The organism is Guptibacillus hwajinpoensis, assembly GCF_005144865.1.
In the GTDB taxonomy this organism is placed as follows: domain Bacteria; phylum Bacillota; class Bacilli; order Bacillales; family Guptibacillaceae; genus Guptibacillus; species Guptibacillus hwajinpoensis_A.
This window is the reverse complement of the sequence record NZ_SWFM01000004.1, coordinates 115,344-173,014: the sequence shown is the minus strand read 5'-3', so window position 1 is coordinate 173,014 and position 57,671 is coordinate 115,344. Positions and strand designations below refer to the sequence as shown.

Below are 57,671 nucleotides of genomic sequence, written 5' to 3'. Positions count from 1 at the left end.
TTCAAGATTGGGAAAGGAAAAAGGCGAATGGTTCTTTTCGTCCTCACATGAATAAGGTACAATAAAGAAAAGTGATGATACAGAAAGGGCGTTTTGCATCATGGAAGAAGTACTCGTCTATGGAGCAGGAGAACGTTGTGCAAGCTGTGTTAATTTGCCCTCTTCAGAGGAAACAGCTGAATGGTTGAGAGCTGCACTTGAACGCAAATATCCTGATCGACAAATAGCTGTAAGGTATGTAGATATCCATAGTAAGCTTTCAGGCACGGAAGCTGCATTCGCTGCAAAAGTAATTAATGAAGATCTTTTCTATCCCGTCGTCGTTATACGAAATGAAATCGTTTCTGAAGGAAACCCGAAATTAAAAGATTTGTACGCTGTATTAGAAGATCATTCTGCATCAGCTTGAATAGTAAAAAGCCAGTAAGCGAAATTTCGCTTACTGGCTTTTGTTTGATGGGGCTTCGTTTCTCGATATTTGTGTTTCTAAACGCCCACTTCCGCTTTTCTTGATCCAGCTACGACTCGCAGAAACTCCGATATTTCACTCTTTCACCGGAACACAAAGACCGTGTTCCAGTTCAAGAGTTCCAATATCTGCGTTTCTAAACGCTCGTCTCCGCTTTTCTATCCATTATGATTCTTATAAATCCATAGTATCCCGGATTTCAAAAGCCTTGGTACTCTTCCGGTTAGAGGGCGGTTGGCCATGACTCCGAAGCCGTGTTTGCTTCCGAGTGAGCCAAGTGTACCTTTGATTTTGATGGGTGGTAGAGCGGGTGGGGCTTCTTGTTTCCATTGTTTTTGTAACACAAGTGCGATTTGTTCAGCTTGTTCTTCTGCGAGTTGTGCACTTGGTGCATGTGGCAGGCTCGCGCAATCTCCCACAACAAATACGTTATTGTAATCTGGCATGGCATGATAGTCATTAAGAATGATGCGTTGCTGTGCGTCTTTCTCTACTTCTAGTTCTCTTACAACTTTGTTTGGCTGGATGCCAGCTGTCCATACAATAGAGTCGCAATGAACGGGTTCGCCATGGTTATAGAGGGTTTGTGGTTCAACTTTCGTGATATTAGACTCACTTACCACTTCTACATTGCGCTCTTCAAACCAGGATTGAACATATTTACCGAGTCGTTCTGGAAAGGCAGATAGAATTGTGTGGCCTCGATCAAACAATTTAATTTGGAGATCTGGTCGACTTTCGTGAAGTTCACTGGCAAGCTCTACTCCACTTAATCCTGCACCAACAATTCCTACAACAGAACGTGGACCAAGATTGTTTAATACTTCATACGTTCTTCTGGACGAATCGATTGTTTGAATGCTGAGGGTATGAACATCTGCACCAGGTACGTTGTGGTATTTGTCTTCACAGCCTAATCCAATTACGAGCATATCGTATGGTAAGTCGTCATCGTCTTTAAAGTTAACTACATTTTGTTCTAAGTTAATGCCTGAAATTTCTCCGTACTTCATTTCAAGCTTCTCGTTAACGGGGAATTGGACACGTATATGATGATCACTTGCTGTCCCTGCAGCAAGGGCGTAATATTCAGTTTTCATACTATGATAGGGATTTCGGTCAACAAGCGTAATGGTGAGGTCTTCTGGAAGTTCCGCTGCAAATAATTTCTGTAGGATGCGCATACCACCGTACCCGCCGCCTAAAAGCACTAGCCTTTTCATGATAAGAGGTCCCCTTTGGTAAAATTCGATAACGCTGTGTCCCTGTTAATCAAAATGGTACGAAGATTCTAGAATTTAATATGAAAAAAGAAAGCAACACGCGCTATAATAAACTATACATTCTTTCAGCTCTGACAGTTAAAAGTATAGCGAAACTGCCACATATGTACAATATAATTTCTGAAATGCGTAGCGAAGGAGTTGCTTTAGTTTGACTACGATTGAATATTGTGCCGGCAATTTGAGAGAGAATAAAGTTGTTTTGAGAGAATTGGAGAAAATACCGAATACAGAATTAGTCGATTATCGGTGCCTTGGTTATTGTGGGAATTGCTATTCCGAATCCTTTGCGATTGTAGGCGGCGTGCTCGTTCATGCGGATACCTCTGAAGCGTTAATAGAGAAAATAATCAGAAAATTAAACGAACGTGATTAAGTGCTTTCAATCATTTTATTCTGTGTTATAATGACAAAGGTTCATTGAAGTCTGGTAGAGAGAGAGCAGGCTTTTTATTTTCCGCATGCGTGCGAAAAATGTCGAATATTCAGACGACAAACACTGTTTGTAAGCGCTACATTTAGCTGATGGCTATAATATTTCTATTTTATAACTGGTAATGGGGTAGGCTATGCTTATAAACGGATTCAATAATTCACGAGGGGTGTAAAATATGCAAATTCTATGGGGATTAGGTGGTATGGCAGTCCTATTTGCCATCGCACTTATCTTTTCTACAAACCGCAAAGCGATTAACCTTCGTACGGTCCTTGGTGCACTAGCAATCCAAGTCGCATTTGCGTTTGTTGTACTTAAATGGGAAGCCGGTAAAGCTGGACTGAAATGGCTCTCACTTAGAGTACAAGATATTATAAATTACGCGAATGACGGTATAGCATTCTTATTTGGCGGATTAATTGGGAATGAAAGTATTGGGTTTATATTTGCCTTTCAAGTATTAACGATTATTATTTTCTTCTCATCTTTAATTTCCGTACTCTACTACCTGGGTATAATGCAGTGGGTAATCAAAATTCTTGGTGGAGCGATTTCAAAAGCGCTTGGAACAAGTAAAGCTGAATCACTCTCTGCAACAGCGAACATCTTTGTAGGTCAAACGGAAGCACCGCTGGTGATCAAACCTTATATTGATAAAATGACGAAATCTGAGTTGTTCGCAGTTATGACAGGTGGACTTGCTTCAGTAGCTGGTTCAGTCCTAATTGGGTACTCTCTTCTAGGTGTTCCACTTGAGTACTTGCTTGCTGCAAGTTTCATGGCAGCTCCAGCTGGTCTATTGATGGCGAAGCTGATCATGCCTGAAACGGAAGAATCTGAAACAGCCAATGAAATTAAAATGGAACGAAATGAAGAGCACGTCAACGTCATTGATGCTGCTGCACACGGTGCATCTGACGGTCTTAAGCTTGCATTAAACGTAGGAGCAATGCTTCTATCATTTATCGCACTTATCGCACTCTTCAACGGTTTGCTTGGTGGAATTGGCGGACTCTTCGGATACGGAGACATTACGATTGAACAAATTCTCGGATATGTTTTCTCTCCGTTAGCATTTGTCATTGGTGTACCTTGGCAGGATGCAGTTCAGGCTGGTAACTATATCGGTCAGAAACTTATTCTTAACGAATTCGTTGCTTTCTCTGCATTCGGTCCTGAAATTGGTGCAGGAACCCTAACTGACAAATCTGTAGCTATTATCAGTTTTGCTCTTTGTGGATTTGCGAACTTCTCATCTCTTGCAATCCTTCTTGGAGGACTTGGTGGTCTTGCGCCGAGCCGTCGTCCTGAAATTGCAAAGTTTGGAATGCGTGCGATCCTTGCAGGTACGCTTGCTAACCTGTTAAACGCAGCGATTGCTGGTATGCTTATTTTCTAAGTTTGGAGCCTCTTTTATAGAGGCTTTTTTTTATTGGCTCTCTTCGGATACTTTGTTGCAATATGAGGAGGGGGGTGATTTGCGCTTCATTCATCGAAGTGGGGTTTCTAAAAGTTACTTTCTCTCATTTTTATCCAGGACGTCACAAGGAAGATTTCGCGCCTACTGCGGCAAGGTCCGTAGGGGGATGGCGAGACTCCTGCGGGATGAGCATGACAGGTGAGACCCCGGAAGGCGGAGCCTGAGGAGGCTCAACGCATGCCCCGCGGAAAGCGAGTCATCCCCCGGAGGACCTTATCTCCACACAAGAGTAATACTAAACGAATTTATATAGGCAAACGAATATTGTTTTTTCGTTTGATTACGGTATACTTGTCTAAATAAAAGACAGGAGGGGATCACTGTTGAGTAGCTTTGAACATACACTGCCATACGATCGTATGATGGGTGATGTCTATATTCCGCAATGTCCGTTTTGTCATAGTGAGAACGTCCTGACACCTATGACGGACAGAGATTACAAGCAGGGCTGTGAAGAAATTAAAACGAGGCTCGTGATGCCTTGCTGTAACGGGAAGCTTATGATTGAAAAAATCGATAATGATTATTTCTGGACAACTGAAGCTGTTCGGAAAGGCCATTAAACTATAGAAAGAGTGAAAGCATTGCGTGAAATAACCTATACAAAAATGCATGGATTAGGAAACAATTATATTTATATAAACCAATTTGATGAAAACTTACCAGAAGAGAAACTTTCGCAGTACGCCATCGAAGTTTCGAATATTTATACTGGAATTGGCTCAGACGGAATGATTCTAATTTGTCCGTCTGAGCTTGCTGATGTCAAAATGAGGATTTTCAACAAAGATGGATCAGAAGGTAAAAACTGTGGAAATGGCTTACGCTGTGTGGCGAAATATGCATATGAGAATGGGATAGTATCCTCTAAGAAATTTGCGATTGAAACACTTGGTGGACTCGTCCAGGCTGAAGTTCATCTCATGAAGGATCGTGTTGAGACCGTTACAATCGATATGGGGAAACCTCAGTGGACAAGAGGCAGTCTACCTATGAATGGTGAATCAACAGATATAGTGGTTAACGAATCAGTGCAATTTGAAGATCAAGTGCTTAGTATGACTGGTGTTTCGATGGGAAACCCACATATGGTTATGTTTGTTGACGATATTGAAGCAGCACCTCTTACTACTGCCGGTCCATATTTTACAGATCATGAGATGTTTCCAGAAAGCATTAATGTAGAATTCGTAGAAGTGGTTTCTAACAAAGAGTTTCATTTCCGCGTTTGGGAACGGGGCTCGGGAATCACACAGGCGTGCGGAACTGGTGCTTGTGCTGCTGTCGTTGCTGGCGTGTTGAATAAGAAAACGACGAAAGGAACCGAAGTAACGGTTCATCTTGCTGGAGGTGACCTTCTCATTACATGGGACAATGATGATCATGTTTGGATGACTGGGCCTGCTGTAAAGATAACAACTGGAGTCTTTTATTCAAAAGTTTAGACAAGAAGAAAGTTTGTAAATAAAAGGATAATCATGTAGAATAATAGGAGGAAGTGATTGGAGAGGGGACTCAAGTCTTGTACTGTGAAGCAATGCAAAGATACAACGATGAAATTGAAATTCTACGAGCAAAAATGACACAATCGGCTATGGTCCTCGGTTTAAATCATCCCGACGTACTAGAGTATAGTCAAAAACTCGATGAGACGCATAATCTAATATTGCAGTTGAAATATAAATATCAGTCTAAAGATTTGAGCGCACCGGTAAGATAAGGTGCATCTGTTGAGCTCAAATGCAAGGCGCGGTATACTAATAGTAGCAATACGGTGATTGGAGGGATTTATATGATCCATTTATCTGAAGCTGCAGCAGCACAGGTAAAAGAAATGATGAAGCAAGAAGAAGGCGATAGCCTTTATCTTCGTGTAGGTGTTAAGGGTGGCGGCTGTACTGGCTTAAGCTATGGCATGGGCTTTGACACAGAAATGAATGACGACGATGAAGCACTTGATGCTCAGCACGGCGTTACAATTATTATGGATAAAGAGAGTGCACCAGTGTTGAACGGTGTGAATATTGATTATAAACAAAACATGATGGGCGGCGGATTCACCATCGACAATCCGAATGCAATCGCATCATGCGGCTGTGGTTCTTCGTTTAAGACAGCTACGAATGCTGGTACGCCGGAGAATTGTTAAATACGCTTTGAATGATTGAAACCTTCTCGAAAGTAATGGTACGCACATTACAACTAGAGAAGGTTTTTTTGCGTTAATTCGTACATGCATAGTCGATGGTAATGATTCTATGGAAAGAGGGTAAGAAGTGAGAAGACATTAGTTATTACATATTGGAGTGAATGAAATGAGTCAACCTTCTTCTAACTTGTCCCCATCCCAAATGAAAATGGCAAAATACCTACTTAAACGAGCTATCGATTATCAACAAGAATGCAGTAAATGTACGATTTCTGATGAATTAATTGAAAGAGCTACACCTGTACTTTGGCGTGGTGAAAATGTACCGGGGAATATCGTAACGGTTGGAACAAATCCTTCTTCTAAAGAGTTTTTAAATCAAGATAACGAGTTATTAGCGGTCGCAAAAGCCAGATTTTTTATTAGGGAACCTCATGTAAGCCTCGAGGAATATAAAGAGGATGATCAACAGCTAGAGAAAACAATTGACTACTATCGTACCTATTTCGCTAGGAACACTGCGTATAGAAGTTGGTTCGGAAGAGAAGGTGGCGGTAAACTCGAAGCGTTTATTAATGGAATGGGAGGATCCTTTTACAATTCCAATGAATACACGCCAGTTATCCATATGGATTTATTTCCGATTCCAACTCGTAAGCAGATGGGACGAATAAAGTTAAAAGAAGAACTGCTTAACTCAGACTTTGTAAGTAATTCATTAGTCGATCTTTTAGCTTTTTTAAAGCCTTCACTAATCATAGTGCTAGGAAAAGAACATTGTGAAAGAATCGTGCACTCACAGAATGAAACGTATCTTGGAGACGTGAAATTTCCTCGTGATTTTCCAGATGCAGCTTATCAGGTTGGTTATTACTCTACTAACAAAATTCCATTACTAGGTCTGCACTTCAAACCATCCGAACAGTTTATTGGTCTCGGTAGCAAACGCGATGGCAACGGTTTGAGTCATGGAACATATGGATCGAGTGCTTCTTTAAAGCTCATTGGTGAGCAGATTCGAAAGGATATTGTGAATAGCAACATTGAAAGCTAATTTTTTTGTGATAAAAAAGGTTTTCAAGTCGTTTTATCGAAACATTTGGGAGAAGGTAACGCTTTTACCTTCGCAACGATAAGTATTTCCTAACCTCATTGTTACTGAAAAAAAGGAGAGAGACTAATGAATGAAATTGGTGTTGGTTTACAGTTGTACACATTGAGAAATGAATGTGAGAAAGATTTCTTTGCTACGTTAGAGCAAGCAGCGGGCATTGGTTATGAAGGGGTAGAGCTAGCAGGATTGTACAATCATGAGCCGGCAGAAGTGAAGGAGAAATTGGATGAACTTGGTTTAGCCGTTATTGGGCATCATATTCCAATTGAGCGGATTGAAAACGAACTTGAGGAAGTAATTAAAGAACAAGTAGCGCTTGGTAATTCTCGTATCGTTTGTCCATGGTTACCACCTGAAAGAAGAACAGTTGAAGATTTCAAAAAAGTGGCAAATGTAATGAAAAAAGCCGCTGCGGTTTGTGCTGAGCAAAACATCGAGCTTTGCTATCACCATCATGATTTTGAACTAGGCCGAAATCTAGAAGGAAGCGAATTGTATACCATTCTTGAAGCTGATCATTCAATTCAAGCTGAGTTTGATATTTATTGGCTTAATATGGTTGGCCATGATCCAGTTGAGTGGTTGCAGAGATTTTCTGGAAGAACGCCAATTGTTCATTTGAAAGATCGCTCCGATGATGAGAGGGAAGAAACAGTTATTCTTGGAACAGGAAACATTCCAATTGAAGAAGTTCTTGAGCAAGGAAAAAGCAGTGGCGTTAAATGGTGGGTCGTTGAGCAGGATCATTGTGATTATGATCCAATCGAGAGTGTTACCCAAAGCTACCAGTATTTAAGAAAGATTCAGCTTCAGAAATAAAGTGTGAAAAGATTCTAATAATGATGTTGAACATTCTGTGAACATGATATAAGATAAATGTAATCGATTTCATGAAATCGATTACAAAGAGGGGAGGTCTTTTGAACTTTCGGGGGAGGATGTAACATGGCTACAATTGCTGATGTCGCAAAGTACACAGGTTTATCAAGTGCCACTGTTTCGCGCGTCATAAATAATTATCCACACGTATCTGAAGACAAGCGCAAGTTAGTGCATGATGCGATGAAAGAGCTTGGGTATTTTCCCAACACATCTGCTAGAAATTTACGTAATCGTAAAACGAATTTAGTAGCTGTCTTAATTCCAAGATTGACTAATCCATTTTTCACTTTAATACTAGATGGAATTGAGAGAGTAGCCGAAGCAAATGGGTTTCAGTTGATTATCTGTCAGACTAAATCGAGTAAAAAGAAGGAAATTGACTTTCTTAACTTGCTGCAAACGAAGCAGGTTGATGGTGTTATTTTTACATCGATTGAAAATGAGTGGGAACTAATTCAGCCTTACACAGCATATGGACCAATTATCTTGTGCAATGAATACCATCACGATGCGACGGTTCCGATGGTTCGTCTGGACCAGGTACAGGGTAGCTATTTAGGCACTCGACATTTGATTGAGAAAGGCCATACGAAAATTGCATACTGTATGGGCTCTACGAGTGGATTATCTATTGACAGACGCCGTGGATTTTTTAAAGCGATAGAAGAAGCGGGAATTGAAATGAAATCAGAATGGATCTTCCGTGATACATACACGATGGAAGATGGGAAACGAGTATTTCAGCAGATCCTTCAGCTTTCCGATCGACCTACTGCTATTTTTACTGGAGGCGACGAGGTCGCATCAGTAATGGTGAAGGAAGCGGGAAGACGTGGTCTTCATGTACCAGGAGATATAGCTATTCTCGGGTTTGATGATCAACCGATCGCGAGTTTAATAGAACCAGAACTGACAACCATCTATCAACCAGGAGACGAAATTGGTGCACGAGCGATGACCGTTTTTATTGAATGCTTGAACGGTATACGTGAACGAATGAGTCAATCTGTTATTGAACTGCCACTATCATTAGTTATTCGTGATTCAACATAATAACACTATTGAAAGCGTTATCTTTTTATTGTAATCGATTTCAACCAAATTTAAGGGGGATTTAGCATTATGCGCATTATGAAGAATAGTAAGCTACTTTTTATCGTATTGGCTCTAATTCTTGTTCTATCTGCATGTAGCTCTTCAAACAATTCATCTTCAAACAGCGGCACTAATTCTGGGGACGAAAACGCAAGCTCTGGAGATGGCGAAAAGGTCAAAATCGTTTATGCACGTGGTAAAGATGCAACTGGAGCAACAGATGCGATGGTTGAAGAATTTGAGAAACAGAATCCTAATATCGATGTAGAATTCCGTGAAATGCCAACAGATACTGGTGCACAACATGATGCATATGTAACGATGCTGAACGCAGAATCATCAGAGATTGATGTGTTTGATATCGATGTAATCTGGCCAGCTGAATTCGCGCAAGCAGGTTATGTATTACCTCTAGATCGCTTCATCCAGAAAGATGGCATTAACATGGACGATTATAACCAGGGTCCAGTTTCTGCAGCAACATTTAATGGTAAGCAGTGGGCTATGCCAAAGTTTATTGATGCAGGTATGCTTTTCTATCGTTCAGATATGGTTTCTGAAGCTCCAAAAACGTGGGATGAGCTTATGACTCAAGCTTCTGAACTAAAAGGTCAAGATGGTACGAAGTTTGGTTACCTAATGCAAGCGAAGCAATATGAAGGTCTTGTAACAAACGCTGTTGAATTTGTAGCTTCTTATGGTGGAGCGTTCATCGATGAGAATGGCGAAGTAGTTATTAATAGCCCTGAAGCGATTAAAGGACTTTCAAAAATGGTTGAGATTGCAAATTCTGATTTTGTTCCAGGGAACATTAACACATTCACTGAAGTAGAATCTCACACTGCATTTATCGAAGGTCAATCTCCTTTTATCCGTAACTGGCCTTACCAGTACGCACTTGCTAATGATGAAGAGCAATCTAAGATTGTTGGGAATGTAGAAGTAGCGCCTCTTCCTGAAGGTGACGCAGGTTCTGCTGCAGCTCTAGGTGGCTGGATGTCAGCGATCAACAATTTCTCTGAGCATCCTCAAGAAGCGTGGGAATTATTGAAGTTCATGACTGGTGAAGAAGGACAGAAGATTGATGCGATTGTAGGTTCACACGCTCCTACACTTCCAGCTCTATTCGAAGATGAAGAAATCATCGAAGCAAATCCATTCTTTGGCGAAGAAGGATTCCAAACTGCTCTTGAAGCAGCTGTTTCTCGCCCTGTAGCACCGAACTATCCTGAAATCTCTGAAATCATTCAAATCCATGTATCAAAAGCGATCGCAGGAGAAGAAAGTCCTGAAGAAGCTGCTGCTGCAATGGAGAAAGAAATGAATGAGAAATTAGAAAAGTAAATGTGATATACATTAGCCTTCGAATCGAAGGCTAATGTCTTTCCTAAGAGAGGAGCGGTGGTATGCAAACAGAAATCGATCCGAATGAGCCTATCAAAGTTGACAAACAGCCAAGGAAAAAGAAGAAGAATGATGCGGTTGTAGGTTATTTACTTGTTGCCCCAGCACTTATTCTAATTCTAGCGATTTCGATCTGGCCAGTCATTCAATCTTTTTACTTCAGTCTTTTTGATCTTCAGCTCAATGAGCCGACTAAATCAGAAGTTCATCTAGATTACCAAATCGATTTAGATCGTTATTTACAGAACTTCCCTTTTCTAGTCGGAGCCATTGACTCTGAAATTAATAAAGGAAATTCAAGTGAAGAATTAACAGCGATTAAATCGACGCTTGAAAATCTTGACGCAGGTATTCAGGAAAAGCCTGAGGCACAAGAGAACTACGATACAATTAATGAGAAATTAGATAACTTTGAGAATATACCTTCTGACATGAAGTATATTGAAATCGACGAAAGCGTTGCAGAAGATTTTACTACTTCCGTTAAAGAAATAAATGATGATTTAAAAACGATAAATGAGAATGGCGATTTGGAGCAAGGCGATAAAATCGTTGGATTATCATCTGCACTTACTGAAATTGTTGTAGAGCCTAACTTTATTGGACTCGATCACTATAAAGAGAATTTAACTGATCAAAGGATGTGGAGGTCACTCTGGAACACAAGTGTCTTTACATTTATCTCAGTGTTAGCTGAGCTTATTCTTGGGCTTGCTATTGCACTACTTATTAACAAAGCTTTCCTTGGAAGAGGATTAATTCGAGCAAGTATTCTTATTCCTTGGGCTATCCCAACTGCGGTTGCTGCACTTATGTGGAAGTTTCTATATGATGGTCAAAACGGAATTGTTGCAAAGCTATTCGAAGATTTTGGACTTATTGATAGAATGGCGATGCTTCTGACGACAGATACTGGTGCGATGTTCTCTGTTATTTTTGCTGATGTGTGGAAAACAACGCCATATATGGCCTTACTTCTTCTCGCAGGTTTACAAACAATACCGTCTTCCCTTTATGAAGCAGCATCAATTGACGGAGCGAATAAATGGAAGCAGTTTGTTACAATCACGGTACCACTACTTAAATCAAGCCTTCTTGTAGCACTACTATTCCGTACGCTTGATGCGTTTCGTGTGTTTGACTTAGTTTACGTATTAACTGGTGGGGGTCCAGCAAACTCAACTGAAACAATATCAATGCTCGCTTATACACTCATGTTCAAGCAAACGAACTTTGGAGAGGGATCAGCTATTTCAGTTGTGGTCTTTATCTGTGTGGCCATCATTTCAGGAATTTTTATTAAACTTCTTGGATCTGAATTAATCAAAGATGGTTCTGGAAAATAATGAGAATGTATTTTATGATGAAGAAGGAGGGTCAGCCAGATGAATAAGAAAGCTGGACCGATGTTTTATGTCTTTCTAGTCGTGTTTGTCTTTTTAGTTATGTTTCCATTTCTATGGATGCTCGCGAGTTCGATTAAACCGCTGTCTGAGCTATTTGGTGACAAAGCGTTTAATCCATTTACATCGAACCCCACACTACAAAACTATGTATCCGTTTTCGTAGATTATCCGTTCATGCGCTATCTGTGGAATAGTACTGTTGTAGCTACGATTACCACAGTTTATACCGTTCTTGTCGCTTCTTTCGCTGCTTACGCGATTGCGCGTCTTAATTTTAAAGGGAAACCAATTATTCTGGGAGTTGTCCTATCTGTATCTATGTTTCCACAGGTTGCAACGATTTCACCAATCTACATGTTTCTTAAAAACCTGGGTCTTACGAATAGCTACCTGGGACTTATTATCCCGTATACGACGATCACGCTTCCATTATCCATTTGGTTACTCGTGACGTTCTTCAGAAAAATCCCATTTGATCTTGAAGAAGCAGCAAGAATTGATGGTGCAACGCTATGGCAAACGTACTGGAAAGTCATTATGCCACTTGCAGTACCAGGAATTTTCACAACAGCTATTCTCGTCTTTATTGCGGCGTGGAATGAATTCCTCTTTGCTCTTACGATTAACACGGCTGATAAGTTTAAAACCGTACCAGTCGGGATTGCGCTTTTTCAGGGACAATTTACAATTCCATGGGGCGAGATTTCAGCTGCAACTGTTGTTGTAACCGTTCCGCTTGTCATCATGGTACTAATCTTCCAGCGTAGAATTGTATCAGGCTTAACATCAGGTTCAGTAAAAGAATAAATAAAATAGGAGTGGATCACATGCTTAACGTTACTGTATGGAATGAAAATCGACACGAACAAAAAAGTGAAGAAGTAAGAAATGTTTATCCGAACGGCATTCATGGAGCGATTGCTGAATTTTTGAAGGAAGACTTCGAAGTGAGAACAGCAACGCTTGATGAGCCTGAACACGGTTTATCAGAAGAAGTATTGAATAGTACCGATGTTCTTCTTTGGTGGGGCCACATTGCTCATGAAGAAGTATCAGATGAAATAGTAGAACGTGTTCATCAACGCGTACTTGATGGTATGGGCTTGATCGTGCTTCACTCTGGTCATTTCTCAAAGATTTTTAAGAAACTGATGGGAACAGGTTGTGATCTCAAATGGCGTGAAGCGGATGAGAAAGAAAGAATGTGGGTAATCGATCCGACTCACCCAATTGCAGAAGGGCTTGGAGAAACAATTGAGCTTGAAAGAGAAGAAATGTATGGAGAGCATTTTGATATCCCAGCGCCGGACGAGCTTGTATTTGTTAGCTGGTTTGAAGGTGGAGAGGTTTTCAGAAGCGGCTGTACATATAAACGTGGTCAAGGAAAAGTGTTCTACTTCAGACCAGGACACGAAACGTACCCGACTTATTATCATGAAGATATTCAGCGAGTGATGAAGAATGCTGTTGCTTGGGCAAAACCTACGACGATAGCAAAACCAGTCTATGGAAATGCAAAACCACTCGAAACCATTACATCTAAATAATAGAAAGATAGAGGAGGAGAAACTATGAAAAAACTACAAGTTGGTGTTATCGGATGTGGAAGTATTGCAAAGCATCGCCATCTTCCTGAATACGCAGCAAACAAACAAATAGAAATTGCTGCCGTTTGTGACATCGTTAAAACGAGGGCTGATGAAATAGCGGCACTTTATGGTGCGGTCTCTTATGAAAGTGTTGAAGAATTACTTCAGAACGAAGAAATCGATGCAGTGAGCGTATGTACGCCGAACTATTTGCACGCCCCGATTTCCATTGCTGCACTAAAAGCGGGCAAGCATGTTCTATGTGAAAAGCCGATGGCAACATCACGAGAAGATGCAGAACAGATGATTGAAGCAGCCCGTGAGAGCGGTAAGAAACTAATGATTGCTCATAATCAACGTTTTGTTCCTTCCCACGTAAAAGCAAAAGAAATTCTAGCAAGTGGTGAAGTAGGCAAAGTGTATAGTTTCCGAACGGCTTTCGGCCATCCTGGACCTGAAGCATGGAGCGTTGATGGGAAAGATAGCTGGTTCTTTGAGAAAGAGAAAGCATTTATTGGAGCAATGGGAGATCTTGGTGTTCATAAAACAGACCTCATTCGTTATGTGCTAGGTGAAGAAATCGTAGAAGTAGGTTCTTTTGTAGAAACGAGTGCAAAGGAATTTGCAACGGTGGATGACAATGCAGTTTGCATCTTGAAATCTGAAAGTGGCATTATTGGCACACTTGCAGCAAGCTGGGCTTATACAGCAAAAGAAGACAACTCGACGATTATTTATGCCGAGAAAGCCATTCTTAGACTAGAAGATGATCCAGTGAATTCTTTAGTTGTTCAGTATCAAACGGGTGAGGTTGTGAAGTATGAGCTCGGTGGAATCCAATCGAATGACGAAGGTGGTCAGTCGAATTCACAAGTAATTGATCGTTTTGTAGATAGTATCGTTTCTGATAAAGAGTCACCTGTAAGTGGTCTTGAAGGAATGAATTCACTTCAAGTTGTGCTAGCGGCTCTTGAATCAAATGAAACGAAGAAAATGATTCGTTTGAGGTGATCACGTGACGAAATTACGAATGGGAATTATCGGGTCTGGTGGAATCGCTCAGTCACGTCATATCCCTTCATACCAACAACTCGCCGAACAGGTTGAGTTGTTTGGTGTTTATGATGTTGACTATGAGAGAGCAAAGGAAGCTTCAGTATTATTTAACATTACAAATGTATACGAGCAAGTTCAAGATATGCTAAAAGAAGTTGATGCTGTAACGATTTGTACACCAAACAAATTCCATGCAGATCTTGCTGTACAGGCGTTAGAAGCGGGCGTACACGTTCTTTGTGAGAAGCCTATGGCGATGACAGTAGAAGAATGTGATCGCATGATTGAAGCGGAAAAGGAGTCAGGCAAAGTCCTTTCGATTGCTTATCACTATCGTTTTATGAAGGAACCGCGTGCCGCTCGTCAGGTCATTCAAGAAAAAGAAATTGGCGATCCGATGGTTGCGAGAGTACAGGCACTTCGCCGTCGTAAAGTACCTGGATGGGGTGTGTTTACGAATAAACAGCTTCAGGGTGGTGGTAGCTTGATCGATTATGGCTGTCATTTTCTTGATTTAAGCATGTGGCTTATGGGAAATCCAAAGCCAGTAGAGGTGTCAGGAACAACCTATAATCGATTGAGTAAAACACCTGAACAAGTGAATTTATGGGGGAGCTTTGACCATGAGACATTCGATGTGGATGATCATGTGACAGCGTATATTAAATTTGATAACAACGTTTCGATGTTATTTGAAACGTCGTGGTCAGCTAACATTCCTGAAGATAAAGAATCAGTTAGTATATCTGGAAGCGACGGTGGACTTGAGGTATTTCCATTTCAACTGAACAAAGCGCAGTATGGCATGTTGTTAAACAGCAGTAGTGAGTGGGTGCCAGGTGACGAAGATCCAGGACTGCCACAGGCAGCAAACTTTGTAAACAGTTGTCTCGGTCTTGAGGAACCTATTGTGAGTGCAGAAGAAGCACGCACCGTTTCACAGGTGATTGAAGCAATTTATGAAAGCTGTGCTACAGGAAAAAGCGTTCAATTATAATATCATTATGAAAGTATAGGAGTGAGAAGATGAAACTTGGCGTATTTACAGTTCTATTTTCCGATAAATCATTTGAAGACATGCTCGATCATGCCAAAGCATCCGGTCTAAAAGCGATTGAGATAGGAACGGGAGGCTATCCTGGAGATGCTCATTGTAATCTTGATGAGTTGTTAGATAGCGAAGGAAAGCGCTCAGAATATCTTGAAAAGGTACAGGCAAGAGGACTTGAAATTAGTGCTTTTAGTTGTCATGGCAACCCTATTTCTCCTGATAAAGTGTTTGCAGAACAGTGTCACGATACGTTCGTGAAAACAGTGAAGCTTGCTTCTCTTATGAATGTACCAGTCGTAAACTGTTTTTCAGGAACACCTGGCGATCATGAGGAAGCAAAATTCCCGAACTGGCCAGTTACACCATGGCCTGCTGAGTATTCTGACGTCCTAACGTGGCAGTGGGAAGAGAAGCTTGTTCCATACTGGAAAGAGTGGGGACAATTCGCTAAAGATCATAATGTAAAGATTGGTCTTGAGCTTCATGGAGGGTTCCTTGTTCATACACCGTACACGATGTTGAAGCTTCGTGAGCTTACGTGTGATGCAGTTGGAGCGAACCTTGATCCAAGTCATATGTGGTGGCAGGGAATTGATCCTGTCGCAGCCATTAAGATTCTAGGTAAAGAGAATGCGATTCATCATTTCCATGCGAAAGACACCTATATCGATCAAGACAATGTGAACATGCATGGCTTAACAGATATGCAACCTTATGGAGAAGTGAAATCTCGCGCATGGACATTCCGATCTGTTGGCTGTGGCCACAGCAATCAAGAATGGTCGAATATGATGAGCGCACTTCGGATGTATGATTATGATCACGTGGTTAGTATTGAACACGAAGATCCACTGATGTCGATTGAAGAAGGGTTCCAACGAGCTGTGAAGAACCTTCAATCTGTTTTAATTGAAGAACAACCGACTGAGATGTGGTGGGCTTAGAAGCTTAACGAAAACCCCGATTCCTTTTATAGGAGGTCGGGGTTTTCAATAGCTCTTATTCGGTATCTTCTTTCCATTCCTTATCAATCAACATCTTCCCAGGCCATGTATAAGCCATAATTCCTCCATCAGCTGTGATATCTTCACCTGTTACATATGAGCTATCATCTGATGCAAGGAAGAGAGCTACTTTTGCCATTTCATCAGGTCGACCTAATCGTCCCATAGGAGTGACCCATTTGTTCGCATCTCTAAATTTCCGACCCATCTCTTCATCTTTTGATCCAGCAAGCTTATCAATTAACGGTGTTTCAATCGTACCAGGAGAGATCGAATTCACTCTAATTCCCTGTCTGGCATAATCAATCGCCATGGCTTTCGTAAAGTTTGTAATGCCACCTTTAGCTGCGTTATATCCAGAGCGATCAAGGTCTGCTGCTCGACCTGACATAGAAGAGGTGTTAATGATCGATCCACCATGATCAAGCATGAGTGGAATTAAGTATTTACTCGTTAAGAATGTCCCACGCAGGTCAACTGAAATAATACGATCAAAAAGCTCAACAGGGTATTCGTGAACTTTACCACCTTCTTGGTCCACACCTGCGTTATTGAATAACACATCAATTGTGCCATACTCTTCTTTCACTTGATTCGCGAAACGTTTGACGCTATCTTCATCAGAAACATCTACTTGAAACGGTTTAACGTTGCCGCCATCTTTGTTTAGCTCTTCTGCTGTCTTTTCCAGTTCTTCTTTATCGATATCCGCACATAGAACCGTCGCACCTTCATTTGAGAAAAGCTCAACAGTTGCTTTGCCTATTCCTGTAGCCCCGCCAGTAATAACGGCAATTTTGTTTTGTAATCTATTCATAACCAATCCTCCTAATAAAAGTCTTATATCAACTAATATGGCTAGTACCCGCTATCGCAAAAAAATAATCCTATGAAGATTTCGGATTTGAAAATAATTTTCATGGAAAAAAGTGGACTTATTGTAAACTATTTTTCATATCTCAAGAACTCTCCTGGTGATAGAATTAACGTATAAATTCTTGTTATGGGGGGATATATTGTGTACTTATTAAAGATACGTGAGGAAGATTCAGGTGATCTTGAAACCGAGAATATCGAGGTGCGCTATCGTGCTAATGTTGAATTTAAGAAGCAAACGCTAGCCTATTCAAATAAGCCTGGACGTTATGAAATTTCGTTGCAAGAAGATTCAGGTGAATCGATTCTTACAACTAAAGTTGGGCTCGGTTGGTAATACATATCAAGCAATGCTTCTGTAAACAAAAATAGAAGTAATCGATTTGATGAATTATTGGATAAAGGAATATTAAAAAGAGTGCGTTTACGATTATGTAAATGCACTCTTTTTATGTAATTGTATGGCTCTATTTTGAGTTGCGAATTAGGATTAAGTGACTTCTTTATAATGGGCTGTTTTCGTAGACATTGTTGTAAGGGTCTTTACTAAAAGATTGTTGCTTTTGAAACAAAAACTACATGTCGCTAATTGGAGCGGAAGGTGCTCGACTCCTGCGGGACTAGCGGGACAGGTGAGACCCCGCAGGCGCAATGTTTTGTGCGCCGAGGAGGCTCACCGCCCGCCCCGCGGAAAGCGAGCACCTGCAGCGGAAATTAACCCACTCTTATAGCTACAATTTCTACGAAAAGAATAACTGTTCAACCATATCCATTTACAGTTTATTAACGCCTATGCTACTATTCAACCAGTAAGTTGAATAGTTAGAGGGAGATGTTTCTATGGATTCAAGAGAGTTTAAAGATAATGTTTATAGCGAGTTTTCACGTATTGGAAAAGTCTTATCAAGTCCCAAGCGCTTAGAGTTATTGGATTTGATTTCTCATTCTCCAAAGTCTGTAGAAGCACTTTCAAAAGCTACGATGATGAGTGTTGCGAATACATCTAAACATTTACAAGCACTCCTTGAAGCTCGTTTGGTTACATTTTATAAAGAAAAGAACTTTGTATTCTATGAATTAACAAGTCCAACGGTAGTTTCCTTATTACTCTCAATAAAAGCTGTTGGAGCAGAACAAATCGATGAAGTTAATACGTTACGTAATGAATTCATTGTAAGATCGGATGAGCTAGAAACACTTGAACTTTCAGAATTGATGGAGCGGATGGAACAAGGTAATCACATTCTAGTTGATGTTAGACCTAGTAACGAATATGAAACGGCTCACATTACTGGAGCTATATCGATGCCTATTCATGAAATTGAAAAGCATATAAAGAATTTACCAGAAGATAAAGAAGTGATTGCTTATTGTCGTGGACCATACTGTGTATATGCGACAGAGGCTGTGGAAATTCTTAAATTAAACGGCTACCATGCGATACGGTTAGAAGCTGGTATCCATGAATGGAACCAAATGGAAAATCATTTTCATTGATTATAAAATTGAAAAACGAACCAAACTTTTCTTCAGGATCTTGTTAGGAGGTGAGTGAAATGGAAAGACCGTTAAATAACGTACAAGTTGGCGTTAGAGAAAACCTTTTACAATTTTCATTATTAGTCGTCATTAATTTGTTTGTAGGTTCTATGGTTGGTCTCGAGAGAACCATATTGCCTATCATAGGTGAAGAGCAATTCGGAATAGCCTCTGCGAGTGCTGCTCTATCGTTCATTGTTAGCTTCGGTTTCTCGAAAGCCATCTTTAACGTTATAGCTGGTAATCTTGCAGATAAAATTGGAAGAAAACAAGTTCTATTATTAGGTTGGGGAATCGGATTATTCGTACCGTTACTTGTCATATTCGCACACTCTTGGTGGGTGATTGTTGTTGCCAATATCCTTCTCGGTATTAACCAGGCGTTAACATGGTCGATGACTGTTAACATGAAGGTGGACCTGGCAAAGTCGACACAGCGAGGGTTAGCCGTAGGGCTTAATGAATTCGCAGGATATATTGGTGTAGCTTTGATGGCTGTTATATCTGGCTATGTAGCTTCAACTTATTCAATGAGACCAGAACCATTTTATATAGGGATTGGTATCGTTATATTAGGATTCGTCCTTTCAATGTCCGTCAAAAATACTGAGAAACAATTAAAGGTTCAAGCTCAGCAAAAAGCGTCTTCGGAACGTATTGATTCAAAAGAAGTGTTTAAAAAGACAACATGGAAGGACAAGAACCTGTCTAGTATTAGTTTCGCGGGATTATCTACAAATTTAAAAGATGGAATGGCTTGGGGACTTTTTCCGATATTCCTTGCTACTCAAGGATTGTCAGTAGGACAGATTGGAACTATTGTTGCCGTTTATCCAGCAGCTTGGGGTTTCTTTCAACTCTTTACAGGAGTATTAAGTGATCGAATCGGTCGTAAATGGCTAATTACATTCGGGATGTGGCTGCAAGCTGTCTCTCTTTGGTGGATTTTATTTGTAGATAGTTATTCATTGTGGATGATTGGGGCTATTTTATTAGGGATTGGTACAGCTATGGTGTATCCAACGCTCATTGCTTCCATTGGTGACGTTGCCCATCCTGATTGGAGAGCAACATCAATGGGGGTTTACCGTTTCTGGCGTGACAGTGGCTATGCCTTTGGTGCATTAATGGCCGGGATCATTGCCGATCTTCTTGATGTTAATTGGGCAATTGGTTTAGTCGCACTATTACCTCTTTTTGCAGGCATATTAACATCTCTACGATTGAAAGAAACTTTAAAATAACAACAAAGTCGCATCTTGTGAATTTACAGTGCGAATTTGAATGGGTATTTACTTTCATTAAAAAACCCCGTACTGAAAAAGTACGGGGTTTTTGATCATTTTTTAATGTGAAGAATGGAAGAGGTTTTCTTTAACAGATTTCCAATCCGGTTTAGGCGTTTCTTTCAAGCTATGGAATAGGGAATAGCCAAGACCTGCAGCCATGACTATAATAAAAATAATTTCGTCCATAAAGATCCCTTCCTCGCGTTTAAATTACTTCTTCTTATCGAATAAGCTTGTACTGTGAAGTGGTTGAACTTTTGCATCTGGGTCCATATAGGATTTTGCATTATTTACAGCGGTTGGTGCTTCACCAAATCCAGAAGCAATGAGCTTCACTTTGCCATCATATGTAGCAACGTCACCAGCAGCATATATACCTGGGATATTCGTTTCCATTTTGGAATTAACAACTATTGAGTTTTTCTCGATGTCGAGACCCCATTCTTTAATTGGTCCAAGAGAAGAGATGAAACCATAGTTTACAATAACGGCATCAACGTCTTTCGTGATCGTTTCTTCCCCTTTAGCTTGTTCAAGAACAACCTGGTTAATTCGCTCACCATCTCCAATGAACTCACTAATGTTATAAGGAGTCTGAATGTTTACGGATGAATTCATAAGTTGCTCAACACTGTGTTCATGTGCTCTAAACTTATCACGACGGTGAATGAGCGTTACTTCTTCAGCGATTGGTTCGAGCATATTAGCCCAGTCTACTGCAGAATCTCCACCACCAGCAATGAGAACTTTCTGGCCAGCGAATCTCGTTAGGTCATTCACGAAATAGTGAAGGTTTTTCCCCTCATAGTGATCTGCGCCTTCTACTTTAAGACGACGAGGTTGGAAGGCACCAACGCCTGCAGTAATAATAACCGCGCGTGTGTAATGCTCCTCACCTGTATTAGAACGCAAATAAAGTGAGCCATCGTCAAGTTTCTTTACTTCTTCAACAGATTGCTCTAGAACGACTTCCGGATTAAATTGGTTCGCTTGCTCTTTTAAATTATCAACAAGATCTTGAGCGAGTACTTTCGGGAAACCCGCAACATCATAAATATATTTTTCAGGATAAAGAGCAGAGAGCTGCCCTCCAAGCTGTGGCATACTTTCGATAATTTTGACGCGAAGCTGGCGCATACCACCGTAGAAAGCAGTGAATAATCCGACAGGACCCCCGCCAATAATCGTAATATCATAAAGTTCTTGCTGGTCTGTCATTGTCAGTCCCCCTTAAATTTAATCGTTGTGCTTTCATTATTATAATCATAATAAAAACGGAACTAAACCCCTAACGTGAAAACACGCCTGAAGTTTCATTATAAGGGTTGAAAAACAAAATAAAAAAGAATATGATTAAAATTGAGCGTCAGATTTGAAGTATTTATGACAAAGTGCGTGCTAGATATCTTTTTTTGGTCTAGAACGTGAAATCCTTAACAATGTCTCTCGATCTTTTCTATTATTTTCTATTATATGAGGGATAATATCCTTATTCTTAACGTTTTATGACGTTTCACGGTTGGACACTTAAGGGAATCTCTTAATATGTCCTAAAAAATATCGGTAAAAGGTGGATGTGATACTAGTGAGTAGGCCCAAAATTGCGATCTTAGGTGCAGGTTACGGCGGTATTATGACAGCGGCTCGTCTTCAAAAGGAAATGGGTGCAAACGAAGTTGAAGTAACGCTTGTAAACAAGCATGACTATCACTATCAAACAACGTGGCTTCATGAGCCAGCAGCTGGAACAATGCATCATGACAAAACAAGAATCATGATTAATGACGTTATTGACACAAACAAAATCAATTTTGTTAAAGATACAGTTGTAGAAGTGAAACCAGATGAGAAGCGAGTGATTCTCTCAAACGGTGAGCTCGAATATGACTATCTTGTACTTGCGCTAGGTTTCGAACCCGCAACGTTTGGTATTAAAGGTCTTAAAGAAAATGCATTCAGCATTCGCAGTGTGAACTCTGTTCGCAAAATTCGTGAGCACATTGAATACCAATTCGCAAGCTATAACAACGAAGCAGAGCGTCGTGATGATCTTCTAACTATTATCGTTGGTGGTGCAGGATTCACAGGAATTGAATTCGTAGGTGAGCTTGCAGAACGTGTACCTGAACTTTGTAAAGAGTTCGATATTCCACGTGACCGCGTAAAGATCATTAACGTTGAAGCATCTCCAACGGTTCTTCCAGGTTTTGATGAAGAGCTAGTTGAATATGCGATGAACCTTCTTGAGCGTAAAGGCGTTGAATTCCGTACGAACACAATGATTAAAGAAGTGACAGAAGATGGCGTTATTCTTGGTGAAGACGAAGAAGTGAAATCTGCAACTGTTGTTTGGACTGGTGGCGTTCAAGGTAACTCCATCGTTGCAAATTCAGGCTTCGAAACGAACCGTGGTCGTGTACCTGTTCGTAAAGACCAGCGTACTCCTGATTACGATAACGTATTTGTTGTCGGAGACTGTGCGCTTCTTATCAACGAAGAAATCAATCGTCCATTCCCTCCAACTGCACAGGTAGCGATTCAAGCAGCTGGAACAGTTTCCAAGAACCTGCTTAACCTTGTACGTGGTAAGGAGCTTGAAAGCTTCACTCCTGATATTAAGGGAACAGTGGCTTCGCTTGGTAAAGGTGAAGCAATCGGTAAAGTTGGAAATAAAAAGCTTTACGGTTCAACAGCTTCAGCTATGAAGAAAATTATCGATAACCGTTATCTATTCATGCTGGGTGGACCAGGGCTTGTCTGGAAAAAAGGTAAACTAAAGTTATTTTAAGATAGCAGGATAAAGAGGGCAAAGACATTATGTCTTTGCCTTTTTCGTACTTTACAAGAGTCATGCATTTTTTTGGAATGACAGTACTAGAAAAACAAAGGCTATCGCCAGAAAGGAAATGGCGATATGCCAGTTTTTCTAATCTATTCAAAGGAATAGGGGCTATGGTACAGCTTATGTTCAAACGATATAGAATATGCCAGGGAGGAATCGATCTTGACTGAAAGAGGAAAGGTTTGGCTTGCCGCTGCTGGTATTGTTGAATCTGAGGGGAAATACCTTGTTGTAAAGAAGAAATACGGTGGACTGAAGGGGCAGTGGTCATTTCCTGCTGGCTTTGTAGATGCAGGTGAAACAGTAGACGAAGCTGCCGTTAGAGAAGTATTTGAAGAAACAGGCATTATTGCTGAGACGGTAGGGATCGCAGGAATCCGTACAGGTGTTATTACAAATGATATAAGTGATAATTTAATTGTATTTCACATGCGTAAGGTTGGAGGCACACTCGCATCTGAAGCAACTGAAATTGAAGAGAGCTCATTTCGAACAAAGCAAGAACTGCTAACAGACCCTGGAACGTCTTCTATGATTCCTCCTTTTTTAAATGGATTAGAGAAATTCATGACAGAAATGAACCCTGGAGCACAGTTTGGCTACACCTCCTATAAATTGTTATCAAATCAGAGTAATGATTAGATAAAGGACGAAATATTCTGATAATATAATATGTATCCGCTTACACAAGCAATCAAGAGGAAATTTGGGGTTTTTCTTTTTCAATGATTCTTGGTATATTATCAGAAAATTGAAACAAAAGGAGTGGTTGAATTGAGAAGACAGCAGGATAAGGGGAAAGCAACGGACTGTCCTTATTGCCAGGGGAAGGGGTATTTTCAACTGCTTCTAGGCGGATCAGAAACATGTGATAGTTGTTCGGGAAGTGGTGCAAAAGCATAATTCATCAAGCTAAGCGCAAGTTGCGCTTAGCTTTTCTATCGGAACCGTTCACCTCCTGTTCATTGACTAACTGGAAACAATCCAGTAAACTAACAATGATTAAACGGGGGTGAAGTAATGGCTATTCCACAGCTAATTATCTCAATGCTATTATTTATAGTACTTTTCTTTGGAATCGGATTTCTACTTAATATGCTGCTACGATCAACATGGATCATGGCGGTTGTCTATCCAATTATCGTCATTATGATTATTGATAACGTTTCATTTTTCCAATACTTCTCAATGCCAGGTGCTGCCTTTAAAGCGTTGGGTACTGACCTTCTCTCACTTGGTAGTGCAGACGCGATTATCCTATCAGCAGGACTCGTAGGAGCTGTTTTTGCGGGAGTTGCCATACGCATGCTTCGTGTTAGAGGTTATCAAATGTTCTAAAAGCTTCGCCAATAGCTGGCAGAAGCTTTTTTTATTTGTCTAAATATTGGTGGATACCATATTAGTATGTGTTCACTAGAATCATTTTTAGCTAGACGAGCTTGATCCACTCGTAAATTGATGAATAGCATCACTGTTCTCTGGAAATGAATAGACCATGAGAGGAGTGAAGAACGTGCGTGTTTTTGTGCTGATGATAAAAGGCTTGTTTTTCACAGGTCTATTTGCAGCAGCTTTGTTATCAACGTATTTATTATTATCCGGTGTGTCACTAAACGAGGCGACAAAGTGGATGTTTCGAGATCAGGCTGTATTAAGCGAGGAAGATAAGCCTCGAGATCTTGATGCATCTCAGGATTGGACGCAGTATCCTGCACATAAGGTGACGGCAACAGGATATACAGCAGGAAAAGAGTCAACGGGAAAGACGCCCGACCATCCTGCTTACGGCATAACGTATTCCGGTGTGAAAGTAAAACGAGATCTTTATTCGACGATTGCAGCAGATACTTCTGTTTTCCCAATTGGAAGTGTGTTGTTTATACCTGAATATGGATTTGGTGTTGTTGCAGATACAGGAAGTGCTATAAAAGGAGATCGAATTGATCTTTACTACGATACGGTTCAAGATGTGTATAAAGAATGGGGGAAAAAGACGCTTAATGTGTACCTCATTCAAAAAGGGAAGGGTACATTAACAGAAGAAGCGCTGCAATTATTGAATGAGGAAGAATCGATGCAGGTGTTCAGGCAAGAGCTTCTGAAAAAGGTAGAATAACAGTAGGTAGGATCCTTAATGGGATAATAAAAAAGCAAACGACGGAGGTAACCTCCGTCGTTTTGTTGTATGTGGTTAGGTGAGAAGGGATGAATCCTCGCCCTCATAAGTGGGATAGTGATTTGGGTGAAGAATGGCAGCTAGCTTAATAAGTCCAGTGAGAAGACGTGGAGACGGTCTACAGTAAAGCCACTCTTCGAGAACGTGGATAGGACAGTCATTGAGCTTTTCCCATCCTTCACGTTTCTTCACAATTGCAGGATTCACTTTATTCTTCCTCACGCCAACCCATGCAAGGCAAATATGGTCAGGCTTTCGGTTCACAACATCGTTCCAGTCTGTTTGAACAGATGCAAGCTCAACATCACGGAAGCAATTCTTAGCACCAGCGAGTTCACTGATTTCAGTGAGCCAGTTCGTTTGGCCTGGCGTAAAAATAGGCTTCGGCCACCATTCCCAGTAAATTTCGGGTTTGTTTTCAATCGATTCACTGATGTCTTTATACTCTTTGAGGACGTTTCTGAAACGCTGCGATAAGGAGGTCGCTTCCTCACGTTTATTCGTTAATTCACCAAGCGTAACAATATCATTACAAATATCGTCAAGTGAGTTAGGGTTTAAAACCGTATAAGAAAGCCCTAAACGGTCAAGGGCTTCAATATTTTTCTCCATACCGGGTACGCTTAGTGAAGCGAGGATCAGATCAGGATTCAATTCTGCTACCTTGTTCATATCTATTGAAAGATCAGGACCGAGTCGCGGTAATGATTTGATTTGTTCAGGCCAATCTGAGAAATCATCAACACCAACAAGCTGATCTGTGATTCCTAGAAAAGCACAAAGCTCTGTGTTACTAGGACAGAGAGAAACAATGCGCATCAAATGTCTCCTTTCTAACCAAGTTGAAGGGCATAATAAAGAATGATCGTTGCGATAATACCAAGTAAACCACCTACCAGAACCTCAATCGGTTTATGGCCTAATAGCTCTTTTAATTCTTCGATCTTTTCGCGCTCCTGCTTTTGTTGCCAGTTCTTCGCTTCTGAAACAAATCTATTGAAATTCATAACAAGCTGGTTTAGTACGATTGCCTGTTCACCAGTTTGTCTTCTAACGCCTGTTGAATCAAACATTACGATAATACTAAACATGGCTGCTACTGCAAAAACGGGAGAATCAAGTCCAGATTCCAGCGCGACGCCTGTTGCAAGCGAGGTTGTAGCAGCAGAGTGAGAACTTGGCATACCACCAGTAGCATTGAATAGTGACCAATTAATTTGTTTTGTTGCAATAAAATAAATTGGTACTTTAAGAAATTGGGCAAAGAAGACGCCAAATAACGCTGCCCAAAGTGGGAAGTTAAACAAAATATCCATGAGTGACAACATCTTCCTTTCTAAATTGAACCTTTGTGTGCTTTACCCTAAGTTACCCTAGTTTAATCGAGTGTAAGAGCTTATGTAGGACAGATCCTTCTTAACCCTTTATACGCAATGGAGTACGTATTTTCCACATAAATTATCAGTCAATTATACCATATTGTGTAGGCGCTGTACTTTATTGGCCGATGAATTTGCTGAGTTATCTGAACTCAAAACAACATTAGGTGCTTCCATTGACACCCTCGCTCCTACATGTTAACTTATTAGTGATTTACCAAACTAAAGGATTAGTTGAAAGGTTGTTACGTTATGAATGCCGTTATTATAGCTGTTCTAATCATGCTAGGTCTAAGCCTATTTCGCATACATGTTGTTATTGCTCTTGTCATAGGAGCGATTGCTGGGGGCTTACTTGGCGGTTTGTCTCTTGACGATACGATTACCGCATTTAGTTCTGGTCTCGGAGGCGGAGCCACCGTTGCATTAAGTTATGCTTTACTTGGAAGCTTTGCTGTTGGTCTAACTCGTACAGGATTGCCAGAGCTAATCGTTGATCGCGCACTTAAATTGGTTAATCGCCAGGGAGGCGATCGTAAGAAAGGACTAGCGAAAGTTCTTATACTATTTATCATTTTACTAATTTCAATTTTCTCCCAAAACCTTGTTCCGGTTCATATTGCATTTATTCCAATTCTTATTCCACCGATCCTGCAAGTATTGAATGAACTTGGTATCGATCGTAGAGCAGTTGCATCTGTACTAACATTCGGTTTGACTGCACCTTATATTCTACTCCCTGCTGGTTTCGGAAAAATATTTCACGAAATTCTTCAGTCGAATATGGCGGATAGTGGAATGGAGATCGAATTATCTTCTATTCCAACTGCAATGCTACTACCAACAGCTGGCTTAGTAGTGGGTCTATTGATTGCTGTGTTTATTTCATACCGTGGTCAGAGAACGTACAAACAGCTTTCTATTTCTCAGGAAGAATTCCCAGAAAAACACGTCTATTCGAGACGCTCAATTCTGTTTGCTGCCATTTCTGTCATCGTTACACTAGCCGTGCAGATTCCGACTGAGTCGATGATTCTCGGAGCCCTGTCAGGAATTATCGTTCTCTATGTAACAGGAAGTATTCGTCTCAAAGAATCTGAAGCTGTTTTAACAGAAGGTATGAAAATGATGGCTTTCATCGGATTTGTTATGCTGGCGGCTAATGGTTTTGCAGAAGTACTAAGACAAACAGGTGAAGTACAAACTCTTGTTACACAAGCATCCGGCATTATTGGTGATAATAAAGCTCTTGCTGCGCTGCTTATGTTAATTGTTGGCTTGTTTATCACGATGGGAATCGGCTCATCATTTTCAACCATTCCGATTATCGCAGCCATTTATGTACCTCTTGCAATGGAGCTTGGTTTTAGTCCGATGGCGACAATTGCGCTTGTTGGAACAGCTGCTGCTCTTGGTGACGCAGGTTCGCCTGCATCTGATAGTACGCTTGGACCAACTTCAGGATTGAATGCTGATGGACAGCACAATCATATCTGGGACACCGTTGTTCCGACGTTCCTCCATTACAATATTCCATTGATTTTATTTGGATGGATTGCAGCCATGATCTTTTAATTAAACGAACACAGGGGATGCTTCCCCTGTGTTTTTTGTTGTGTGATTAAGGCTCGTTTCTAAAAGATTGTTGTTTTGTTTTGTATAAAAAATCCACACTTAGCTGATTGGAGCGGAAGGTGCTCGACTCCTGCGGGATTAGCGGGACAGGTGAGACCCCACAGGAGCGTTAGCGACGAGGAGGCTCACCGCCCGCCCCAAGGAAAGCGGGCAGGAGCGGAAATCAACCACACTATCGGAACTAATTGTATTGAATAAACGGTCTGGTAAACTATAGTAAAGAAATGAAAAGAGGTGCCGTATGTATTTTGGTAAAGTAAAGGATCACAACCATGACCGTCTTCCGCCAAACCAGCAACTTACATCAGGCTGGCCTGTCCTGCATGTCGGAGATGTCCCTTATTACAACAAAGATTTATCGAATTGGGATTTAAGAATAGGGGGATTGGTTGATCGTCCAACAGTTCTAACATTTGATCAATTGTTAGCCTTACCTGAAACCTCTCAACAAAACGATATCCACTGTGTAACAGGGTGGTCAAAGTTCGATAACGAATGGCAAGGCATTTCAACCCGTGCGATAGCAGAACATGTTGGAATTCGAAAAGAAGCGAAGTTTGTGATGCTAGAAGCGGAAGAGGGATGGACGACAAATGTTCCGCTTGATGATTTTCTAGCCGAAACGAGTCTTTTGGCGTACAAGCATAATGGGGAATCGTTAACACCTGAGCACGGTTACCCATTACGAATGGTGATTCCGCATTTGTATTTCTGGAAAAGCGCTAAATGGGTAAGAGCGATTAAATTTAGATCTGAAGATCAACAAGGATTCTGGGAACGTAATGGGTACCATATGTATGGTGATCCTTGGAAAGAACAGCGATTTGCGTGGGATTAATGAGCAGAATATAATAAGAAAACGTTCAGCCTTCAGAGCTGAACGTTTTTGGTATAACAAGCTAAATTTCGAGATTATCCAAAGTAGATTTAAGTTTTTCTTGTTGCTTTTCTAATCCATCGATAGCGAATTCTACCATTCTTTCATAGTGCTTTAAAATGAGTTGTCCGTACGTTGTTCCAGGAACAGCCCACTTACCGTTTAATGCTTGCCACGTTGTAGCAGATCCTCTTTGAACGAGTGAAAAGCGTGGATCTACTAGTTTGTCACCTACAGGTAAAGGTTTAGTTGAAGTGTAGGCGTACAGATGCTGAAGATGAGCGATAACGCCTGTTGAAGCATCAGGAAAAGATGCACCAGCAGCGCCCCCTCCAGTCGCCCCTAAACCAGCAAAGTTGTTTTGTTCTGGTTTAACATCTCCTGTAAAGCGGAAAAAGTTCGTTTCATGAATAGCTTGAGCCAAGGCTATATCTCCTCGTATACCGTAACGTTTACTATGAGAAAGATAGAGTGCTCCAAGATTTGGTGCTTTCGAGTTAATTGAGCGAATATAGGCGTTCATTTGAGCCGCTGTTAAAATTGTAGGTCCTTGAATAGGGTGTCCTTTGTCTGGCTCCGGCTCAGGCTTAGGGGGTTCTTCAGGTGGCGTGATTTTGTCTATCAGTATAAATGATTCAAATCCTGCTTTGTTTAACCTTTCAACAAGTGCATCTGCATTTTCCATTTCTTTAAATGCTCCTGCCTGAACTCGATAAACGGTTTGATTATTTACAACAGCTGTGACAACAAAAGCGTTGAATCCTTTTTGAATCAAACGGTTTAGCTGGTCGTCAGCTAATTCGCGTTTACTGAATGATCCTGCAATGACTTTATATAAGGAACCTTCTGGAGGAGCGGGTTTAAGTGGTAAATTCATAGCAGCTGCTGTTGCATCTGCAATGCTCGTTGACATGTCCATAATAAATGCAGGATTAGTGAGATGTTTAAGATCAGAAGCATTATCCACAAACAATACTTCGATTAGCATAGCACTCATATTCGTTTCGCGTAGGACATGGAAGTTTGCCCGTTTTCTACCACGGTTTGTAATTTGATATTTCTTTAGAACCGAACTTGCGATTTTATTGTGAATCCTTGCTTGAAGTTGAATTGTTTCTTTCGGAATTGTTCCATTGTAAATATAGCTCTCAAATCCACTCCCACCTGAGGCGTTATGGTGAATGCTAAGGAAGAAATCCGGTTTTAATGCATTCGCAAGGTCAGTTCTTTCCTTTAATTCCATCGTTTTGTCTGAATCTCGAGTAAGAACAACTTTGACATCATATTTCGACAGAAGACGATCTCTAACCATACGTGAAATAAGAAAATTAAAATTTTTCTCCTTATAACTCTTAAATGTCGCACCTGGGTCAGATCCGCCGTGTCCAGGGTCAATGACAATTAATTTCAATATACTCCCTCCATCTATGTCGGATACTAGTAGTATATTAAATAAACGAGAATTGGCATGGACAAACTCAACGATTTGGAGGTTTTTGGTATAAATAGGCTTTTAAGGAATGAGTTCATATAGTGGTTTAACAGATGGGTCCTTCGAGATGTGCTCAGGATATATGAACCCCCGGCCATCGTCTTGAAAAGATAGCCCCGCTTTCTTGTAACACTCTTGAACAAATTCTGAACAAATATATTTATCATTTCGAATCGATGTAAGATCATCGATCACGACGCTTGCGAGGATTTTCACTATTTCTTCAATATCATATGGTTGACCTGTTAAGTCTGCTCCGCGCCTCAGCATAGCGTTCAATTTGTTCGGTACAAGATCCTTTACAGCTGAATGTCTTGCAAGATAGAGGTTACCCTTGTATGGTTTTCCAGAATTTCGATAGTCACTGAAGTAATGAGAGAGCGGGACGATGCGAACACCATAGCTTTCAACACTTTCTAGAATCATCAATCGATCTACCCATTGGAAAATAAGAGATACATGGCTAAACCGAGACTTAGAAACTTTTTTGATGATTTTACTTACTGGATAAGAGCCGCTACAAAGAAGGAGATCGCCTGTTTGAATGTCACCACGAATGGATTGGTAGCTGTGAATGGGTAAATCTTTAAATCGGTCAGTAGACATTGTTACCTCCTTAAGTTCAGTCTACCTTTCTAGTTAGATACTTAACTCTTTTATCCTTTTTTGAAATTGTAAATAACTAGTAAAAAAAGAAAAAAGGTAAATTAGTTTCAGTTTAAATAAACTGTTGTGCTTTCTGAATGATTGGATCTATAGTAAGAAGTGAGGTGAATTGTAATGGACTTTTTTGAATTTATTGTTTTACTTGCTTTTCTTATCATGGCTGCAAATGTTATTAAACCTTTTATTGGTTCGACAAGAAAAAGAGCTGCAATCTTTGCGATTTTATGGCTTGCTTTGTACATAGCTGTTTGGGGCATGCCTTCTTTTATGAGTCCTGAACCGGATAAAGTGACTGGTAATGGGAATGAAGCTATATCTGACAATCAAAAAAATGAAGATGAAGCACCTGTTGAAATGAAAGAAGAGCAAGCGCGTATTGAGGAAGAAATTGATTTTGATCCAGCCTCAATTGAGCTAATTGTTAATGCAAAAGAGTTACTAGGATTATCAAGAGAAGAGTTCCTATCAAACTTTCCAAAGGAGATTGATCCTCATGAAAAGGATCCTATGAAAATGACTTTTGAGAATGGTGAAGTAACTTTTAAGAATAATATTGCAATTTCGATGACCTATTTCCCTGAAGCACTACACTATCTAGACGACAATCGACTTCTTCTTGCAAGTCTTGGTTTTGAGGTTGAAGAATTGAGGAAAGGTTCTAATCCATTCGAAAAACCAGTTACGATTTATTTAATTGATGGCTTTTCTGATGTCACGATATATGGAGAAGATAGCGGAGAGAATCAAATAATCGATAAAATTTATTTAAAGAAAGAAAATTATCCGCCTTCCATTCAATCAGACGATGAAGAGAAGGAAGAATAGAAAACTCGCATAGTATGCGAGTTTTTTCATGTTCTAACGGCAATGCGGTAGGAGAGGAGAAGCATTATGGTAGAAATTAGGATCGTGACGACCACCCACGACCAGGCGAGCGTCATTTGGCCTGAGTCAATTGCAACGTAAATGGCTGTAGGCATGGTTTGTGTTTTACCAGGAAGATTTCCAGCGAACATTAACGTCGCTCCGAATTCTCCGAGTGCCCGGGCAAAACTTAGGATAATGCCAGATAGTAACGCGTTAGAAGCAAGTGGGATCGAAACCTTTTGAAGCACCATCCATCTTCCTGCACCATCGACACGTGCTGCATCTTCAATATCCCGATCTACCGATTCAAACCCAACCTTTGCTGATTGGTACATAAGTGGAAAGGCAACGACGCTAGCTGCTATAACGCCAGCCTGCCATGTAAAGACAAGGGGGTGGTGGAAGGTCGCTTCAATCCATTGTCCGATAGGACTCGAGGCTCCGAACATGACAAGTAGAATGAAACCCACCACGGAAGGAGGGAGAACGAGCGGGAGCATAATAATCGTATCAACAATGCTTTTTCCTCTAAAAGTTCTCCCAGCCATCATTCTGCTGACGGAGATCCCAAGAACTGTCACAATAACACTTGCTACAAGTGAGATTTTCAGTGAAATCCAGATGGGATCAAGAAAGTTAGCCATCGGTTCTCACTTCTTTCCTTGAAATCCATATTTCTTAAAAATAGTCATAGCCTGTTCGCTTTGTAGAAAAGTGAAGAAAGATTGGGCTTCTTCTCGTCCATCTTCTACAACACCTGCCGGGTAAGTAATCGATGAGTAAGTGTCGAGAGGAGCTTCTGCTACAAGACTCACTTTGTTAGATGTTAAATAATCCGTTTTATACACGATACCAGCATCAGCATTGCCTGTTTCGACATAGGTAAGCACCTGACGAACGTCTTTTCCGAATATGAGTTGATCATGTAGCTTGTCTATCATTTTCATTGATTCTAGTGCTTCTTTCGCATAAGCTCCCGCTGGAACGGTTTCAGGTGTTCCAATAGCTATTCGGCCTATGCTGTTTGAGAGTAAGTCATCCCATCCTGTGACCGATGTCGGTTCATTCGTAATAAGAACAAGCTTATTGCTTAATAAGTTCGTATGTAGCTCTGGCTCAATCAAATCATCTTTTACTAACTCTGTAAAATGGTCCTCTGAAGCTGATAGAAAGACATCGATTGGAGCACCCTGCTTGATTTGATTGGCTAGAACACCAGAAGAAGCAAGATTAAGCGTAATGTCTGTATCAGGGTGTTCTTCTTCGTATTTTGCACTCAGTTCCTTCATAGCATCACTCAAGCTTGAAGCTGCAGCAACTGTTAGCGTTGTCTGTTTCGCTTCATTTGTCCCGCAACCGGAAATAACGATAAGGAGAAGAAAGAGTGTTAGCAAATGCCTCATATGTAAGGTCCTTTCATAATCTAATCTTCCATCTATTATAACGGAGAATGAGATTTTTGCACGGAATGAATGCCTAAAAAAAGGTTCATTTCCCAAACTATGTGTTGGAAACGAACCCTTCTATTCGATCTAATATTAGCTTCTTTTCTAAAGACTCTTTTCTAAAAGATTGTTGCTTTTTAAAGATTTTTCTATAAAGAATTTCACTTAGTTGATTGTAGCGGAAGGGTGCTCGACTCCTGCGGGATTAGCGGGACAGGTGAGACCCCAAAGGAGCGTAAGCGACGAGGAGGCTCACCGCCCGCCCCGCGGAAAGCGAGCATCCTGGAGCGGAAATCCCTCACTCTTATAGCAACAAAGTATACGAAAAGAGCCTACTTATAAAATAACTTTGGTTTTGAAAGAAGCGCATTGTTTTTGCATATTGGGTGCTCGATCTTTGAACTACACTTGTTTTCAAACTTATGGTCAATTACCTGCTTATAAGGTGGAGGAGTTAATTTTACATGGCGTTCTTCACGATAAGGTGTGTCAATCATTTGACCACGACTATTTTCTTCTCTACTGATTTCGGATACGACGATCGAACCAATTTGCTTCCCAAGTCGAAGTCCCTCTGAGTTATCAATCGGGAAGTGAACGCCACCGTAGAGTCTAGAGTCTGAGCATTCTTCAGCAAGTTCGAAAAGACGTTTTCTTTCAGTTGGGAAGAAGTAAGATAAGATTTCTGCTGTCACTCCTGCTACCGTAGCATGTCCTGATGGGTATGTCGGATGCCTCGGTGTACAGACAATGGTAGCAAGCTCATGGTCAAGTTGGTTAGGTCGAGCCACGTCCCATCTGTATTTTAAGTACCAGGCAGTTGTAAAAGCATCGTTCATTCCTGCTGAAACACAAGCGATGATTCGAGCTGCTCGAGCAGCTGTTACACCGTAGTTATCAATTAACTTATCAATGATTGGCGTCCATTGTTTGCTTGCTACCCCAGTTCCCCAATATTCAGCTAACGTTACTTGATGGGGGGTAATGTGTTTTAACGTTTCCACTACTTTCTCTTGTTCAGCATCCCAATCAATTGTTGAAGGATGCTTGATTGCTAAGCGAATCGGTCTTCCATTAAGCGTCTCAAAGCGCCCGAGTGGCTTGTTGCGGATATAATAATTCGGCCACGATCCTGCATAAGGTTCTTCTGGATTATGAGGGGGCTTGCTTTCGCCTGCGTAAGGAAGCTCTGACCACTTTTCATACCTATCTGTCATCGCTTATTCCTCCTTAAATCACTACTTCCTATAGTAAATGCGACCTAGAGGGAAGAGGTGCCAAAATGGAGGGCTACAGCTAATGACTTAGTGTGCTAACCCATTACGTATAGCGTAAACCGCAGCCTGGGTACGATCTTGTACATCAAGCTTACCTAGAATGTTGGAAACATGAGTTTTAACTGTCTTTAAACCGATAAATAGTTCTTCTGCAATCTGGCTATTCGTCTTGCCCTGGCCAATAAGTAGAAGAACTTCTTTTTCTCTTTTTGTTAACCCATCATGTAGAGCGGACTTTTGTTTCGTACGAAGTTGGTTCATCATTCGTTGAGCCACTTTTTGTTCTATCACGCTTTCTTCTAGAACTGCTTTACGTATAGTGGAGATGATTTCGTCTGCAGAAGCTGTTTTAAGAAGGTAGCTGAATGCACCAGCTTCAATCGCAGGGAAAACCTGTTCATCATCATAAAAGCTCGTAATGATGATAATCTTGATAGAGGGATGGTTTGCCATGATTTCTCGTGTAGCTTCAATTCCGGTCATCTCTGGCATAATCAAGTCCATTAAGATAACGTCAGGTTTTAGATCGTTAGCAATTGAAACTGCTTCCTTTCCATTCCTAGCTTCACCTGTGATAAGAAAATCTGGCTCGGTTAACAAATAGGCTTTCAACCCTTTTCTGACCATGTCATGGTCATCTACGATCATTACATTAATATCATTTGTCATGTTTTGAATCCTCCAATGGAACGCGAACTTCGACCAATGTTCCTTCTTCTATTCGTGAGACGATGCGCAACTGACTTCCTATCTCATCACAGCGTTCTTGCATAGAGCCGAGCCCATATGCACCTTTTCGATCGTGCTCGATCGTGAATCCTGTACCATTATCTTTAATTTGCAGGAGCAATTGATTGTTTTTCAGTTTACCTGTTATGTGAATATCAGATGCATTAGCATGTCTTAGTGCATTACCAAGGCTTTCCTGCACAATCCTAAATAAATTATCTTCAATCCCTTTCGACAGTTCAGGAAGCTGATCCAATAAGAGGTGGAAGTCTACTCCTGATTTCTTTTGTAATTCCTCAACGAGCTTTTGAATTCCATCGCCTAATGTATCATCTGAAAGTTGTACGGGTCTTAAGTGGAGAAGAAGCGCTCGCATCTCGACTTGAGCCTTGCTTGCAAGATCCGCTACATCAATCATCTGTGTTTTAGCTGTTTCCATATCTCTATCCATTACCTTAAGGGCAGCAGAGGACATCATATTCAACGCAAAAAGCTGCTGACTTACCGCATCATGGAGGTCGCGTGCCAGCCTTTGTCGCTCTTCAATAATTGCTGCCCCTCTAGCCTTGTCGGCTAAATCAGCCTTTTGATTGGCAAGATTTTGTAAGGAGGTTACTTGATTCTGCAGTTTCTCACCAAGTTCATTTAATTCTTCACTAATGCTTCCAATCTCGTCTAGCTCCACCATTTCAACTCGTTCTGAGAATTTTCCCTTTGATAGAATTCTAATGTGCATCGAAAGATCTTCGAGTCGATCTTTAATTGAGCTTGTGTCTTTATAGCTGAAATAACTTCCTGCCATCAGAACAATGATCATAATGATAATTGGGAACACTAGACTAAGTATTAACTTTGAAATAGGGAAGAAGAAGAGCCAAATCTGAACAAATAAGAAAAAGATCAGGCCGGCAAATACTGAGAGATAAAGAGTGGATTTGAGAAATTTCCATCGTAACGTTAAACTTTTCAAACTTATGTATCCTCCTTTAAATCCGATCCACTCTTATATCAAGCACCGAAAAGTCTAATTGAAAAACTAGCCGCTGTAGTGAATCTTCAAAATCAACTGATTCGTAATTAATGATGTGACCTCGTCCCACTGTATCTTGGCTGTGTTTATCAATCTTCGCTGAAAGCACATGAGCACTCCCTTCAACTTTGAAAGGGATATCCTCTGGAATGAGAATAGAAATGTCACCTACAAAGCCTGATAGGTTAATAATCGTTTCTTCCTCTGGGATAAAGGTTGTGGAGAAGTCAAAATCATAATCACAAACAAAGCTCCAGTCATGAATGGATTCTACTTTCCAGTTCGTTTCTTTATAAGAATGAGAACGGACGAGACTGAATCCTTGGTTATTTCGAAATTTCCCGAGTAATTTAATTCCAATCAGCACAAATAGAAGTGGCCAGAGTTTCCAGATGCTCCATAGACTAAAGCTAATGATGTGAAAACGATCCATAACGAGGAGAAGACCAAGTGTTAGGAGTAGGATTCCAGTGGACAACTTCTTTCGTACTGTTGAAGGAATAATAGCGTCTGCAATATACTTTCCTCCGAGTAAAACCAACAAGAAAGGATAAAAAAAGACAATAGCTTCCGTCATTTCCATGGAAATAATGCCGATATTTATAAGAAGAAGAAAAATACCGAGGGCTACAAATGACGTAGCAGCAAGGAATTGTCCGGTGTGAAAGTGTTTCATAAAATCTCCTCAATTCATTCTGTCTCTAGAAACATATTAGACAGTAATAATTATTAATCCTGCTCTTATATAGGAATCATGTGGTAAAACTACTTACTTTCTATATGCGGCATGGATGAATTTCTTTATTGAAAGCCTCATTTAGATACAACAAGTTTTAAAAAACGTCTTCACTACATTTTTACTTTTAAAAGAATTTTGTATTAAGAACCACGCTTGGCTGATTGGAGCGGAAGGATGCTCGACTCCTGCGGGACTAGCGGGACAGGTGAGACCCCACAGGCGCAATGGTCTTGTGCGCCGAGGAGGCTCAGCGCCCGCCCCGCGGAAAGCGAGCATCCTGGAGCGGAAATCAACCACTACTTTTATAGCAACATGATACTATTAGCATAATTGAATTATAGAAAGATGAAATGTAGTTTAAGATTGATTTTTTCTCCGTCTTGAGACTGATTTTTCATGTTAGAATGTAGAAGATTAGTGGAAAGTCTCTAATATTAGAAGGATGAAAGGTAAATGAAATCGAATAAAGTATAGTGAGTAAGGTTTTTTAATGAGAGAGGGAATAGAATGAAACAAAAACGCATGTTTAAACTGGCTCTTGCAGGATGTGTTCTAGGCATCGTCGCAGCAGTGCTCTCCCGGTTTAATGTGGTACCTCTAATACAGGTCAGAGATATATCGTTTCTAACTGCTTTTATCTTTCCAGTTGTTGCAATAGTAGGCTGTTATCTAATGAAAGCAAAACCGATTGTTGGAGGTTTCAGTTTACTTGTATCAGCAGCAGGCGGGATTATTTTTTTATCTATTTTCTATATCATACCAGCAGCTTTTCTTGTGATATCCGGATTCTTTAGCATCCTCTTGAAAGAAGAGACGCAACTGGTGGCCAACAAATAAACCGCTCCTATATAAGAGCGGTTTTGTTATGGTTTAGAAAGGAAGTCGCGAATAGCTTTCGTCGTCTCCTCAGGTCTTTCTTCTGGAATCAGATGGCCGGTATGAGAGAAAACAAGAAGATCTGCATCGGGCAGATCTTTTTTCATTCGCTCACCAACTCGGAGCGGAACGAGCCGATCGTCACTTCCCCATATTAATAAAGTTGGGAAATTAATTTTGTTCAGTGCCTTTGTCGATAAGTCTTCTTCTCGCTCTCGAATGAGTCGGCTAAGAGCTAAATAGAAGCCTTTCTCATTAAAGGCTGTTGTATATCCATCAATAATTTTCTTTGTTAAAAGCGTTTCGTCATAAACCAAATGCTCGAAATTTTTCTGCAGGTTAATTGCACTCATTGAAATGCTCAAACAATAAGGAAAGAAGGGAAGATAAGAGCATAGTCTGAGACCTGGGGAAGACGATTTAATATAACTTGAGCTACATAATAATATTAGCTTTTCAATTCGTTCAGGATGTTGAATACACGTACGGAGTGCAATTTGACCTCCCATCGAGTGACCAACTAGAACGGCTTTATCAATACTCATTTCTTCAAGCAGTGTATTTGTAAGAACGGCATATTCATGAAGGGAATAGTGGATATCGCAACTTTTCTCACTTTCACCAAATCCAGGTAAATCGAAACACAAGAGATTGTACTCTTTATGTAGGAGCGGAAGTAGCTTACGGAAACTAAAAGATGACGAAAGAAAGCCGTGAATAAAGACAAGTGTTGGAGCGCTTATGTTCGGGTGCTTGTAATACTCATATGAAAGCGTAACATTGCCAATCTTTCTCTTCATGTGGGCAAACACAAATAATCGCTCCTCTCTAATCGTCTATCTAAAGTTTGGCTTAAATTCAAGAAGATTATCCGACTAGAAGGCTGTTGGGATGATTACGTCCAATGATGCTAAATGAACAAAAAAAAAGACGAGGCATTTGCCTCGTCTATCAAAAGGGGGAATATAGATAGCTTACTACTTCTGTTATTCCCAAAGTTTGAGAAGAATATACCTTTTTTATAAAAATGCTTTTTTCGTATATATTGTTGCTATAAGAGTGGGTTAATTTCCACTCCAAGATGCTCGCTTTCCGCGGGGCGGGCGGTGAGCCTCCTCGTCGCTAACGCTCCTGTGGGGTCTCACCTGTCCCGCTAGTCCCGCAGGAGTCGAGCATCCTTCCGCTCCAATTAGCGAAGCGTGGTGTTTTTTATTAAAGTTCTTTTACTAATAAGCAAGTAATGACGTGATTAAAACAATCAGGATAGCAGCTGGAACGATGTAGCGAATTAAGCCATACCAGATTGGGAAAATCACTCGACCAATTTTTGATGACATCATCACTTCACTTGAAAGGATCTCTCGTTTCATCGTTCGTGACACGAAAATTGAGATGAGTAGAGCACCAACCGGCATCAACAGGTTACTTGCAAGAAAGTCCATCGCATCAAAGATCGATCTTCCAAAGATCGATACATCTGCTAGTACTCCGAAAGATAAAGCAGAAGGAATACCTAGCAAAAAGACAAGAAATCCAGCGATCCAGGAGACTTTCTTACGATTACCTTTGCCCCGTGTGACAGTCGAAACAATGATTTCCAAAAGTGAAAAAGCAGACGTTAAGGTTGCGAACAGCAAGAGTGCCATAAAGATTGTAAAGAACAGGCCTCCAAATGCCATCTTGTTAAAAACAGCTGGCAGTACCGTGAAGATTAGTCCTGCTCCTCCTGAAGGCTCAAATCCAAATGCAAAGACGGCAGGGAAGATCGCGAGCCCAGCAAGAAACGAAATAAACACGTTCAGAGAAACGACTGAAATAACAGACCCTGTTAGATCAGCGTTCTTATCAAGATAAGAGCTGTACGTAACCATCAATGAGATTCCGACGCTGAGTGCAAAGAATGATTGTCCAAGTGCATCGAGGACGCCTTCAGCTGTAAGCTTTGTTAGATCTGGCTGTAAGAAGAATGCGACACCTTCCATTGCGCCATCAAGTGAAAGGGAACGAGCAACAAGTACTAAGAAAAGCACAAAGAGTGCTGGCATCATATAGCGACTTGCTGTTTCAATCCCTTTCTGGACTCCGAATTGTACGATCGCGATTGTTATCGCTAGAAAAGCTGCCTGTGTAATCAATGAGGTAGAAGGGCTACCGATAATCTCACCGAATAATTGCTCATATCTGCTGTTAGGAAGTCCTGTTAAGGAACCAGAAAAGCTTCTAAGCAAATAAGTGATGACCCATCCTCCGATGACACTATAGAAGGAGAGGATGATAAAGGAAGCCGTCACTCCGAGGTAGCCTAACCACTTCCATTTGGGGTTTCCTGAAATGGATTCATAAGAAGAGACCGCATTTTGTTGTGAATGTCGACCGACTACAAATTCAGCAAGCAACATGGGTGCACCAACAGCAAAAGTGAAAAGAAGAAAAACAAGGAAAAACGCGCCTCCACCGTTTGTGCCAGCCATATATGGGAATTTCCAAAGTGCTCCAAGTCCAATAGCGGATCCTGCTGATGCGAGTACAAATCCGAACTTGGACGACCATTGATCATTTGATTTCATATTGTCACCTCATATGTAATAAGTCCTTATGCATTTTATCACTATAGCGAGCGGGAAGTATTCAGTCAATATCAAATATTCTTGTATTTATTTACCACTTGGTGTAAGGGTTGATATGATTGGGTTTTCAAGAGTTTCCTGTGATAATTTTATTTTGAAAGTAAATCCTTATAAGGACAGAAATAAATATTCTTGCTATTCCCTTAGTGGAGATGTATGATTTTAAAAAAAGGGCTAGTAGGATGCTTTGTCTTGACGCAATATCTATGTTATACTAGTTAAGTTGAAAAAATTTGTTAGGAGTGTTTTCATGGCAGAACAATATAACGTCGGTGATATCGTAGAAGGGAAGGTAACTGGTATTAAGCCTTTTGGCGCATTCGTTGCAATTGACGACCAAAAGCAAGGTCTAGTTCACATCTCTGAAATTTCTCACGGCTACGTAAAAAATATCGAAGACCAACTTACTGTTGGAGACGAAGTAAAAGTTAAAATCCTTAACGTTGAAGAAGGTTCAGGTAAAATCTCTCTTTCAATCCGCGCTACTCAGCCTAAGCCTGAGCGTCCGGAAAGAAAGCCTCGCCCAGCAGCACCAAGCGGCGGTGGAAACAAGAAACAACAACAAACTTCTTCTCCACAAGGCTTCAACACGCTTGAAGATAAGCTTAAAGACTGGTTGAAAGAGTCTAACGACCGTCAAGCACAGCTAAACAAACGTCTTAAGAAGTAAGTGATGAAAGAAGGCAGCCATATGGCTGCCTTTTTTTTTGTGAAGATAAGAAAATTAAAAAATCAGTGAAGTCTAGCTACAGCACCCAGGTTCTCGAGTCGCTTCAGTCTTTCAGCGCTTGTCGAACCTACCGGGCGCTTGCGCTTTTCTTGTCTCGCTTCAGCGCCTACCCGCTGGAGGTCTTAAGACGAGCCTCATTGTGGCAAAGAGCGCCACATTGAGGCTCGTCTTAAGCTTGTCGCGGGTAAACAAGGCGCTTCCGCTTTTCAATTTCTAGCTTCAGCGCCCAGGTTCTCGATCGCTTCAGACTTTCAGTGGAACACAAAAGACCGTGTTCACCTGAAAGCCTTCCAGCGCTTGTCGAACCTTTCGGGGCGCTTCCGCTTTTTTTGTCTAGCTACAGCACCTACCCGCTCGAGGTCTTAAGTCAATCTTCATTGTGGCAAAGGGCGCCACATTGAGGCTCGCCTTAAGCTTGTCGCGGGTGGACAAGGCGCTTACGCATTCTTAATTATGTTGTAGAGCGATCTGGTTCATGTGAAAGCTCTTCAGTCGGCTTGAAAAGTAAAGTTAGGCAATAAAGTCCGCTTAACCCAACAAGACCATATACAATTCGAGCAAGCGCAGCATTTTGCCCGCCGAAAATAGCAGCTACAAGGTCAAATTGGAAAAATCCAATGAGGCCCCAGTTAATCGCACCGATAATAACTAATGCAAGAGCAATGCGTTGTATTGTGCTCATGAGACTACCTCCTTTTATTAGGAAACATAGCGGTTCATTCATAAGATAACTCACGGAGTCATTCATTATGCATAGCTGGCAAAAAAAGTTTGGCCAAACAGATTACTTTATTTTAAAAATAGAATGAGGCATAATAAAGTCAAACTTCCATCAGAGATGTTTTATTTCTGATGGTTAGTTGAACGAATCGGACCTTTAGGGGCAGTTAACTCTCACCTAAACTTCTTGCGTTACTAAAGTTAAAGAGGTGAGTGTTTACTGCGCCTTAAGGCTGGGATAAACGTGATTTGAAATGAAAGGGGACATAACATTGAATAATTTTACATTCCAAAATCCAACGAAATTGATTTTCGGTAAAGGGCAACTTGAAGCTCTTAAGAATGAGATTCCACAATACGGCAAAAAGGTCCTCGTTGTTTATGGCGGAGGAAGCATTAAGAAAAACGGTGTTTATGATAGCGTAATGAAAACATTAGACGAAATTGGCGCAGAAGTTTCTGAGCTAAGTGGTGTAGAACCGAACCCACGTCTTACTACAGTTCATAAAGGTGTTAATATCTGTAAGGAAAATGACATTGATTTCATCCTAGCAGTAGGTGGCGGTAGTGTAATTGACTGCACAAAAGCTATTTCTGCAGGCGCTAAATATGATGGTGACGCATGGGACTTCGTAACGAAGAAAGCAGCTCCAAAAGCAGCTCTTCCATTCGGTACAGTTCTAACGCTAGCAGCAACTGGTTCTGAAATGAACCCTGGTTCTGTTATCACAAACTGGGAAACACAAGAAAAATACGGCTGGGGACACCCACTCGTACATCCTAAATTCTCAATCCTTGATCCAGAGAACACGTACACTGTTCCAAAGAACCATACAGTATACGGAATGGTAGACATGATGTCTCACGTACTTGAGCAATACTTCCACCCAGAAACAGAAACAGAGCTTCAAGAAAACATGCAGTTCTCTGTTCTTGAAACTGTTATGGATACAGCTCCGAAATTGCTTGAAGACATGCAAAACTATGACCACCGTGCAACAATCATGCTAAGTGGTACAGTAGCTCTTAACCAATCTCTACAGATGGGTGTTCGCGGTGACTGGGCTTCTCATAACATCGAGCACGCCGTATCAGCTGTATACGATATTCCACATGCTGGTGGTCTTGCGATCTTGTTCCCGAACTGGATGAGACACAACCTTGATGTGAACGTAGGTAAGTTCAAGCGTCTTGCTGTTAAGGTTCTTGGTGTAAGTGAAGAAGGTAAAACAGATCGCGATATCGCTCTTGAAGGTATCGACAAGCTAAGCGCGTTCTGGAGCAGCCTTGGTGCACCTAACCGTCTTGCTGATTACGATATTGACGATAGCAAGATTGATCTTATGGCAGACCGCGCAATGGCTAATGGCGCTTTCGGTAATTTCAAGTCACTTGAGCGTGACGATGTAATTGCAATTTTGAAAGCTTCTCTATAAGAAGAAATGATGTAAGGACCGTTCCGTTTGGAGCGGTCTTTTTTTGATAGAGATGAAATGATGGAAGGTTTCAATCGAATAATCTAAAATTCGAGCGTTGTAGATTGTCCCCTAAAGTGATGAAAAGATATTAGTTCAAAAGCAGTTCCAAGATCTTTAAAAAGAAATCTCTTTAGGTATACGCTTACATGGGTCGGTGTTCTTGATTTCGAATACTTCTTCGGATAAAGTTAAACTTGAGTGAAGAATAAAAAATGATAATTGGAGGCTAACTATGACTTCAAAAGTAAGTTTTGACTATTCAAAAGCATTGTCGTTTGTTGGCGAACATGAAGTAACATACATGAAGGATGCAGTGAAGGCTGCACATGACGCGCTACATAATTCAACAGGAGCAGGCAGCGACTTTCTTGGCTGGCTAACGCTTCCACATGATTATGATAAAGAGGAATTTTCACGCATTCAGAAATCTGCTGAGAAAATCAAATCAGATTCTGACGTTCTTCTTGTTGTTGGTATCGGTGGATCGTATCTAGGAGCACGCGCAGCAATTGAAATGCTGAACCATTCTTTCTATAACGTACTAACTAAAGAAGAGCGTAAAACACCACAAGTCTTCTTTGTAGGGAACAACATTAGCTCAACTTACGTGAAAGATCTCTTCAGCGTACTTGAAGGAAAAGACGTTTCCGTTAACGTTATTTCGAAATCAGGTACAACGACAGAACCTGCAATCGCGTTCCGTATTTTCCGTAAGTTCCTTGAAGAGAAATACGGTGTTGAAGAAGCAAGACGCCGTATCTATGCGACTACTGACAAGTCAAAAGGTGCTCTTAAGACACTAGCTGACGAAGAAGGATACGAAAGCTTCGTGATTCCTGATGATGTTGGTGGACGCTATTCTGTTCTAACTGCAGTTGGACTTCTTCCAATCGCAGCGAGCGGAATCTCCATTGAAGATATGATGAAAGGTGCACAAGATGCTCAAGATGACTTGAACACATCTGACCTTGCATCAAACCAAGCTTATCAGTACGCAGCTGTTCGTAATGCGCTTTACAATAAAGGGAAGAACATTGAGCTTCTTGTGAACTACGAGCCATCCCTACACTATTTCTCTGAATGGTGGAAGCAGCTCTTCGGTGAAAGTGAAGGAAAAGACAACAAAGGTCTATTCCCAGCTTCTGTTGATTTCTCAACAGATCTTCATTCAATGGGCCAATACGTTCAGGATGGTCGCCGTAGCCTATTCGAAACAGTATTGAACGTTGAGAAGGCACGCCATGAAATCACAATCGAAGAAGATGACAAGAACTTGGACAAGCTAAACTATCTTGCTGGCGAAACAATGGACTTTGTTAACCAGAAAGCATTTGAAGGTACTATGCTTGCTCATACAGATGGTGACGTTCCGAACTTGATCGTGAACATCCCAGAAATGACGCCTTACCACTTCGGTTACCTTGCATTCTTCTTTGAGAAAGCATGTGCTGTATCAGGTTACCTTCTAGGCGTGAATCCATTTGATCAGCCTGGAGTTGAAGCTTACAAAACGAACATGTTCGCGCTTCTAGGTAAGCCAGGATTCGAGAAAGAAAAAGCAGAGCTTGAGGATCGTCTTAAGTCTCACGAATAGAAATACAAGGAGAGTGCTGCGGCACTCTCTTTTTTATTGGCTCTTTTCGTATACATTTTTGCTATAAGCGTGGGTTAATTTCCGCTCCAGGATGCTCGCTTTCCGCGGGGCGGGCGGTGAGCCTCCTCGTCGCTACGCTCCTGTGGGGTCTCACCTGTCCCGCTAGTCCCGCAGGAGTCGAGCATCCTTCCGCTCCAATTAGCTAAGTGTGGTTTTTATATAAAAATCCTTTTAAAAGCAACAATCTTTTAGAAAAGAGCCTTTAGATTTAAAGATAAGAAAGTATGAAATTCAGTTAGGTCTAGCTCAAGCGCACCCGTTTAAGGTCTTAAGCTTGTCGCGGTTGAACAATGCGCTTGCGCTTTTCTTATCATGAAATTCTCTCTGTTTGGACACGATAAGCGTAGACTACGTATAACAGGGAGGAAGCACCTATGATTCCAATGGATTCTGTGCTCGAAGGCAAAACGATTGAACTTAGCATTATGGAAGACAAGCTGCGTCAACTTGGCTATAGCTATGGAGGCGGTTGGGAATATGATCACGGCTATTTCGATTATAAAATCGATGATGAGGACGGCTATCTTTTTCTAAGAGTACCGATAAAAGCTGTAAAAAAAGAGCTAGATCAAGATGGCGCGATTGTTGAAATCGGTCAACCGTTCATGCTCTCTCATATGTACCAGGCAGGAGTCGATCCAAAAGGAAACATCACCAATATTACTGCGTCTTTTAATCAGTTTCAGGAGCCAACAGATAAAGATGCTGAAATCGATGAGAAATGGTTGAAATACGGTGAGCGCTATCTAAAAGAACTCGACGCAGCGCTCATGCCTTATGTGTGAATCACAAGTAAATGATCATCGGGTTGAATGATAAACGAAGGGGAGGGGTTCATTACCAGTTCCTTCCCTCTTTTAACACCAATCATGAGAATGTCCTTTTCATTTAGGCGCTGTGCCACATCACAAAATGAATCGTCACTGAACGCTTCCGCACTCATAAAATCAATTTGATTTGGCTTCAAATGTGTCAGTATCTCGAGTAGTGTTGTTGAAATCCCGTGTGAGAAAACACTATTCGTCATCACGGTACTGAGTAGATGGGCACTCTCAATAATTTCATCAGCGCCAGCACGTTCAGCATTAACGATTTGTTCTGGAGATAGAATCTCGACAATCGTATAAACCGTAGGATTAATCCCCTTTACGGTCAAAAGCGTCAGGATCGTTTGCATATCAACTTCGAGCTCACTTTTGTACTGATCCGCAGTAATCAGAACGGTATGAGCCTCTTCTACATTCGCGTGCTTTAACGTCCTGTCTTCACCAGGATTCCCTTTTACAAAATGAATCCCTTCTTTCTGAAGAGGATTTTCAGTTAACGATTGGTCGACCAAAACAATTGATCTTTCCGGCTGGTTAGCTAGCAGGTCACTGATTGTATACCTGCTTCGCGAATTCCATCCAATAATAACCACATGATTGCTACGGGTGTAACCTCGCTCACCTCGCCCGATTGAACCTTGCTTCACCACAAAAGTCGAAGCGAGCTTTGCCATATAGAAAGTCATGAAGCCCGCACCGAACATGATAAACACGATTGCAATCGCTTTTCCTTTAACGGATTCAGGTGAAGCATCCCCATACCCGATCGTTGATGCCGTCACAATCGCAAACCAGACCCCATCAAAAACAGTTGGAAACATGTCTGGCTCAACTAGGTGCATAATAAAGCCCATGGAAATAAGAATAAGTGCAGTTAAAACACCGAGTTGTAATATAGGTGGATACCGAGATATATAATAAACTAAATTACGTAACCTCAAAATAAACGCTCCTTTCTCCATTCCCATTATGTCCATCAATCACTGGAAAAAAACGACACGTGTTTGATCAATCGCAATAGGGTAAAGAAAGGATATGACAGTTTAAAAAAGGGTGATTAACATGAGAACTATATCTTCATTCCTCGTATCGGTTGTACGCCTTATCTTTGGCATCATCGAAGCGATTCTAGGAATTCGTATATTATTGAAACTATTCAGCGCAAACCCCGGTGCACCATTCGTGCAGTGGATCTATGATACCTCAGCGCCACTCTTATATCCGTTTAGAAATATCTTTCCAACCACGGAATTCGTCGGCCAATATGTCGTTGAATTCTCGGCAGTGTTTGCACTGATTGTATATAGTATTGTCGCGTCATTGATTGTAAGGTTTGTTGCGATGGGATTGACTGAACGAGAGAGAAGGTAAGGTAGTAGGAGAAAGAAACGCCGGGAGACGGCGTTTCTTTCTTTTTGTAAGAAAATAGTTGCTGTTCTGATTAAGGCTATGATAAAATAAATTTTGTCGACAGGAAATCGCTGTCATTTATACGGGGCATTAGCTCAGCTGGGAGAGCGCTACACTGGCAGTGTAGAGGTCAGCGGTTCGAGCCCGCTATGCTCCATTGATAATAATCTGTTAGAAAAATCACTATAATAGAAAGAGCCTTTCATCGTTCAAAGTGAACATATGGAAGGCTCTTTCTTATATGATCAATAATAGTCCTCATTAGCTAAACTCAGGAAATTATTGTTAAAATAGTAACGTAGAATCTTATACGAAAAATTATTCATGCACGATATATTATTTGTTAGACCTTCTAAAAACTATAGTAACTTTCAGCTTTCAATAGAAGTTTGCATGAGGAAAAGGAGGAACTATTTCATGAAACACCGAAACTTAGGAAATACAGGAATAAAAGTCTCCGAGGTTGGATTTGGAGCATGGCAACTAGGGAATGAAAAAGACTGGGGAAAGATGACAGAGGATGAAGGAATTCATTTAGTGAGGAACGCGATGGATTCCGGGTGTAATTTCTTTGATACTGCTCCTAACTATGGAGCTGGGAAAAGTGAAGAACTGCTTGGGAAAGCTTTTAAAGGAAAAAGAGATCAGGTGGTCATTAGCAGTAAATGTGGACATCATTCGAATGGTGAACAAAACTTCCAACCTGAAAAATTGATGGAATCAGTAGAAGGTAGTTTACGAAGGTTACATACCGATTATCTTGATAGTCTTCTCCTTCATAACCCACCTTTCTCAACCCTTAATGGAAACGGCCCGCAGTTTGAAGTACTGGAAAAACTGAAAGAGCAAGGGAAGATCAGAGCATATGGAGCTTCGGTCGATACTGGAGTAGAGATGGATGAACTATTAAATAAGACGGATAGTCAGATTATTGAGGTTATGTTTAATATATTTCATCAAGAACCAGCGGCTGCGATACAATCAGCTGAAAATCAAGGGGTTGGCGTGATTACCAAGGTGCCTCTCGATTCAGGCTGGCTGACAGGAAAGTATGATGAGAAAAGTAGATTTAGCGGAATTAGAAGCAGATGGAGTGCGGAAGAAATTGAACGAAGAGGAATTCTAGTCGAACAAGTTCGACGTATTCTGGGAGATGATATTTCAATGGCACAAGCAGCACTGCAATTTATTCTTTCCTATCAAGAAGTATCTACCATTATCCCTGGAGCAAAAGACATTCAACAATTCAACCAGAATATAGCTGCATCAGAAGGCAGCTTATCGATCGAAATGATCAACGAGTTAAAGGATATTTGGGCAGTAGAAATAAAGGACTCGAAGCTACCCTGGTAAATATGATCAGATAAACAACCATTTGCATGGATTCGGTGCCTGAGCCTCGAAATGTTAATTTAGTAACGTTTCGAGGCTCAGGCACCTTTTTTCCTGTAGTGCAGTCTAATTCAGGATAACGCCGTCCACAATGGAAAGTTTCCCTTCCTATGATAAACTTCATTAATAAGCTCATAAAACAAACACGCCGATTTTTCACAAATCCTCAATCTTGTAGGTATCAAATCATCAAAATTCGCTCCTAAAGTACGGCAAATAAAGTTTTCACAATGCTAATGCAGTCTTATCATGTATAGTTAAAGCATAATGTAGGAAGAGTGAAGGCGAACCAAACTATAACCAAGGGGGAAATTGAATGCGAAGGATCATCTTATCGACCGAAAGCGGTGCCGACTTACCAGGTGATTTAGCTGAAAAGTACGATGTTCAAGTCGTTCCCATGCACATCATTATGGATGGAGAGGATTATTTAGACGGTTCTTTGCCGGTCCAGGATATTTATGACTATTACGGACGTACGAAGAAAATACCTTCTACCACCTCTACAAATGCTCATGAGTATCAAGAGTTCTTCGCAACTATAAGAGAGAATTTCCCAGACTGCACTATTATACATATTGGATATACATCAAAAGCGTCTTCTTCTTTTCAAAATGCTGTCATTGCTGCGAAAGAATTTGAAGACGTTTTTCTCATTGATGCTCTGAACGTTACTGGTGGATTAGCTGCAATTGTATTGTATGCCGCTAAAGTTTTAGAAAAAGAACCTAGCATTGAACCGGAACGCTTAGTTGAAGAAATAGAGGCAATCGTTCCTAAATCAAGGCTAGCTTTCATCCCAGGCAGCCTTGAGTTTCTTAAAGCGGGAGGACGGGTAAGCAATATGGCTTCCTTGATTGGAGCTCTATTGAAAATAAAGCCATGCATTGAGTTGAAAGATGGAAAGCTTATGTCTACAAAGAAGTACCGCGGGAAAATGAGTGGAGCTAGTGAAAAACTTTTCAGTGATTACTTAAATGAATTCAACATTGATCGAGAGCAGCTTTATTTTATCTACTCAATCGGACTCGACGAAAGGATCAAGCAGCGGATGGATGAGGTTGCCAAAGAAAACGGATTCCAAAATATAAGATGGATCCAAGCGGGCGGAATGATTTCGACTCATTCTGGAGCGGGGGGCTTCGGGATAGCGGGCTTAGAGGAATAGTACGGGTTAGACTCAGTGGGGAAGTTTCTCTTGATTCTATTTCAAGGTAAAAAATCTTGAGCTTTCAACGGGTTAAAGGGCATTAATTGTATGCAAATTAATGGACGATGAATCGCGAGAACCGTTTAGAGGATATTCATTAAAAGGTAGGCACGCCAATACAAAGGGAAGAATCCACGGTCATTAGTATATTCCTTCTAGTAGGTGTAGAGACGATGGAGAGCGAATTCATATTAAGAAGAAACAGAAAAAATAATGCGGCTTGTTAATAATGTATATATATTTGGAGGGTGAGTGTCTGGCTACGCTCATTATTTTAAAGCATTTAGTTCGGAATTTTCAAATTAGCTGTGTAGGTATATGAAACCTGTTTTGAATATGTATTGGGAGAAGCAGAACAATTAAGTGTAGAAATAGGTAGGACGTAATCCAATTGCAGGGATTGCGTCTTTTTTTAAAATTGCCATAGGCAAGTGCCCGTAAGATCCATCATTTATTAGATAAGAAATTAGAATACTTTATGTCTTACCGTAAATTAAGGGGTGAAGGATTCCATTTAACTTATGTGACTAGCTTATTAATTAGGAAGATAGCTCTCAAGCTCGCTTAACTTAAGTGTTGTTTGGTGAATTCCTGATATATTTTTTTGGAGTTTATAAGCAATTAATCCATTGTTAAACTCGTCTTTAGCTTCAGCGATTTTTTCTGATTTTTGTAAATTGAGACCTAATATTATATAACAGTCGCCTAAAGCATAAAAAATGTAATTCTTATGACACATTTTAATAGCTTTTTCGCAGTATTGTATTGATAACTCGTATTGATTTAATAACATATGTGTCCTTGCAAGATTATATAGCAATCTAATATGTAAATATATATCTGTGTAATTTTCCTGTAGCAGTAGAATATCACTTACTTCTTCATAGATATTTATCGCTGTTTTATAATCACCAGTATCTACATATATATTTCCTTTGCATATCATTATTTCTAAATTCATTTTATAAGCTTTAGTATTTTTTCCCTCCAAATTTAATGCTACATCTAAAGTATGTAATGCTTTATTGAGATTTTTATAATAAAAGAAATCAACAATGCCCTGATGCCATAATAATAACTTTCTTTTATACCCCTTTTGGAAAACATAGTTATTTATCTCAGTATTAATAATTTGTTGTAAAGACTCATAAGAACGACTCGTACTTGCCTCTCTCAGTTGCTCTTCTACTTCTAAATAATAGTCATGATTATTGTCAAATGAACTTTCCATTAGATAATCAATGTTAATGCCCAAACGAGAAGACAACCAATAAGCTATATCTATCGATGGATACGAATCGCCTTTTTCAATCAGGCTCAAGAAAGCCTGAGTACAAATACCCTCTGCTAATTCTGCTTGAGATACCCCAATAGATTTTCTATATTCTTTAATTTTTTTTCCGAAATTAAGTTTAGTAATAATAAATCAGTCCTAAAAAAGTAGATTTTATAAATATTCTTATAAATTATATTATACCAACATGATTTTAATAGATAAAGTTAAAGATACATTGAATTTTCAGTTAATATGGATGTTTTTGTAATTTTTAAAAAAAATATACTTGAGGTATTGTTCTTGTTGGGAGTGGTTATATGAAGAAGTCAGCTATTGTTTTTTCTATAGTTTTAAAGATTATGGTGCTATCTATAATAGTCACAAGTAGCCCAGAATCATTTTCAGAAGATGCTATTACAGCATTAAACCAGACAATTACAACATATTCTGATGAAGATCCAGGAGCTCTTAATTAAGGAGACATTTAATTATGAATAATGAATATTACATGAATTTCGCAATCAATCTAGCAAAGTATACTAAAGGCCAAACTAATCCTAATCCTCCGGTTGGTGCAGTATTAGTAAAGAACAATCAGATAGTGGGGTATGGAACCCATTTATTTGCAGGTGGGTCTCATGCTGAGCGAGTGGCTATTGAAGTGGCAGGTGAGCAAGCTGAGGGTTCTACACTTTTTTTGACGCTTGAACCATGTAATCACCATGGTAAAACTCCACCTTGTACGGATTTAATAATTGAAAAGGGAATAAAAAAGGTGGTAATAGGAGCGATAGATCCTAATCCACAAGTTTCTAGTAAAGGCATAAAAAAATTAAAAAGCCAAGGTATTAAAGTAGAAGTAGGAATACTTGAAAATGAATGTAATGAATTATTAGATGCCTTTTCTCATTACATAACTACTAAAAGACCTTATGTAACCATTAAAACTGCAGTATCACTAGATGGCAAGATGGCTACAGCTTATGGAGAAAGTAAGTGGATCAGCAATGCAGAAAGTAGAAAGGATACGCATACTTTAAGACACGAATCTTCTGCTATTTTAGTAGGTGTTGAAACCGTTATCAAAGATAATCCCTCTTTAACCTCTAGGCTAGAATTTGGAGGGAAAAACCCCATTAGAATCATTTTAGATTCTGACCTGCGTATTCCGTTAAGTTCAAAAGTATTAACAGATAATGAAGCTACTACAATTATTCTGACTAGGAAAGAAAATGACAACTTTTACCTTGGTACCAATGTAAAAGTTGTGGGATTAGAAAATGGACCTTATGACATATCAGAGGTTGTTAATTATTTGGGAGAACAGCAAATCATGTCCTTACTTGTAGAAGGAGGAGCAAAAGTTATTAGTAACTTTATGAAAAGTAGAATTTATAATCGTGTAATTGTTTATGAAGCGCCAATAATAATAGGTGGTGAAGGTTTATCTCCTTTTCAAGATTTCAAAATAAATTCTATCAGCCAGTCTTTAGAATATGACCTTAAAGAAGTTAAGCAAATAAAGGACAATATAAAAAAAACCTTTATTAAAAAGGAGGAATTGTATGCAACTAACTAGATTTAATCATTATAAATTAAAAGAATTTAGCGAGAAAATTGGAAATACATCTCTGTTAGAGATACCTCATAAAATTGAAAATAATGGAAGAATTTACGCTAAGTTAGAATGGGAAAACCCAACAGGTTCGATTAAAGATCGTCCAGCTTTTTCAATGTTAAAAAACGTATTAGAAACTTATAGTGGTAACCCTAAAGAGTTGCACATACTAGAGTACAGTGGGGGCAACCTTGGACTTTCTCTTGCAAAACAATGTCATTTGTTAGAGATTAATCTTACTTTAGTACTAAGTTCCGGGTCAAAAAAAAGTTTATTAGAGGAACTAAATAGTTTAAACGTAACAGTTGAATTAGTTGATAAGGAAAAAGGTTTTTGGGGTGTTATGGATAGAGCTATTAAAATGTCTCAAGAAGATTCAAGATATACATTTTTGTATCAACACCAAAATGATATTAATATTAATGCTCATAAAAATGGTACTGGAAAAGAAATAATCAAACAACTTCAATCATTAGAAGTTTCTCCTGATGCGTGGGTAGCTGCAGTAGGAACAGGGGGGACATTAAGAGGTGTCTTTGAAAGTTTAAAGTCAGTTAATGATAAATTAAAATTACACTTAGTGATTCCCAAAGAACTCTCATATGGAAGTAATGAACCTCCGAATAGCTTACCTAAATTTGCTGGTTCAGGCGGATTGGGAGATGGACGAAAACAGAGATTTATAGAAGAAATTGAAAATGATGTCCATGATTTTTGGGAGATAAGTTATGATGATTGCTTAAAGAAAATGTATGACTTTTACATTACGTCCGGAATTAGAATTGGTTCATCGGCAGCTGCTAATTTGATTGTTGCTGAAGAAGTTGCAAAAAGTTTAGGTGAGAGTGCTACAGTGGTTACGGTTTTCCCTGATCAAGGTACAAAAGAAGAATGGGAAAATTTGATTAGTTAGGAGAGATTACCATGAGCCAACTGAAAAAATATCTATCAAAATATACTGAAGTCATATGCAGTACAAACTATAATCTTGCTCTAGTAGGTCCTATTGATTTACCTATTGAAGTGAATGGTGAAGTTGTTAAATTCAGCTGGTATGTATGGCTTAATAAAGCGCTAGCTGACAAAAACGAAACTGACTTAATTGATTTTGTTAGTTCCAATGATATAGGAGATTACCAATTTTCCTCTGTTTTATTATATGGAGATGTAAACAATCTGGATCAAAGTCCATTTGTACGTTTTCATAGTATTTGTCATACAGGTGATATATTTGGAAGTAAAAGATGTGATTGCGGAGAACAGTTAGAAAAATCATTAGATATGATTGTTGAAAATGGTAGTGGAGCACTCTTTTACTTAGCCAATCATGAAGGTAGAGGGATTGGTTTGTTTAATAAGGCATTAACTTATATTTTACAAGAGAATGATTTTGATACGGTGGATGCAAATCTTGAGTTAGGGTTAGAAGAAGATAGCAGATCATATTCCGAAGCGATCACAATATTGAAGCATTTAACCTCAAGAGCTGTAACACTTATTACAAATAATCCTCAAAAAATTAATAGTTTAAGAGAAGCTGGGGTTGATATAAATGAAGTAATATCACTCTGGACTTCTAAATCTCATTTTAATGAATTTTACCTTAAAACAAAAGTGAAAAAATCAGGTCACTTAATTAATAATTAGTAGGAGGAATTTATATGCATACTGGTCCAATTACTGCGGTTTGTTGTAGCAAAGATAATAACAGAATTTTCACAGGGGGATACGATAAAAAAGTCATCTCTTGGGATCAACAAACAGGAGATGCCAAGTTGTTAGGATCACACGAGCACCTTGTTAATGGGTTAACAATGTCTAACGATGGAAATTTATTAGCAAGTGCTTCCTCTGATTATACTATAAATTTATATGATATAAAGACTAATAAAAAAGTGAATACATTGAAAGCGCACTCTGATGATGTAGAAGACTTAGCTTTTAATGATAACGATACATTATTAGTTTCAGTCTCTCGAGACAATCGTTGTTTAGTGTGGGACGTCCAAACAGGGGCTGTAAAAAATGAATTTTGTCTTCATGATAAGGATGTATTAAGTGTTTGGATTAAAGAGGATGTTGCATTTACAACAGGTGACGATGGAAAGGTGTTTATTTGGGATATTACAACATCAACCTTAATAAAAGAATTAGGTCCATTTGATTATGAAATAGACACGGTTGCTGGAAGTAAAGAACTAAATCTCTTCGCAATTGGTAGAGATGATGGCAAGGTGATGTTTTATAATGCTACTTCCTTTGAACTGGTTCAAGAACTAAAGGCTCATGAGAGGGGCATAAAACAAGTATCTTTTTCTCCTTCAGGGAATCTTGTACTTACGGCCGGTTATGATCATCAAATAAAAGTATGGAACACCACTAATTTTTCACTCTTTAGAAAATTAGAAACAACTACATATCAGTGGGAAAGATCCCTTGCTTGGTCATCTGATGAAAAAAAGGTTATAGGATCTAGTTTTGGAAAAAAATTCAACGAGTGGAATGTGAATACTAGTAAACACGTAAATAAAAGTGAAGTCTTGGCAACCCCCTCGATCAATGGAATTGCAATTGATCAAAATAATAACGTTGTTAGTGCTTCAGATGATGGGGTATTTAGGCTAAATGGAAAAGAGATTGCCAAATCAAAGGGTGTACTTACAAATGCAACAAGTACTTCAACAAACGGTGAATATTTAGCTTGGGGAGATCATGCAGGTGAAATCCATATAGTTAATAAAAAAACAGGTCATGTAGAGAGTATAAACTTAAGTACTGGCCCAATAAATACTATTGTTTACGATGAGTTTCAAAACTCTTTCTTTATTGGGACATATGGAGGCTATATTCACGAAGTATCGCTAATTACTTTAAAAGAATCCCGTTCCTGGGATGCACATGACGGGGCCGTGAAAGCACTCGACTTAGATGAAAATACTATAGTCAGTGTTTCATCAGAAGGCGTATTATATGTTTTTAATAAAACTAAGGAAACTGTGTTCAAAGAATTTTTCGGTCCATTATCCATTGCTAACGATGTAACATTAGACTCTAGTAGAAACAGAATTATCGTTGTTAGTCGTGATAAAGTAGTTAGAGTTTTCGATCAAAATTCTGGACAAGTTATAAACCAACATAATAGACACAGATACTCGATTAAATCTGTAACTTCCACAAGTGATGGCAAAATTATAAGTGGAGATTACTGGGGGAACATAGTAATTATCAATGAGGATAATAGTATAGTCGGACCTCTAAAGATAGCTAATAATGGGCTGAGTTCGTTAGTCAGCTATAAAAATGATGTTTATGCAAGTTCGTATGATGGTGGTATCTATAAAATTAATCAAAATAATGATGTTTCCGAACACTTAAGGTTATTTAAGCAATAAAAAATAGAAGAAAGGTGATTGTGACTGCAATCATCTTTCTTCTATCTAAATGTAATTTAAGGAGGTAAAAATAATGCAACTGATTTCTCTTGCAAATAAAAAAGGTGAGCTCAATAACTTGTCATTTCGAGAAGCTATGGGGTTACCCGAAGACTATATTAATTTAAATATACATGACTTATCTAAAGAATTTAATCTGATTCAAAAGCTTGATGAGAAGAGTTTAATCAATGTGATTGAATCTTTAAATGAGCCGTTAAAAAAAAGGTATGCTGCCGGGTTAATGTTGAACTTACTTGGTGATACCAGAATATGTACTCTAGATCCTCAAATGGTTACAATACCATCCAACCATATTTATATTGGATTGGATAAGGAAGATGTACCAAGAATTGTAGAACAGTATAATGAAACCGGAATCATAGAAGAATGGATAGAAAAAGAAACACCTAAAATCAAGGTTGATGTAAAGACTTTTAAAATATCAAAATATCCAATCACTAACATGGAATTTAAAGATTTTATAAATGATCAATATGGTGAAGAAACCCCATCTAGTTGGGAATTTGGACGCTATCCTATTGAGAAGGGCAACCACCCAGTATATACAATTACACCTGAAACTGCCGAAAATTATGCTCATTGGTTATCGAAAAAAACAGGAAGGAAGTTTAGATTACCTACAGAATATGAATGGGAATATGCAGCGGGAGGCGCTGATCAATTAGAGTTTCCATGGGGTAATGAATTCCTTGAAAATAAGTGCAACACTGTTGAGGCTGGAATATTAGATAGTACGCCGGTAGGCATATTCCCAGATGGTTCCTCACCCTTTGGAGTGTTAGATATGGCAGGCAATATTGAAGAGTACGTTGCTGATAATTATCAACCTTATAGTAAGGGAAGTATAGTAGAGGATGATTTATTAAAAAAAGCAGGAAGTTATAGAGTTGCTAGAGGAGGTAGCTTTACAAGGTTAAAGGATTTAGCAAGATGTAAAAGGCGACATGGCAAATTCCCGAGCGACTTGTATGTTATGGGGTTTAGGTTGGCGGAAGATATATAATGCTGAAATTAGTAGAAAGGTTTTATTAATATGAAACATGCGCTATTAATAGGAAGTTTTCCATATGCAATTGAAAAATTTAAAAACAACGGTTTTAAAGTAACTATTCTTATTTCTAA

The 57,671-nt window shown here is 39.9% G+C and carries 62 protein-coding genes and 1 tRNA gene (1 of these 63 only partly in view); 44 read left to right on the top strand and 19 right to left on the bottom strand.

Annotated features, from left to right (window positions below; translation table 11 throughout):
• Positions 1-100 precede the first annotated feature (100 nt).
• Positions 101-409 carry a DUF1462 family protein gene (locus FBF83_RS14950; RefSeq protein ID WP_136947965.1) on the top strand — a complete coding sequence of 103 codons (309 nt, stop codon included), beginning with the start codon at positions 101-103 and terminating at the stop codon, positions 407-409.
• Between the two features lie 218 nt (positions 410-627).
• On the opposite strand, the gene FBF83_RS14945 is transcribed toward FBF83_RS14950, so the two are convergent.
• Positions 628-1,692 (bottom strand): NAD(P)/FAD-dependent oxidoreductase, encoded by a 1,065-nt coding sequence (locus tag FBF83_RS14945; RefSeq protein ID WP_136947964.1) that lies wholly within the window; start codon positions 1,690-1,692, stop codon positions 628-630.
• 211 nt (positions 1,693-1,903) lie between these two features.
• Between FBF83_RS14945 and FBF83_RS14940 the strand changes: the two genes are divergently transcribed.
• The 16 genes from FBF83_RS14940 to FBF83_RS14865 all read left to right on the top strand — a co-directional run bounded on the left by FBF83_RS14940 (position 1,904) and on the right by FBF83_RS14865 (position 16,358).
• Positions 1,904-2,128, top strand: coding sequence for a DUF1450 domain-containing protein (locus FBF83_RS14940; RefSeq protein ID WP_136947963.1), 225 nt, complete (start codon positions 1,904-1,906; stop codon positions 2,126-2,128).
• A 235-nt stretch (positions 2,129-2,363) separates the two neighbouring features.
• Complete coding sequence (locus FBF83_RS14935) at positions 2,364-3,587, top strand: NupC/NupG family nucleoside CNT transporter (RefSeq protein WP_136947962.1); 1,224 nt, start codon at positions 2,364-2,366, stop codon at positions 3,585-3,587.
• Positions 3,588-3,991: 404 nt separating this feature from the next.
• Positions 3,992-4,231, top strand: a complete 240-nt coding sequence (locus tag FBF83_RS14930) for a hypothetical protein (RefSeq protein WP_240688112.1) — start codon at positions 3,992-3,994, stop codon at positions 4,229-4,231.
• 21 nt (positions 4,232-4,252) lie between these two features.
• The gene (gene dapF, locus FBF83_RS14925; RefSeq protein WP_136947961.1) at positions 4,253-5,113 is read left to right on the top strand and encodes a diaminopimelate epimerase; all 861 of its coding nucleotides are present in this window, start codon (positions 4,253-4,255) and stop codon (positions 5,111-5,113) included.
• Positions 5,114-5,190: 77 nt separating this feature from the next.
• The gene (locus tag FBF83_RS14920; protein ID WP_240688111.1) at positions 5,191-5,388 is read left to right on the top strand and encodes an aspartyl-phosphate phosphatase Spo0E family protein; all 198 of its coding nucleotides are present in this window, start codon (positions 5,191-5,193) and stop codon (positions 5,386-5,388) included.
• 72 nt (positions 5,389-5,460) lie between these two features.
• On the top strand, positions 5,461-5,817 hold the full coding sequence (locus FBF83_RS14915; RefSeq protein ID WP_136947960.1) for a HesB/IscA family protein: 357 nt from the start codon (positions 5,461-5,463) through the stop codon (positions 5,815-5,817).
• 166 nt (positions 5,818-5,983) lie between these two features.
• Positions 5,984-6,871, top strand: a complete 888-nt coding sequence (locus tag FBF83_RS14910) for a hypothetical protein (protein WP_136947959.1) — start codon at positions 5,984-5,986, stop codon at positions 6,869-6,871.
• Between the two features lie 126 nt (positions 6,872-6,997).
• The gene (locus FBF83_RS14905) at positions 6,998-7,750 is read left to right on the top strand and encodes a sugar phosphate isomerase/epimerase family protein (protein ID WP_136947958.1); all 753 of its coding nucleotides are present in this window, start codon (positions 6,998-7,000) and stop codon (positions 7,748-7,750) included.
• Positions 7,751-7,876: 126 nt separating this feature from the next.
• On the top strand, positions 7,877-8,866 hold the full coding sequence (locus FBF83_RS14900) for a LacI family DNA-binding transcriptional regulator (protein WP_136947957.1): 990 nt from the start codon (positions 7,877-7,879) through the stop codon (positions 8,864-8,866).
• Between the two features lie 69 nt (positions 8,867-8,935).
• Positions 8,936-10,252 (top strand): ABC transporter substrate-binding protein, encoded by a 1,317-nt coding sequence (locus tag FBF83_RS14895; RefSeq protein ID WP_136947956.1) that lies wholly within the window; start codon positions 8,936-8,938, stop codon positions 10,250-10,252.
• Positions 10,253-10,314: 62 nt separating this feature from the next.
• Positions 10,315-11,658: a carbohydrate ABC transporter permease gene (locus FBF83_RS14890; RefSeq protein ID WP_136947955.1), complete on the top strand. Its 1,344-nt coding sequence runs from the start codon at positions 10,315-10,317 to the stop codon at positions 11,656-11,658.
• A 39-nt stretch (positions 11,659-11,697) separates the two neighbouring features.
• On the top strand, positions 11,698-12,525 hold the full coding sequence (locus tag FBF83_RS14885) for a carbohydrate ABC transporter permease (protein ID WP_136947954.1): 828 nt from the start codon (positions 11,698-11,700) through the stop codon (positions 12,523-12,525).
• Between the two features lie 20 nt (positions 12,526-12,545).
• Positions 12,546-13,265 carry a ThuA domain-containing protein gene (locus FBF83_RS14880; protein WP_136947953.1) on the top strand — a complete coding sequence of 240 codons (720 nt, stop codon included), beginning with the start codon at positions 12,546-12,548 and terminating at the stop codon, positions 13,263-13,265.
• A 24-nt stretch (positions 13,266-13,289) separates the two neighbouring features.
• Positions 13,290-14,318 (top strand): Gfo/Idh/MocA family protein, encoded by a 1,029-nt coding sequence (locus FBF83_RS14875; protein WP_136947952.1) that lies wholly within the window; start codon positions 13,290-13,292, stop codon positions 14,316-14,318.
• A gap of 4 nt (positions 14,319-14,322) precedes the next feature.
• Positions 14,323-15,360, top strand: coding sequence for a Gfo/Idh/MocA family protein (locus tag FBF83_RS14870; protein WP_136947951.1), 1,038 nt, complete (start codon positions 14,323-14,325; stop codon positions 15,358-15,360).
• 29 nt (positions 15,361-15,389) lie between these two features.
• Complete coding sequence (locus FBF83_RS14865; RefSeq protein ID WP_136947950.1) at positions 15,390-16,358, top strand: sugar phosphate isomerase/epimerase family protein; 969 nt, start codon at positions 15,390-15,392, stop codon at positions 16,356-16,358.
• Positions 16,359-16,413: 55 nt separating this feature from the next.
• On the opposite strand, the gene FBF83_RS14860 is transcribed toward FBF83_RS14865, so the two are convergent.
• On the bottom strand, positions 16,414-17,235 hold the full coding sequence (locus tag FBF83_RS14860) for an SDR family oxidoreductase (RefSeq protein ID WP_136947949.1): 822 nt from the start codon (positions 17,233-17,235) through the stop codon (positions 16,414-16,416).
• A 201-nt stretch (positions 17,236-17,436) separates the two neighbouring features.
• Here FBF83_RS14860 and FBF83_RS14855 point away from each other — a divergent pair, with 201 nt between their 5' ends.
• The 3 genes from FBF83_RS14855 (at position 17,437) to FBF83_RS14845 (ending at position 20,077) form a co-directional block, all read left to right on the top strand.
• Positions 17,437-17,631 (top strand): hypothetical protein, encoded by a 195-nt coding sequence (locus FBF83_RS14855; RefSeq protein WP_136947948.1) that lies wholly within the window; start codon positions 17,437-17,439, stop codon positions 17,629-17,631.
• A gap of 503 nt (positions 17,632-18,134) precedes the next feature.
• Complete coding sequence (locus FBF83_RS14850; protein WP_136947947.1) at positions 18,135-18,791, top strand: ArsR/SmtB family transcription factor; 657 nt, start codon at positions 18,135-18,137, stop codon at positions 18,789-18,791.
• A 59-nt stretch (positions 18,792-18,850) separates the two neighbouring features.
• Positions 18,851-20,077: an MFS transporter gene (locus FBF83_RS14845; RefSeq protein ID WP_136947946.1), complete on the top strand. Its 1,227-nt coding sequence runs from the start codon at positions 18,851-18,853 to the stop codon at positions 20,075-20,077.
• A gap of 102 nt (positions 20,078-20,179) precedes the next feature.
• Here FBF83_RS14845 and FBF83_RS21300 read toward each other — a convergent pair whose 3' ends face one another.
• Positions 20,180-20,308: a hypothetical protein gene (locus tag FBF83_RS21300; protein ID WP_255436150.1), complete on the bottom strand. Its 129-nt coding sequence runs from the start codon at positions 20,306-20,308 to the stop codon at positions 20,180-20,182.
• Positions 20,309-20,332: 24 nt separating this feature from the next.
• On the bottom strand, positions 20,333-21,340 hold the full coding sequence (locus FBF83_RS14840; protein WP_136947945.1) for an NAD(P)/FAD-dependent oxidoreductase: 1,008 nt from the start codon (positions 21,338-21,340) through the stop codon (positions 20,333-20,335).
• Between the two features lie 367 nt (positions 21,341-21,707).
• Between FBF83_RS14840 and FBF83_RS14835 the strand changes: the two genes are divergently transcribed.
• From FBF83_RS14835 to FBF83_RS14820, 5 genes are all read left to right on the top strand, one after another.
• On the top strand, positions 21,708-22,910 hold the full coding sequence (locus FBF83_RS14835) for an NAD(P)/FAD-dependent oxidoreductase (protein ID WP_136947944.1): 1,203 nt from the start codon (positions 21,708-21,710) through the stop codon (positions 22,908-22,910).
• Between the two features lie 216 nt (positions 22,911-23,126).
• Positions 23,127-23,606 (top strand): NUDIX domain-containing protein, encoded by a 480-nt coding sequence (locus tag FBF83_RS14830; RefSeq protein WP_169525512.1) that lies wholly within the window; start codon positions 23,127-23,129, stop codon positions 23,604-23,606.
• 132 nt (positions 23,607-23,738) lie between these two features.
• Complete coding sequence (locus tag FBF83_RS20970; protein ID WP_161797390.1) at positions 23,739-23,867, top strand: YuiA family protein; 129 nt, start codon at positions 23,739-23,741, stop codon at positions 23,865-23,867.
• Between the two features lie 117 nt (positions 23,868-23,984).
• Positions 23,985-24,302, top strand: a complete 318-nt coding sequence (locus FBF83_RS14825; protein WP_136947942.1) for a YuiB family protein — start codon at positions 23,985-23,987, stop codon at positions 24,300-24,302.
• Positions 24,303-24,495: 193 nt separating this feature from the next.
• On the top strand, positions 24,496-25,080 hold the full coding sequence (locus FBF83_RS14820) for a 3D domain-containing protein (RefSeq protein ID WP_240688124.1): 585 nt from the start codon (positions 24,496-24,498) through the stop codon (positions 25,078-25,080).
• Between the two features lie 75 nt (positions 25,081-25,155).
• On the opposite strand, the gene FBF83_RS14815 is transcribed toward FBF83_RS14820, so the two are convergent.
• Entirely contained in the window at positions 25,156-25,959 is an 804-nt protein-coding gene (locus FBF83_RS14815) for a cobalamin-binding protein (RefSeq protein WP_136947940.1), read from the bottom strand.
• A 14-nt stretch (positions 25,960-25,973) separates the two neighbouring features.
• Complete coding sequence (locus tag FBF83_RS14810) at positions 25,974-26,456, bottom strand: divergent PAP2 family protein (RefSeq protein ID WP_048312029.1); 483 nt, start codon at positions 26,454-26,456, stop codon at positions 25,974-25,976.
• 315 nt (positions 26,457-26,771) lie between these two features.
• Here FBF83_RS14810 and FBF83_RS14805 point away from each other — a divergent pair, with 315 nt between their 5' ends.
• Positions 26,772-28,094: a Na+/H+ antiporter family protein gene (locus tag FBF83_RS14805; RefSeq protein ID WP_136947939.1), complete on the top strand. Its 1,323-nt coding sequence runs from the start codon at positions 26,772-26,774 to the stop codon at positions 28,092-28,094.
• A 301-nt stretch (positions 28,095-28,395) separates the two neighbouring features.
• Complete coding sequence (locus tag FBF83_RS14800) at positions 28,396-28,992, top strand: sulfite oxidase-like oxidoreductase (protein WP_136947938.1); 597 nt, start codon at positions 28,396-28,398, stop codon at positions 28,990-28,992.
• Between the two features lie 61 nt (positions 28,993-29,053).
• Here the strand turns inward: FBF83_RS14800 and FBF83_RS14795 are convergent, their stop codons facing one another.
• Together FBF83_RS14795 and FBF83_RS14790 are read right to left on the bottom strand one after the other, a co-directional pair.
• Complete coding sequence (locus FBF83_RS14795) at positions 29,054-30,442, bottom strand: N-acetylmuramoyl-L-alanine amidase (RefSeq protein WP_136947937.1); 1,389 nt, start codon at positions 30,440-30,442, stop codon at positions 29,054-29,056.
• Between the two features lie 102 nt (positions 30,443-30,544).
• The gene (locus tag FBF83_RS14790; RefSeq protein ID WP_136947936.1) at positions 30,545-31,129 is read right to left on the bottom strand and encodes a YiiX/YebB-like N1pC/P60 family cysteine hydrolase; all 585 of its coding nucleotides are present in this window, start codon (positions 31,127-31,129) and stop codon (positions 30,545-30,547) included.
• A gap of 174 nt (positions 31,130-31,303) precedes the next feature.
• On the opposite strand from FBF83_RS14790, the gene FBF83_RS14785 reads away from it, so the two are divergent.
• Positions 31,304-32,014, top strand: coding sequence for a hypothetical protein (locus tag FBF83_RS14785; RefSeq protein WP_136947935.1), 711 nt, complete (start codon positions 31,304-31,306; stop codon positions 32,012-32,014).
• Positions 32,015-32,040: 26 nt separating this feature from the next.
• Here the strand turns inward: FBF83_RS14785 and modB are convergent, their stop codons facing one another.
• The 6 genes from modB to FBF83_RS14755 all read right to left on the bottom strand — a co-directional run bounded on the left by modB (position 32,041) and on the right by FBF83_RS14755 (position 37,213).
• Entirely contained in the window at positions 32,041-32,700 is a 660-nt protein-coding gene (modB, locus tag FBF83_RS14780; protein WP_136947934.1) for a molybdate ABC transporter permease subunit, read from the bottom strand.
• A 6-nt stretch (positions 32,701-32,706) separates the two neighbouring features.
• Positions 32,707-33,459: a molybdate ABC transporter substrate-binding protein gene (gene modA, locus FBF83_RS14775; RefSeq protein ID WP_136947933.1), complete on the bottom strand. Its 753-nt coding sequence runs from the start codon at positions 33,457-33,459 to the stop codon at positions 32,707-32,709.
• Positions 33,460-33,833: 374 nt separating this feature from the next.
• Positions 33,834-34,718 carry a vanadium-dependent haloperoxidase gene (locus tag FBF83_RS14770; RefSeq protein ID WP_136947932.1) on the bottom strand — a complete coding sequence of 295 codons (885 nt, stop codon included), beginning with the start codon at positions 34,716-34,718 and terminating at the stop codon, positions 33,834-33,836.
• An 87-nt stretch (positions 34,719-34,805) separates the two neighbouring features.
• Positions 34,806-35,447 (bottom strand): response regulator, encoded by a 642-nt coding sequence (locus tag FBF83_RS14765; RefSeq protein WP_136947931.1) that lies wholly within the window; start codon positions 35,445-35,447, stop codon positions 34,806-34,808.
• Entirely contained in the window at positions 35,437-36,477 is a 1,041-nt protein-coding gene (locus FBF83_RS14760; RefSeq protein ID WP_136947930.1) for a sensor histidine kinase, read from the bottom strand. Before FBF83_RS14760 ends, FBF83_RS14765 begins: the two co-directional genes overlap by 11 nt.
• A 16-nt stretch (positions 36,478-36,493) precedes the next feature.
• A complete protein-coding gene (locus FBF83_RS14755) occupies positions 36,494-37,213 on the bottom strand; it encodes a cell wall-active antibiotics response protein (RefSeq protein WP_136947929.1) in 720 nt (239 codons plus the stop codon).
• Positions 37,214-37,783: 570 nt separating this feature from the next.
• Between FBF83_RS14755 and FBF83_RS14750 the strand changes: the two genes are divergently transcribed.
• The gene (locus tag FBF83_RS14750; RefSeq protein WP_136947928.1) at positions 37,784-38,113 is read left to right on the top strand and encodes a hypothetical protein; all 330 of its coding nucleotides are present in this window, start codon (positions 37,784-37,786) and stop codon (positions 38,111-38,113) included.
• Between the two features lie 26 nt (positions 38,114-38,139).
• On the opposite strand, the gene FBF83_RS14745 is transcribed toward FBF83_RS14750, so the two are convergent.
• Complete coding sequence (locus tag FBF83_RS14745; RefSeq protein ID WP_136947927.1) at positions 38,140-38,964, bottom strand: alpha/beta fold hydrolase; 825 nt, start codon at positions 38,962-38,964, stop codon at positions 38,140-38,142.
• A 414-nt stretch (positions 38,965-39,378) separates the two neighbouring features.
• Positions 39,379-40,719: a sodium-dependent transporter gene (locus tag FBF83_RS14740; protein WP_136947926.1), complete on the bottom strand. Its 1,341-nt coding sequence runs from the start codon at positions 40,717-40,719 to the stop codon at positions 39,379-39,381.
• Between the two features lie 310 nt (positions 40,720-41,029).
• Here FBF83_RS14740 and yugI point away from each other — a divergent pair, with 310 nt between their 5' ends.
• Entirely contained in the window at positions 41,030-41,449 is a 420-nt protein-coding gene (gene yugI / locus FBF83_RS14735) for a S1 domain-containing post-transcriptional regulator GSP13 (protein ID WP_136947925.1), read from the top strand.
• A gap of 511 nt (positions 41,450-41,960) precedes the next feature.
• Here yugI and FBF83_RS14730 read toward each other — a convergent pair.
• Positions 41,961-42,191, bottom strand: coding sequence for a DUF378 domain-containing protein (locus tag FBF83_RS14730; RefSeq protein ID WP_136947924.1), 231 nt, complete (start codon positions 42,189-42,191; stop codon positions 41,961-41,963).
• A 310-nt stretch (positions 42,192-42,501) separates the two neighbouring features.
• On the opposite strand from FBF83_RS14730, the gene FBF83_RS14725 reads away from it, so the two are divergent.
• The 3 genes from FBF83_RS14725 to FBF83_RS14715 all read left to right on the top strand — a co-directional run bounded on the left by FBF83_RS14725 (position 42,502) and on the right by FBF83_RS14715 (position 46,146).
• Positions 42,502-43,665, top strand: coding sequence for an iron-containing alcohol dehydrogenase (locus FBF83_RS14725; RefSeq protein ID WP_136947923.1), 1,164 nt, complete (start codon positions 42,502-42,504; stop codon positions 43,663-43,665).
• Between the two features lie 274 nt (positions 43,666-43,939).
• Positions 43,940-45,301: a glucose-6-phosphate isomerase gene (locus FBF83_RS14720; protein ID WP_136947922.1), complete on the top strand. Its 1,362-nt coding sequence runs from the start codon at positions 43,940-43,942 to the stop codon at positions 45,299-45,301.
• 434 nt (positions 45,302-45,735) lie between these two features.
• Positions 45,736-46,146: a YugN-like family protein gene (locus FBF83_RS14715; RefSeq protein ID WP_136947921.1), complete on the top strand. Its 411-nt coding sequence runs from the start codon at positions 45,736-45,738 to the stop codon at positions 46,144-46,146.
• Here the strand turns inward: FBF83_RS14715 and FBF83_RS14710 are convergent.
• Positions 46,137-47,129, bottom strand: a complete 993-nt coding sequence (locus tag FBF83_RS14710) for a potassium channel family protein (protein ID WP_169525508.1) — start codon at positions 47,127-47,129, stop codon at positions 46,137-46,139. The genes FBF83_RS14715 and FBF83_RS14710 overlap by 10 nt on opposite strands.
• A gap of 121 nt (positions 47,130-47,250) precedes the next feature.
• On the opposite strand from FBF83_RS14710, the gene FBF83_RS14705 reads away from it, so the two are divergent.
• The 4 genes from FBF83_RS14705 to FBF83_RS14690 all read left to right on the top strand — a co-directional run bounded on the left by FBF83_RS14705 (position 47,251) and on the right by FBF83_RS14690 (position 50,158).
• Positions 47,251-47,559: a YggT family protein gene (locus FBF83_RS14705; RefSeq protein WP_136947919.1), complete on the top strand. Its 309-nt coding sequence runs from the start codon at positions 47,251-47,253 to the stop codon at positions 47,557-47,559.
• Between the two features lie 123 nt (positions 47,560-47,682).
• Positions 47,683-47,755: transfer RNA gene (locus tag FBF83_RS14700), tRNA-Ala, on the top strand.
• A gap of 260 nt (positions 47,756-48,015) precedes the next feature.
• Positions 48,016-48,951, top strand: coding sequence for an aldo/keto reductase (locus FBF83_RS14695; RefSeq protein WP_136947918.1), 936 nt, complete (start codon positions 48,016-48,018; stop codon positions 48,949-48,951).
• Positions 48,952-49,306: 355 nt separating this feature from the next.
• On the top strand, positions 49,307-50,158 hold the full coding sequence (locus tag FBF83_RS14690; RefSeq protein WP_136947917.1) for a DegV family protein: 852 nt from the start codon (positions 49,307-49,309) through the stop codon (positions 50,156-50,158).
• Between the two features lie 577 nt (positions 50,159-50,735).
• Here FBF83_RS14690 and FBF83_RS14685 read toward each other — a convergent pair.
• Positions 50,736-51,593 carry a helix-turn-helix domain-containing protein gene (locus FBF83_RS14685; RefSeq protein ID WP_255436181.1) on the bottom strand — a complete coding sequence of 286 codons (858 nt, stop codon included), beginning with the start codon at positions 51,591-51,593 and terminating at the stop codon, positions 50,736-50,738.
• A gap of 200 nt (positions 51,594-51,793) precedes the next feature.
• Between FBF83_RS14685 and FBF83_RS20965 the strand changes: the two genes are divergently transcribed.
• The 7 genes from FBF83_RS20965 to FBF83_RS14655 form a co-directional block, all read left to right on the top strand.
• Entirely contained in the window at positions 51,794-51,952 is a 159-nt protein-coding gene (locus FBF83_RS20965) for a hypothetical protein (protein ID WP_169525504.1), read from the top strand.
• A gap of 14 nt (positions 51,953-51,966) precedes the next feature.
• A complete protein-coding gene (gene ribD, locus FBF83_RS14680; RefSeq protein ID WP_136947915.1) occupies positions 51,967-53,055 on the top strand; it encodes a bifunctional diaminohydroxyphosphoribosylaminopyrimidine deaminase/5-amino-6-(5-phosphoribosylamino)uracil reductase RibD in 1,089 nt (362 codons plus the stop codon).
• Positions 53,042-54,007 carry a PLP-dependent cysteine synthase family protein gene (locus tag FBF83_RS14675; RefSeq protein WP_136947914.1) on the top strand — a complete coding sequence of 322 codons (966 nt, stop codon included), beginning with the start codon at positions 53,042-53,044 and terminating at the stop codon, positions 54,005-54,007. The genes ribD and FBF83_RS14675 overlap by 14 nt, the downstream gene beginning before the upstream one ends.
• A gap of 11 nt (positions 54,008-54,018) precedes the next feature.
• Positions 54,019-54,741 (top strand): GTP cyclohydrolase II, encoded by a 723-nt coding sequence (locus FBF83_RS14670; protein WP_136947913.1) that lies wholly within the window; start codon positions 54,019-54,021, stop codon positions 54,739-54,741.
• A 14-nt stretch (positions 54,742-54,755) separates the two neighbouring features.
• Complete coding sequence (locus FBF83_RS14665; protein ID WP_136947912.1) at positions 54,756-56,486, top strand: PQQ-binding-like beta-propeller repeat protein; 1,731 nt, start codon at positions 54,756-54,758, stop codon at positions 56,484-56,486.
• 73 nt (positions 56,487-56,559) lie between these two features.
• Positions 56,560-57,552 carry a formylglycine-generating enzyme family protein gene (locus FBF83_RS14660; protein ID WP_136947911.1) on the top strand — a complete coding sequence of 331 codons (993 nt, stop codon included), beginning with the start codon at positions 56,560-56,562 and terminating at the stop codon, positions 57,550-57,552.
• A gap of 30 nt (positions 57,553-57,582) precedes the next feature.
• On the top strand, positions 57,583-57,671 hold the 5' portion of the coding sequence (locus FBF83_RS14655) for an ATP-grasp domain-containing protein (RefSeq protein WP_136947910.1). It continues 1,075 nt past the right edge of the window; 89 of the gene's 1,164 nt are visible here — the first part of the coding sequence; the start codon lies at positions 57,583-57,585; the stop codon falls past the right edge of the window.

Bases quoted from the DNA above. Each gene is read 5' to 3' on its own strand.
- FBF83_RS14880 (WP_136947953.1), top strand. From the start codon at position 12,546: ATGCTTAACGTTACTGTATGGAATGAAAATCGACACGAACAAAAAAGT.
- FBF83_RS14865 (WP_136947950.1), top strand. From the start codon at position 15,390: ATGAAACTTGGCGTATTTACAGTTCTATTTTCCGATAAATCATTTGAA.
- FBF83_RS14915 (WP_136947960.1), top strand. From the start codon at position 5,461: ATGATCCATTTATCTGAAGCTGCAGCAGCACAGGTAAAAGAAATGATG.
- ribD (WP_136947915.1), top strand. From the start codon at position 51,967: ATGAATAATGAATATTACATGAATTTCGCAATCAATCTAGCAAAGTAT.
- FBF83_RS14840 (WP_136947945.1), bottom strand. From the start codon at position 21,340: ATGACAGACCAGCAAGAACTTTATGATATTACGATTATTGGCGGGGGT.
- FBF83_RS14790 (WP_136947936.1), bottom strand. From the start codon at position 31,129: ATGTCTACTGACCGATTTAAAGATTTACCCATTCACAGCTACCAATCC.
- FBF83_RS21300 (WP_255436150.1), bottom strand. From the start codon at position 20,308: ATGGACGAAATTATTTTTATTATAGTCATGGCTGCAGGTCTTGGCTAT.
- FBF83_RS14720 (WP_136947922.1), top strand. From the start codon at position 43,940: ATGACTTCAAAAGTAAGTTTTGACTATTCAAAAGCATTGTCGTTTGTT.
- FBF83_RS14875 (WP_136947952.1), top strand. From the start codon at position 13,290: ATGAAAAAACTACAAGTTGGTGTTATCGGATGTGGAAGTATTGCAAAG.
- FBF83_RS14805 (WP_136947939.1), top strand. From the start codon at position 26,772: ATGAATGCCGTTATTATAGCTGTTCTAATCATGCTAGGTCTAAGCCTA.
- FBF83_RS14740 (WP_136947926.1), bottom strand. From the start codon at position 40,719: ATGAAATCAAATGATCAATGGTCGTCCAAGTTCGGATTTGTACTCGCA.
- FBF83_RS14890 (WP_136947955.1), top strand. From the start codon at position 10,315: ATGCAAACAGAAATCGATCCGAATGAGCCTATCAAAGTTGACAAACAG.
- FBF83_RS14900 (WP_136947957.1), top strand. From the start codon at position 7,877: ATGGCTACAATTGCTGATGTCGCAAAGTACACAGGTTTATCAAGTGCC.
- FBF83_RS14850 (WP_136947947.1), top strand. From the start codon at position 18,135: ATGGATTCAAGAGAGTTTAAAGATAATGTTTATAGCGAGTTTTCACGT.
- FBF83_RS14765 (WP_136947931.1), bottom strand. From the start codon at position 35,447: ATGACAAATGATATTAATGTAATGATCGTAGATGACCATGACATGGTC.
- FBF83_RS14670 (WP_136947913.1), top strand. From the start codon at position 54,019: ATGAGCCAACTGAAAAAATATCTATCAAAATATACTGAAGTCATATGC.
- FBF83_RS14820 (WP_240688124.1), top strand. From the start codon at position 24,496: ATGATAAAAGGCTTGTTTTTCACAGGTCTATTTGCAGCAGCTTTGTTA.
- FBF83_RS14750 (WP_136947928.1), top strand. From the start codon at position 37,784: ATGAAACAAAAACGCATGTTTAAACTGGCTCTTGCAGGATGTGTTCTA.
- FBF83_RS14845 (WP_136947946.1), top strand. From the start codon at position 18,851: ATGGAAAGACCGTTAAATAACGTACAAGTTGGCGTTAGAGAAAACCTT.
- FBF83_RS14935 (WP_136947962.1), top strand. From the start codon at position 2,364: ATGCAAATTCTATGGGGATTAGGTGGTATGGCAGTCCTATTTGCCATC.
- FBF83_RS14825 (WP_136947942.1), top strand. From the start codon at position 23,985: ATGGCTATTCCACAGCTAATTATCTCAATGCTATTATTTATAGTACTT.
- FBF83_RS14705 (WP_136947919.1), top strand. From the start codon at position 47,251: ATGAGAACTATATCTTCATTCCTCGTATCGGTTGTACGCCTTATCTTT.
- modA (WP_136947933.1), bottom strand. From the start codon at position 33,459: ATGAGGCATTTGCTAACACTCTTTCTTCTCCTTATCGTTATTTCCGGT.
- FBF83_RS14730 (WP_136947924.1), bottom strand. From the start codon at position 42,191: ATGAGCACAATACAACGCATTGCTCTTGCATTAGTTATTATCGGTGCG.
- FBF83_RS14715 (WP_136947921.1), top strand. From the start codon at position 45,736: ATGATTCCAATGGATTCTGTGCTCGAAGGCAAAACGATTGAACTTAGC.
- FBF83_RS14660 (WP_136947911.1), top strand. From the start codon at position 56,560: ATGCAACTGATTTCTCTTGCAAATAAAAAAGGTGAGCTCAATAACTTG.
- FBF83_RS14770 (WP_136947932.1), bottom strand. From the start codon at position 34,718: ATGACAGATAGGTATGAAAAGTGGTCAGAGCTTCCTTACGCAGGCGAA.
- FBF83_RS14755 (WP_136947929.1), bottom strand. From the start codon at position 37,213: ATGAAACACTTTCACACCGGACAATTCCTTGCTGCTACGTCATTTGTA.
- FBF83_RS14905 (WP_136947958.1), top strand. From the start codon at position 6,998: ATGAATGAAATTGGTGTTGGTTTACAGTTGTACACATTGAGAAATGAA.
- FBF83_RS14800 (WP_136947938.1), top strand. From the start codon at position 28,396: ATGTATTTTGGTAAAGTAAAGGATCACAACCATGACCGTCTTCCGCCA.
- FBF83_RS14695 (WP_136947918.1), top strand. From the start codon at position 48,016: ATGAAACACCGAAACTTAGGAAATACAGGAATAAAAGTCTCCGAGGTT.
- FBF83_RS14860 (WP_136947949.1), bottom strand. From the start codon at position 17,235: ATGAATAGATTACAAAACAAAATTGCCGTTATTACTGGCGGGGCTACA.
- FBF83_RS14910 (WP_136947959.1), top strand. From the start codon at position 5,984: ATGAGTCAACCTTCTTCTAACTTGTCCCCATCCCAAATGAAAATGGCA.
- FBF83_RS14810 (WP_048312029.1), bottom strand. From the start codon at position 26,456: ATGGATATTTTGTTTAACTTCCCACTTTGGGCAGCGTTATTTGGCGTC.
- FBF83_RS14815 (WP_136947940.1), bottom strand. From the start codon at position 25,959: ATGCGCATTGTTTCTCTCTGTCCTAGTAACACAGAGCTTTGTGCTTTT.
- FBF83_RS14785 (WP_136947935.1), top strand. From the start codon at position 31,304: ATGGACTTTTTTGAATTTATTGTTTTACTTGCTTTTCTTATCATGGCT.
- FBF83_RS14945 (WP_136947964.1), bottom strand. From the start codon at position 1,692: ATGAAAAGGCTAGTGCTTTTAGGCGGCGGGTACGGTGGTATGCGCATC.
- yugI (WP_136947925.1), top strand. From the start codon at position 41,030: ATGGCAGAACAATATAACGTCGGTGATATCGTAGAAGGGAAGGTAACT.
- FBF83_RS14950 (WP_136947965.1), top strand. From the start codon at position 101: ATGGAAGAAGTACTCGTCTATGGAGCAGGAGAACGTTGTGCAAGCTGT.
- modB (WP_136947934.1), bottom strand. From the start codon at position 32,700: ATGGCTAACTTTCTTGATCCCATCTGGATTTCACTGAAAATCTCACTT.
- FBF83_RS14690 (WP_136947917.1), top strand. From the start codon at position 49,307: ATGCGAAGGATCATCTTATCGACCGAAAGCGGTGCCGACTTACCAGGT.
- FBF83_RS20965 (WP_169525504.1), top strand. From the start codon at position 51,794: ATGAAGAAGTCAGCTATTGTTTTTTCTATAGTTTTAAAGATTATGGTG.
- FBF83_RS14675 (WP_136947914.1), top strand. From the start codon at position 53,042: ATGCAACTAACTAGATTTAATCATTATAAATTAAAAGAATTTAGCGAG.
- FBF83_RS14885 (WP_136947954.1), top strand. From the start codon at position 11,698: ATGAATAAGAAAGCTGGACCGATGTTTTATGTCTTTCTAGTCGTGTTT.
- FBF83_RS14895 (WP_136947956.1), top strand. From the start codon at position 8,936: ATGCGCATTATGAAGAATAGTAAGCTACTTTTTATCGTATTGGCTCTA.
- FBF83_RS14665 (WP_136947912.1), top strand. From the start codon at position 54,756: ATGCATACTGGTCCAATTACTGCGGTTTGTTGTAGCAAAGATAATAAC.